At 58.2% G+C, this 57,671-nt stretch carries 54 protein-coding genes (1 of these 54 running past the window's edge); 15 read left to right on the plus strand and 39 right to left on the minus strand.

Features of this window, described 5'->3' with window-relative positions; genetic code table 11:
- The first annotated feature begins 559 nt into the window (after positions 1–559).
- Together metA and WHJ28_RS14550 are read left to right on the plus strand one after the other, a co-directional pair.
- Positions 560–1,492, plus strand: coding sequence for a homoserine O-acetyltransferase MetA (gene metA, locus WHJ28_RS14545; RefSeq protein ID WP_340042784.1), 933 nt, complete (start codon positions 560–562; stop codon positions 1,490–1,492).
- A 186-nt stretch (positions 1,493–1,678) separates the two neighbouring features.
- Positions 1,679–2,692 carry an S-layer homology domain-containing protein gene (locus WHJ28_RS14550; RefSeq protein ID WP_340042785.1) on the plus strand — a complete coding sequence of 338 codons (1,014 nt, stop codon included), beginning with the start codon at positions 1,679–1,681 and terminating at the stop codon, positions 2,690–2,692.
- A 539-nt stretch (positions 2,693–3,231) separates the two neighbouring features.
- Here WHJ28_RS14550 and WHJ28_RS14555 read toward each other — a convergent pair.
- The 20 genes from WHJ28_RS14555 to WHJ28_RS14650 all read right to left on the minus strand — a co-directional run bounded on the left by WHJ28_RS14555 (position 3,232) and on the right by WHJ28_RS14650 (position 26,856).
- Positions 3,232–4,677, minus strand: a complete 1,446-nt coding sequence (locus WHJ28_RS14555; protein ID WP_340042786.1) for an AMP-binding protein — start codon at positions 4,675–4,677, stop codon at positions 3,232–3,234.
- 263 nt (positions 4,678–4,940) lie between these two features.
- On the minus strand, positions 4,941–6,140 hold the full coding sequence (locus WHJ28_RS14560; protein WP_340042787.1) for an acyl-CoA reductase: 1,200 nt from the start codon (positions 6,138–6,140) through the stop codon (positions 4,941–4,943).
- On the minus strand, positions 6,130–7,203 hold the full coding sequence (locus WHJ28_RS14565; protein WP_340042788.1) for a LuxE/PaaK family acyltransferase: 1,074 nt from the start codon (positions 7,201–7,203) through the stop codon (positions 6,130–6,132). The genes WHJ28_RS14560 and WHJ28_RS14565 overlap by 11 nt, the downstream gene beginning before the upstream one ends.
- 1 nt (position 7,204) lies before the next feature.
- Positions 7,205–7,840: an MBL fold metallo-hydrolase gene (locus WHJ28_RS14570; protein ID WP_340042789.1), complete on the minus strand. Its 636-nt coding sequence runs from the start codon at positions 7,838–7,840 to the stop codon at positions 7,205–7,207.
- A 4-nt stretch (positions 7,841–7,844) separates the two neighbouring features.
- Complete coding sequence (locus tag WHJ28_RS14575; protein WP_340042790.1) at positions 7,845–8,081, minus strand: acyl carrier protein; 237 nt, start codon at positions 8,079–8,081, stop codon at positions 7,845–7,847.
- Between the two features lie 96 nt (positions 8,082–8,177).
- The gene (locus WHJ28_RS14580; protein WP_340042791.1) at positions 8,178–9,473 is read right to left on the minus strand and encodes an acetyl-CoA hydrolase/transferase family protein; all 1,296 of its coding nucleotides are present in this window, start codon (positions 9,471–9,473) and stop codon (positions 8,178–8,180) included.
- A gap of 94 nt (positions 9,474–9,567) precedes the next feature.
- Entirely contained in the window at positions 9,568–10,311 is a 744-nt protein-coding gene (locus tag WHJ28_RS14585) for a 3-hydroxyacyl-ACP dehydratase FabZ family protein (protein WP_340042792.1), read from the minus strand.
- Entirely contained in the window at positions 10,304–10,585 is a 282-nt protein-coding gene (locus WHJ28_RS14590; protein ID WP_340042793.1) for a NifU family protein, read from the minus strand. Before WHJ28_RS14590 ends, WHJ28_RS14585 begins: the two co-directional genes overlap by 8 nt.
- Positions 10,586–10,696: 111 nt before the next feature.
- Positions 10,697–12,151, minus strand: a complete 1,455-nt coding sequence (locus WHJ28_RS14595; RefSeq protein WP_340042794.1) for a 4-hydroxyphenylacetate 3-hydroxylase family protein — start codon at positions 12,149–12,151, stop codon at positions 10,697–10,699.
- Between the two features lie 66 nt (positions 12,152–12,217).
- Complete coding sequence (locus tag WHJ28_RS14600; RefSeq protein WP_340042795.1) at positions 12,218–13,606, minus strand: hypothetical protein; 1,389 nt, start codon at positions 13,604–13,606, stop codon at positions 12,218–12,220.
- Between the two features lie 275 nt (positions 13,607–13,881).
- Entirely contained in the window at positions 13,882–15,312 is a 1,431-nt protein-coding gene (locus tag WHJ28_RS14605) for a sigma-54 interaction domain-containing protein (protein WP_340042796.1), read from the minus strand.
- A gap of 47 nt (positions 15,313–15,359) precedes the next feature.
- On the minus strand, positions 15,360–15,932 hold the full coding sequence (locus tag WHJ28_RS14610) for a YcxB family protein (protein WP_340042797.1): 573 nt from the start codon (positions 15,930–15,932) through the stop codon (positions 15,360–15,362).
- Between the two features lie 531 nt (positions 15,933–16,463).
- A complete protein-coding gene (gene guaA / locus WHJ28_RS14615; protein WP_340042798.1) occupies positions 16,464–17,753 on the minus strand; it encodes a glutamine-hydrolyzing GMP synthase in 1,290 nt (429 codons plus the stop codon).
- An 81-nt stretch (positions 17,754–17,834) separates the two neighbouring features.
- A complete protein-coding gene (locus tag WHJ28_RS14620) occupies positions 17,835–18,293 on the minus strand; it encodes a helix-turn-helix domain-containing protein (protein ID WP_340042799.1) in 459 nt (152 codons plus the stop codon).
- A gap of 67 nt (positions 18,294–18,360) precedes the next feature.
- Positions 18,361–19,392: an ABC transporter permease gene (locus WHJ28_RS14625; RefSeq protein WP_340042800.1), complete on the minus strand. Its 1,032-nt coding sequence runs from the start codon at positions 19,390–19,392 to the stop codon at positions 18,361–18,363.
- Positions 19,389–20,681: an ABC transporter permease gene (locus WHJ28_RS14630; RefSeq protein ID WP_340042802.1), complete on the minus strand. Its 1,293-nt coding sequence runs from the start codon at positions 20,679–20,681 to the stop codon at positions 19,389–19,391. Before WHJ28_RS14630 ends, WHJ28_RS14625 begins: the two co-directional genes overlap by 4 nt.
- On the minus strand, positions 20,678–22,219 hold the full coding sequence (locus WHJ28_RS14635) for an ABC transporter ATP-binding protein (RefSeq protein WP_340042803.1): 1,542 nt from the start codon (positions 22,217–22,219) through the stop codon (positions 20,678–20,680). Before WHJ28_RS14635 ends, WHJ28_RS14630 begins: the two co-directional genes overlap by 4 nt.
- A gap of 167 nt (positions 22,220–22,386) precedes the next feature.
- A complete protein-coding gene (locus tag WHJ28_RS14640) occupies positions 22,387–23,619 on the minus strand; it encodes a BMP family lipoprotein (protein WP_340042804.1) in 1,233 nt (410 codons plus the stop codon).
- 225 nt (positions 23,620–23,844) lie between these two features.
- On the minus strand, positions 23,845–26,364 hold the full coding sequence (locus tag WHJ28_RS14645) for a heavy metal translocating P-type ATPase (RefSeq protein WP_340042805.1): 2,520 nt from the start codon (positions 26,362–26,364) through the stop codon (positions 23,845–23,847).
- Positions 26,365–26,592: 228 nt separating this feature from the next.
- On the minus strand, positions 26,593–26,856 hold the full coding sequence (locus tag WHJ28_RS14650; RefSeq protein ID WP_340042806.1) for a metal-sensing transcriptional repressor: 264 nt from the start codon (positions 26,854–26,856) through the stop codon (positions 26,593–26,595).
- A 157-nt stretch (positions 26,857–27,013) separates the two neighbouring features.
- Here WHJ28_RS14650 and WHJ28_RS14655 point away from each other — a divergent pair, with 157 nt between their 5' ends.
- Genes WHJ28_RS14655 through trxA form a run of 3 tightly spaced genes read left to right on the plus strand, consistent with a single transcriptional unit; the run spans position 27,014 to position 28,509 of the window.
- Positions 27,014–27,328 (plus strand): ArsR/SmtB family transcription factor, encoded by a 315-nt coding sequence (locus WHJ28_RS14655; RefSeq protein WP_340042807.1) that lies wholly within the window; start codon positions 27,014–27,016, stop codon positions 27,326–27,328.
- Positions 27,310–28,167, plus strand: a complete 858-nt coding sequence (locus tag WHJ28_RS14660; protein ID WP_340042808.1) for an NAD(P)/FAD-dependent oxidoreductase — start codon at positions 27,310–27,312, stop codon at positions 28,165–28,167. The genes WHJ28_RS14655 and WHJ28_RS14660 overlap by 19 nt, the downstream gene beginning before the upstream one ends.
- A gap of 27 nt (positions 28,168–28,194) precedes the next feature.
- Complete coding sequence (trxA, locus tag WHJ28_RS14665) at positions 28,195–28,509, plus strand: thioredoxin (RefSeq protein ID WP_340042809.1); 315 nt, start codon at positions 28,195–28,197, stop codon at positions 28,507–28,509.
- A gap of 40 nt (positions 28,510–28,549) precedes the next feature.
- Here the strand turns inward: trxA and WHJ28_RS14670 are convergent, their stop codons facing one another.
- The 10 genes from WHJ28_RS14670 to WHJ28_RS14715 form a co-directional block, all read right to left on the minus strand.
- Entirely contained in the window at positions 28,550–29,476 is a 927-nt protein-coding gene (locus WHJ28_RS14670) for a helix-turn-helix domain-containing protein (protein ID WP_340042810.1), read from the minus strand.
- Positions 29,477–29,607: 131 nt separating this feature from the next.
- A complete protein-coding gene (locus WHJ28_RS14675; protein ID WP_340042811.1) occupies positions 29,608–30,063 on the minus strand; it encodes an AlbA family DNA-binding domain-containing protein in 456 nt (151 codons plus the stop codon).
- A gap of 98 nt (positions 30,064–30,161) precedes the next feature.
- Positions 30,162–30,887, minus strand: coding sequence for an NAD-dependent protein deacylase (locus WHJ28_RS14680; protein WP_340042812.1), 726 nt, complete (start codon positions 30,885–30,887; stop codon positions 30,162–30,164).
- 41 nt (positions 30,888–30,928) lie between these two features.
- Positions 30,929–31,090, minus strand: a complete 162-nt coding sequence (locus WHJ28_RS14685; protein WP_340042813.1) for a FeoB-associated Cys-rich membrane protein — start codon at positions 31,088–31,090, stop codon at positions 30,929–30,931.
- Positions 31,091–31,094: 4 nt separating this feature from the next.
- Entirely contained in the window at positions 31,095–33,542 is a 2,448-nt protein-coding gene (gene feoB, locus WHJ28_RS14690) for a ferrous iron transport protein B (RefSeq protein ID WP_340042814.1), read from the minus strand.
- Between the two features lie 196 nt (positions 33,543–33,738).
- Positions 33,739–34,206: a CD1247 N-terminal domain-containing protein gene (locus tag WHJ28_RS14695; protein WP_340042815.1), complete on the minus strand. Its 468-nt coding sequence runs from the start codon at positions 34,204–34,206 to the stop codon at positions 33,739–33,741.
- A 54-nt stretch (positions 34,207–34,260) separates the two neighbouring features.
- On the minus strand, positions 34,261–34,830 hold the full coding sequence (gene efp, locus WHJ28_RS14700) for an elongation factor P (protein WP_087188553.1): 570 nt from the start codon (positions 34,828–34,830) through the stop codon (positions 34,261–34,263).
- A 79-nt stretch (positions 34,831–34,909) separates the two neighbouring features.
- The gene (locus WHJ28_RS14705; RefSeq protein ID WP_340042816.1) at positions 34,910–35,971 is read right to left on the minus strand and encodes a M24 family metallopeptidase; all 1,062 of its coding nucleotides are present in this window, start codon (positions 35,969–35,971) and stop codon (positions 34,910–34,912) included.
- 264 nt (positions 35,972–36,235) lie between these two features.
- The gene (locus tag WHJ28_RS14710) at positions 36,236–37,084 is read right to left on the minus strand and encodes a TIM barrel protein (RefSeq protein ID WP_340042817.1); all 849 of its coding nucleotides are present in this window, start codon (positions 37,082–37,084) and stop codon (positions 36,236–36,238) included.
- Positions 37,081–37,581, minus strand: coding sequence for a YqeG family HAD IIIA-type phosphatase (locus WHJ28_RS14715; RefSeq protein WP_340042818.1), 501 nt, complete (start codon positions 37,579–37,581; stop codon positions 37,081–37,083). The genes WHJ28_RS14710 and WHJ28_RS14715 overlap by 4 nt, the downstream gene beginning before the upstream one ends.
- Positions 37,582–37,830: 249 nt before the next feature.
- Here WHJ28_RS14715 and WHJ28_RS14720 point away from each other — a divergent pair, with 249 nt between their 5' ends.
- A complete protein-coding gene (locus WHJ28_RS14720) occupies positions 37,831–38,610 on the plus strand; it encodes a glycoside hydrolase family 18 protein (protein WP_340042819.1) in 780 nt (259 codons plus the stop codon).
- A 55-nt stretch (positions 38,611–38,665) separates the two neighbouring features.
- Here the strand turns inward: WHJ28_RS14720 and rpsU are convergent, their stop codons facing one another.
- The 4 genes from rpsU to WHJ28_RS14740 all read right to left on the minus strand — a co-directional run bounded on the left by rpsU (position 38,666) and on the right by WHJ28_RS14740 (position 43,343).
- Entirely contained in the window at positions 38,666–38,848 is a 183-nt protein-coding gene (gene rpsU, locus WHJ28_RS14725; protein ID WP_009259223.1) for a 30S ribosomal protein S21, read from the minus strand.
- 113 nt (positions 38,849–38,961) lie between these two features.
- A complete protein-coding gene (gene leuS, locus WHJ28_RS14730) occupies positions 38,962–41,382 on the minus strand; it encodes a leucine--tRNA ligase (protein WP_340042820.1) in 2,421 nt (806 codons plus the stop codon).
- 147 nt (positions 41,383–41,529) lie between these two features.
- On the minus strand, positions 41,530–42,867 hold the full coding sequence (locus tag WHJ28_RS14735; RefSeq protein ID WP_340042821.1) for a DUF4179 domain-containing protein: 1,338 nt from the start codon (positions 42,865–42,867) through the stop codon (positions 41,530–41,532).
- Complete coding sequence (locus WHJ28_RS14740; RefSeq protein WP_340042822.1) at positions 42,861–43,343, minus strand: RNA polymerase sigma factor; 483 nt, start codon at positions 43,341–43,343, stop codon at positions 42,861–42,863. The genes WHJ28_RS14735 and WHJ28_RS14740 overlap by 7 nt, the downstream gene beginning before the upstream one ends.
- A 146-nt stretch (positions 43,344–43,489) precedes the next feature.
- Here WHJ28_RS14740 and WHJ28_RS14745 point away from each other — a divergent pair, with 146 nt between their 5' ends.
- The 3 genes from WHJ28_RS14745 to WHJ28_RS14755 all read left to right on the plus strand — a co-directional run bounded on the left by WHJ28_RS14745 (position 43,490) and on the right by WHJ28_RS14755 (position 44,518).
- The gene (locus tag WHJ28_RS14745) at positions 43,490–44,077 is read left to right on the plus strand and encodes a DUF2975 domain-containing protein (RefSeq protein WP_340042823.1); all 588 of its coding nucleotides are present in this window, start codon (positions 43,490–43,492) and stop codon (positions 44,075–44,077) included.
- A 12-nt stretch (positions 44,078–44,089) separates the two neighbouring features.
- The gene (locus WHJ28_RS14750; protein ID WP_087335717.1) at positions 44,090–44,302 is read left to right on the plus strand and encodes a helix-turn-helix domain-containing protein; all 213 of its coding nucleotides are present in this window, start codon (positions 44,090–44,092) and stop codon (positions 44,300–44,302) included.
- A gap of 75 nt (positions 44,303–44,377) precedes the next feature.
- The gene (locus tag WHJ28_RS14755) at positions 44,378–44,518 is read left to right on the plus strand and encodes a hypothetical protein (protein WP_340042824.1); all 141 of its coding nucleotides are present in this window, start codon (positions 44,378–44,380) and stop codon (positions 44,516–44,518) included.
- 45 nt (positions 44,519–44,563) lie between these two features.
- Here WHJ28_RS14755 and WHJ28_RS14760 read toward each other — a convergent pair whose 3' ends face one another.
- The 3 genes from WHJ28_RS14760 to WHJ28_RS14770 all read right to left on the minus strand — a co-directional run bounded on the left by WHJ28_RS14760 (position 44,564) and on the right by WHJ28_RS14770 (position 46,600).
- Complete coding sequence (locus WHJ28_RS14760) at positions 44,564–45,490, minus strand: hypothetical protein (RefSeq protein WP_340042825.1); 927 nt, start codon at positions 45,488–45,490, stop codon at positions 44,564–44,566.
- Positions 45,483–45,956 (minus strand): RNA polymerase sigma factor, encoded by a 474-nt coding sequence (locus WHJ28_RS14765; RefSeq protein WP_340042826.1) that lies wholly within the window; start codon positions 45,954–45,956, stop codon positions 45,483–45,485. The genes WHJ28_RS14760 and WHJ28_RS14765 overlap by 8 nt, the downstream gene beginning before the upstream one ends.
- Before the next feature lie 107 nt (positions 45,957–46,063).
- On the minus strand, positions 46,064–46,600 hold the full coding sequence (locus tag WHJ28_RS14770; RefSeq protein ID WP_087188565.1) for a uracil-DNA glycosylase: 537 nt from the start codon (positions 46,598–46,600) through the stop codon (positions 46,064–46,066).
- Positions 46,601–47,048: 448 nt separating this feature from the next.
- On the opposite strand from WHJ28_RS14770, the gene aspS reads away from it, so the two are divergent.
- From aspS to WHJ28_RS14795, 5 genes are all read left to right on the plus strand, one after another.
- On the plus strand, positions 47,049–48,347 hold the full coding sequence (gene aspS, locus WHJ28_RS14775) for an aspartate--tRNA(Asn) ligase (RefSeq protein ID WP_340042827.1): 1,299 nt from the start codon (positions 47,049–47,051) through the stop codon (positions 48,345–48,347).
- A gap of 12 nt (positions 48,348–48,359) precedes the next feature.
- Positions 48,360–48,647, plus strand: a complete 288-nt coding sequence (gene gatC, locus WHJ28_RS14780) for an Asp-tRNA(Asn)/Glu-tRNA(Gln) amidotransferase subunit GatC (protein ID WP_340042828.1) — start codon at positions 48,360–48,362, stop codon at positions 48,645–48,647.
- A 10-nt stretch (positions 48,648–48,657) separates the two neighbouring features.
- Positions 48,658–50,100: an Asp-tRNA(Asn)/Glu-tRNA(Gln) amidotransferase subunit GatA gene (gatA, locus tag WHJ28_RS14785; RefSeq protein ID WP_340042829.1), complete on the plus strand. Its 1,443-nt coding sequence runs from the start codon at positions 48,658–48,660 to the stop codon at positions 50,098–50,100.
- Positions 50,097–51,518: an Asp-tRNA(Asn)/Glu-tRNA(Gln) amidotransferase subunit GatB gene (gene gatB, locus WHJ28_RS14790; protein ID WP_340042830.1), complete on the plus strand. Its 1,422-nt coding sequence runs from the start codon at positions 50,097–50,099 to the stop codon at positions 51,516–51,518. The genes gatA and gatB overlap by 4 nt, the downstream gene beginning before the upstream one ends.
- 175 nt (positions 51,519–51,693) lie before the next feature.
- On the plus strand, positions 51,694–52,995 hold the full coding sequence (locus tag WHJ28_RS14795) for an MATE family efflux transporter (protein ID WP_340042831.1): 1,302 nt from the start codon (positions 51,694–51,696) through the stop codon (positions 52,993–52,995).
- A 64-nt stretch (positions 52,996–53,059) separates the two neighbouring features.
- Here the strand turns inward: WHJ28_RS14795 and WHJ28_RS14800 are convergent, their stop codons facing one another.
- Complete coding sequence (locus WHJ28_RS14800) at positions 53,060–54,658, minus strand: Na/Pi cotransporter family protein (protein ID WP_425461156.1); 1,599 nt, start codon at positions 54,656–54,658, stop codon at positions 53,060–53,062.
- 327 nt (positions 54,659–54,985) lie between these two features.
- On the opposite strand from WHJ28_RS14800, the gene WHJ28_RS14805 reads away from it, so the two are divergent.
- Positions 54,986–56,758, plus strand: a complete 1,773-nt coding sequence (locus WHJ28_RS14805; RefSeq protein ID WP_340042833.1) for a CvpA family protein — start codon at positions 54,986–54,988, stop codon at positions 56,756–56,758.
- Positions 56,759–56,804: 46 nt separating this feature from the next.
- Here the strand turns inward: WHJ28_RS14805 and WHJ28_RS14810 are convergent, their stop codons facing one another.
- On the minus strand, positions 56,805–57,671 hold the 3' portion of the coding sequence (locus WHJ28_RS14810) for an alanine/glycine:cation symporter family protein (RefSeq protein ID WP_340042834.1). It continues 513 nt past the right edge of the window; only the last 867 of its 1,380 coding nucleotides appear in the window; its start codon lies off the right edge, out of view; it ends in the stop codon at positions 56,805–56,807.

Raw genomic sequence — 57,671 nt, forward strand, 5'->3', positions numbered from 1 at the left:
TTCATAGCTTCAAAGAAATTAAATCAAGAGCCTTCTTCAAGCTTGCGCTTGTCAGAAGGACTTCTCGTCCTTTCTGGTGCTTCGTGTTTCTTTCACGTTGTTTAATTTACAAGGTACACACTCTTGCCAGCCACTCAGGCTGACGTGCTATTTATTTTAGCACACTCAGTTTCACTTGTCAAGAACTTTTTTCAAGTTTTTTCAGGGCTTTTTAGCCCCAAACCGCTTGTTTCGGTTCTTTTTCAAGCTCGTTCGTTCCGTCCGGCGCGAACTCATTTAGTTTACCATGCACACTCGCGTTTGTCAAGCACTTTTTTCTGATCCTTTTTCAGAAGGCCGTCCGGGTTCCCCTCGGTTTCTTCCGCTTTTGGTCAGATTTTCATGCCCTCTCGCAAGGCGCTCAGATAGAATACCACTCACGCCCCCTTTTGTCAACACCTTTTTTCACTTTTCTTCATTTTCTTTTTCCTTTCTTCTTTTGTCATTCTCTGGTTGCGGCCGAGTTGGAATTATGCTACTCTATCCTTATTACAAAATTCAATGGAAAGGGGCCATACCCATGCCCATTAAAATACCCGATTCACTCCCCGCCACCGCGGTATTGGAGAGCGAGAATATCTTCGTCATGACTGAGCACAGAGCACTGCATCAGGACATCCGTCCTTTGAATGTGGTCATTCTGAATCTGATGCCCACCAAGATCGTGACGGAGACCCAGATTCTTCGCAAGCTGTCCAATACTCCAGTGCAGATCGAAGTAGAACTGCTGCGGACCGCCAGCTACCACTCCCAGCATACTGATGAAGATCATCTGGCTTCCTTTTATACCACCTTTGATCAGATCAGAGAACGCAAGTTTGACGGTATGATCATCACCGGCGCTCCCGTGGAGAACCTGGAGTTCGATCAGGTGGACTACTGGCCCGAGCTGTGTGAGATCATGGAATGGAGCAAGACTCACGTCCACTCTACCCTGCATATCTGTTGGGGCGCCCAGGCGGGTCTCTATTTTCATCATGGAATCGAAAAGCGTTCTCTTTCCCAGAAGCTGTTCGGCGTTTTTGAGCACCGGGTCCTCAAGCCCAGTTCTCCTCTGTTCCGGGGATTTGATGATGTGTTTTACGCCCCTCATTCCCGCTATACCGAAGTATGGGAGGAGGACATCCGCCGCACTCACGGTCTGGAACTGATCGCAGTCTCCGCCGAGGCAGGCGTGTATGCCGTCAAAACCGAAGATAGCCGGCAGTTCTTTGTAATGGGGCACCCGGAATACGACCCGGACACCCTGTCCAAAGAATACTGGCGGGATGTGAACAAAGGGCTGGACATTGCCGTTCCCGCCCACTACTTCCCCGGCGATGATCCCAATAAGGTGCCGGTGGTACGCTGGCGCAGCGCCGGCCAGCTTCTCTATACCAACTGGCTGAATTATTACGTCTATCAGACCACGCCTTATGATATTACCAAGATACAGGGCGAAACTGCGGAATAAGCGCAGCGCCGCAAACCCAGAGAAGTCCTCCTCCACCGGAGGACTTCTCTGCTTTTCCCAAACTGTTGACACGCTGAAACGGTTCTGTATATAATCAACTCAGCCGCATATCCCGCAAAGAACACCCCGACGAAGGCGGACCGGCCTGTGGACGGTGCCCATTATAAGGAAAGGATTTGATCCCTCATGAAATTGCCCAGACTTGCCGCCGGAGTTCTCAGTATATCTCTGGCTGTCACCATGGTCTCTACTTCGGCATTTGCCGTTGACCTGAGCTTCAAGGACGTTCCCTCCAACCACTGGGCTAAGCAGTCCATCACCGCTATGGCTGACAAGGGCATCATGACCGGCGTGGCCGACGGTGTTTTCGCCCCCAGCAACACCCTCACCTATGCGGAGTTCTTCACCATGCTTACCCGGCAGTTCTACGCGGACAAGCTGTCTGGTGAGGGTGAGTACTGGTACAGTCAGTTTGTTGCTGCGGCCGCTGCTGCCGGCATCGACCAGGGCCTCTCTATGAAGTCCGTCACCGATGTTATCACCCGCTACGACATGGCCCAGATCATGTACAACCTCATGTCCAAGAAGGGCGTCCAAATGCCCTCTCATGTGGACACCTCCAAGATCGCTGACTGGAGCAAGATCCCCCAGGAGTACCAGAAGGCAGTGTCCGTCTGCTACAGCCTCGGAACTCTGTCCGGCACCGACAGCAAGGGCACCTTCAACGGCACTGGCAACATGGACCGGGCGCAGGCAGCTGTTGTCATGAGCCGCCTGCTCGAGGTGTGTGAAGGCGCCGCTCCCACTCCCACCCCCTCCGGCTCCAAGCAGATCACCAGCATCACCCAGCTTATTACGAAGGACGGCATGGAGGAATACCCCGGCGGATTCCACGCCAATCCTGATCTCGTCTCTCACGGCTCTGCCGGAATGGGCATCGCCTCCAAGGGTTACTCCACCTTCTCCTTCACCTTCAAGGCTGCCGGTACCGACACCTGCATCGAATATAGGGTCAAGGATGCAGCTGCTGGATACATCGACCCTGCTGTTCTGAAAGAGACAGTAGTCGTGAAGGCGGGAGAGACTAAAACCTTTACCTTTGATTGCAGTAACTCGCAGGGCATTGGACTTGCGATCAAGGAGAACGGAACGATTGGAGTGTTCTCCGAAGGCTGGATCACCAACATCACCCTCAGCTGAAAGAAAGAGCACTCCCGTGCCAACTGCACAGGAGTGCTCTTTCTTTGTTCCAAATCAGACATTCCATTTTAAATGCAGGCCGACAAACGGCCCCGGTACTACCGACTGCACCATCTTGATATTTGGCGCATCAGCCAGGCTGAGAATATGACGGCAGCGCCGGCAAATACCATAGCAAGCATCGTAAGCGCTGCAATCAAACAAATGGTGGCTTCCTCCACTGGTCACACCTCCTTTTTACAAACTCCACCTAATTGCCAGCGGAACGTGCCATCTGGTATTAGAGTGGGGATTGTTCAAGGGCAACCATTATTCTTGGAAAGGATGATATCACAGTCACAAAGAGTTTTCAAGCCTTTTTCAAAGAGGCAGATAATATAGCGTATCCAATCCCCCTCCTCACAGCCATCCCAACCATATGTGGAACCAACAGAAAGAGGGCACTTTTATGCCTATCGCGTTTCTCCCAACGATGGACAAAGCCCCGCAAAGTTTTGATATTATTCATTACTAAATTATTATGGCACTATATAGTAGGATCAGCAACCTCCGTCTAAAAGCGCCGTCAAATGCGCATATTGGGTTTTTCCCGATTCCGCCTTGGGCAGGGCGTCGATGGCACGCACATCAAAGGCCCGTGGCGCAAAGGACAACCGGCTGCACAGAAACTCCCGAATGGGAGTGGACAAGTCTTCATTTTTTGCGCAGTAAAAGACGGTAAGCAGATCATCTTTGCCGACGCAGGCCAAGTCTGTATCCGGAAAGCAGGTAAGAAGCATACGCTCCACCTCATCCAGATTGACCCGGTTGCCAAAGAGCTTTACAAAGCGCTTTTTGCGCCCGACGATATAATAGTATCCATCCTCATCCCGTTTGGCCATGTCTCCTGTGCGAAGCACGCCTTTCCACTGGTCACCCAGCGCAAGATCCTCCGGCTGCTGGGCATAGCCCATGGACACGTTGGGTCCGTGATAGATCAACTCACCCACCATATGCGGCTGGCTAATTTCCGAGCCATCCTCCTGCAGCAGCTGGAACGTACCGCCGGGCACGGGAATCCCCATACTGCCGCACTTGGCCACGGCCTGTTCCGCAGGCAGATAGCCCATCCGGGGGGCGGCCTCCGTCTGGCCGTACATTATAAAAAAGCGTCGGTCTGTCCGGATGGCCCAATCCGCAAATTCCAGATGGAGGGCTTCAGGCAGCTTGCCTCCGGCCTGGGTCATGGTGCGCAGATGGGGCAGATCCATGTCCATCAATCCCACACGGCGGTACATCTGATAGGTATAGGGGACGCCGGCCAGAGATGTGACCCTCTCCCGCGCCACCAAATCCCAGAAGGCACGCTGCAGCAGATTGCTGCGGGTCAGCACCAAAGGAGCGCCCGCCATCAGGTGGGTATTGATGATGGACATACCATAGGAATAGCTCATGGCCAGGTTGGTGACCGGGCGTTCCTCCTCATTCAGGCCCAGATAGGACACAATGGAGCGGGTATTGACATCCAGATTTTTATCAGAAAGCCGGACCAGTTTGGGGCTCCCCGTGCTGCCTGATGTGGTGAGCAGCAGGGCCAGTTCCGGGTGCAGGACAGGGCCGTTCTCCCCGGGGCGGCGCAGCAGAATGCTGTCCTCCACCTCCACAGCAGGAACAAAGCCTTCCAGCACCTGTCGGGTGGCGTCCGGAAGATCGTTGGGGACGGAGAGGAAGGCCGGCTGATACAGCTGCACCAGCTGGGTCAGCAAATCAGGAGGAATGGCTTCGTCCAGCAGCAGGGGGACCGCTCCGCCTTTCATGCAGCCCAGGTAGCTCAGCAGGGCACCCGGACTGTTCCGGCAGAGGACAAATACCAACCGGTGGCCTCCAATGGCGGCCGACAGCCGTTCCGCAGCTCTGTTCAGGTCCGCCAGGGTGTAGCGGGCGCCGGCCTCTGTAACGGCCAAAAGCCGCTCCGGCTCCCGGGCACAGCGCGCAAACAGTTCCATAAAAATCCTCCTATCCTATGATAATGCGTACTGAACAAAGCCAAAAGCCTTGAAAGCCAAGGTTTTCAAGGGCATCTGGCTTTGTTCAGGTGCAAGGGTTTTGGACGAAAATATGCAAATCCCTTGCACCTTTCGCTGGTGCATTGAGGTGCACCAGCGAAAATACGCATTGCAACAATGGCTGAATTCCATACAAACGGCTTCTTTGAGCCGTTTGTATGGAATTGCGCGGCTACCGCCGCGCGAATAAACCGATTTTCGGTTTATTCAGCAGACATTATGATACGGGAGAGGGAGCCGATGACATCCTTGCCATCCCACAGGGTATCCAGCTCCAGAGCCTGTCCAGGAAGTACCACCCGGTAAATCCCTTTGGCCCGGCGTTTCATCAGCCAGGCGGACACCTCCTGGGGCGACACCCCGCCGCACACCAGGGTCTGTACCTTCGGCGTAAGCAGAGGCAGCAATTCTTCCAGGGACTGGATAACGCCCTGATAAAATAGGCCGAATCCGCCTTTCAGCTGCTCCAGCGGTTGGGGCAGCTGGGCCAGATCCGCCACGCAGAGCAGATTCCCGTCAAAGCGTTCCACACGCTCCACCGTGCCCAGGGGCAGGTCCATAACCGTCAGGCACAGCCGCTCCAGCTTGCAGGCTGCCTGGAATGGCCCGAAGGCGTAGTTCCGGGCTGCCTCAGCAGCAACCGCATTCCACCAGCGTTGGACACAATCCGGCGATCCGCCGTCGTTCAGCCACAGAACCAGCTGAGGACTGGAGCAGGCATTCTGATCCATCTGATAGGTATCATTATAAAAACGGTGGGCCAGTTCAGCCATCTGCGCGGGCCCCATGGCAGACAGAGCAGCCCGGCTGAACAGCGCAAGGGACCAGCGATCGGGAAAACACAGCTCCACCCCATGGGCCGGCATAGGCATGGCCCGCACGGCGGCCACGGTCTCGTCACCGCCCCATACCACCCGGCCGTCGCACCGGGCACAGAAACGGGCGGTGATCTCCGGATTTCTGTCGTAGCGGATCAAAGCGGTACGCCCCTTGACCGCCAGATGCTCCGGCCTGTCCAGCACAGAATTCAGCACCGCCAGCAGAGCTTCCTCCTCTCCCGCACGACGGCTGGACAAGCGAACAATATTGGCATTACCGGCCAGCAGCCCCAGCGCCAGGGTGTAGGCAAACATGGCGGGTACATTGCTGGGCGCCAGGTGGAAGATCAGCCCCTGACCCAGCCTGTGCAAGGGAGATACATACCGCTGCGCAAGGCCCTCCAGCCGGCGGCGGCGGCACCAGAAAGCAAAGCCGGCAGCGGCCTCCCCGCTGCGGGTCTCAGGCTGCCGCAGCAGCTCCTCCGACAGGTGGGACAAAAAGTCCAGTACTCTGGGGTCAAAGGGCGGCCAGGGCGTATCCTCAGGAGAAGGCACGCCTGCCAGCAAGGTGACATCATCCATCATAGGTATCGCTGCACCCCCTTACTTCAGCCTTGGGGACCCGTCCGGTAATGCGGAAGTACTTTCCCAGACGGCCGCAGGGACAGTCGTCCTCCCCCAGAAGGATACCCATATCCTCCGTGAGCAGCGCGTGACCGGGATAGGAACCGGGCAGCAGGGAAAGCACCTCCAGCACACCCTCCTCTCCGGGCGGACACACCCCATAATCGCCGGGACGCCGCACTATGATATCCGACCAGATGCTGGCATGGAGGTGTCCCATGGGGCACTCCATGTAGATACACCCGGTCTGTTCCGCCATGCCGTAATAGTCGCACACATTCTGGACGCCGGCAGCGGCCTTTACCCGGGCCTGGAAGGTATCTCGATCCACCGCCTGATGCAGCAGCTTTTTCCACCCTCCGCCGTGGATCAGGGTGCCCTGAGGAAGGGAGAGCTGGATCCCTTTCTGCTCCAGAGCCTGGATGAAGTGCTGCCAGATCATGAAGGTAAACCCAAACAACAGGACCGGACCTTGGCCCCACCGGTTCTGAAAGTCCAGAACGGCCTCCACATCCAACTCCATGTCCTTATTCAGGGCATAGACGATTTTGGAACCAAACATGGAAAAGCCCAGCACCCCCGCGCCCCGGGCGGAAAACATGGCCCGGTTGCGCAGTACCTCCGGCGAGTCGATGACCAGAAGGGGGATGCGCCGCGGCCCGATGAAGTGAGCCACAATGTGGGACAAAACCTTCTGCTGCCGGGCGGCGGTTTCTTTATCCAGATCAATGCGGGAGACCCGCTGCCCGGTGGTGCCCGAGGAGGTGATGGTTTTGAAGACTGCCTCCTCCGGAATGCTGCGCAGGGGCAGCTCTTTGAACACAGATACCGGCAGCATGGGGATCTCCTCCGGGGTATGAAGGGTATGCTGGTCACAGCCCAGAGCGGCAAGCCATTTCTCATAGGGGGGGCAGTGGGTCCCGTGGAAGGCGGTCAGTTCCCCCAGCCGCCGGGTAAACAGAGCCCGTTTTTCCTCCCGGGGCATACCATAGGCATCCCGGGCCAACAGTGCTTCAAAATCCATACTACCCCTCTTTCCGTTGACGGACATAGGGCTCCCCGTGTCCGGGGCAGATCTCCACCCCCACAGGCAACCCTATGAGTATCGGTTTGGTATGCTGTTCATAGGCATCCTCACTGCCGCCGGGCAGACGAAGGATCACCGGTTGCTCCGGAATCAGGTAGTCCCCGGAGAAAAAACGCCCCTTGTCCAGCCAGATGCCCATACTGCCGGGCGTGTGGCCGGGCAGCGGAATGCAGCGCAGCTGGTGGCCCTTCCAGTAGATGGTGCAGGGCTGGGAAACGGTCTCGTCGGCAGGGCGGCAGACAAAGGGCGGATAGCTGATACCCGGCTTCCCCTGGAAGGTGAGATAGACCTCCATCATGCTGGTCATGTTCAGCCGCGTGCTTTGCAGGCCTGCGCTGCAGGCCTCGGTACATACCACACGTGCCTGGGGCCACCGCTCCCGCATGGCCTCCAGTCCGGCCATGTGGTCACAGTGCTCATGGGTAAGCAGGATATAGCGGGGCTGCACACCCATCTGCTCCATCTGCCCCACCACTTCGGTTTGGTTGGGGTCGATGACAATGCACTCGGTCCCCTCCTGCAGCAGATAGCAGTTGCTTTCGGTCAGCGGGTCGCATATCCGGTGACATTGCATGGCCTTACAACTCCACCCCGTACTTGGCCAGGATTTCCTTTCCTTTTTCATAGGAGGAGAAATCCAGTACGTCCATGGTGCTCAGGCCAATGTCGAAGGTCTCCTCCATGGCGCTCATCAGATCCATATGACCTACCGAATCCCACTGCTTGATGCCGCGATAGGTTAATGTGGGAAGGTCTGCCTCCTCAATGGGAAAGCTGGTGAGAAAGAGCTTGTTGTACCGTTCCAGATTTGTCATAGAGATCTCCTCCTGTGGAAGTTTTCAAAAAATGGGACAGGTCCGGCGCATCCGCTGCCATCAAACAGGGACACGCCGGACAGTCCTCTTGGGGAGTTAGTAGGGAGAGTGGAAACGCTTCTCGTATTCGACCTTCAGTGCATCGCGGAAATCGGGGTGGGCGATCTCGATGAGGTTGCGGGCGCGCTGGCGGAGGGTCTGACCCTTCAGGGCAGCCACACCGTACTCGGTGACGACATAATCCACATCGTTGCGGCTGGTGGTGACGGCAGCTCCCTCATCCAGCAGGGGGACGATCTTGGAGATCTTGCCCTTGACGGTGGAGGGCATGGCCATGATGGACACGCCGCCCTTACTGGCGGAGGCGCCGCGGACGAAGTCCACCTGGCCGCCCACGCCGGAGATCTGCTTGGGACCCACGGTCTCGGAGGCCACCTGGCCCATCAGATCCACCTGCACGCAGGAGTTGATGGAGATCAGGTTGTCATTCTGGGCGATGACAAAGGGATTGTTTACATAGTCCACAGGCCGCAGCTCCACGTCGGGATTGTGGTCCACAAAGTCATACAGGCGTCTGGTACCCATCAGGAAGGCCACCACAAATTTACCGGGGTTCAGTGTCTTCCTTGCGTTGGTAATGACACCAGCTTCAGCCAGCTCCACCACGCCGTCGGAGAACATCTCAGAATGGATACCCAGGTCCTTTTTCTCCTTCAGGAAGAGGAGAACGGCATCGGGGATGGCGCCGATGCCCAACTGAAGGGTAGCGCCGTCGGGGATCAGAGAGGCGCAGTTTTCACCGATGGCCTTTTCAATATCGCCGATCTTCGGGGGGGCAAGCTCAATAATGGGAGCCTCATGCTCCACGATGCAGTCCAGATCCTCCACGGACACCAGGCTGTGGGGGCCGGTCCAGGGCATCTGAGGATTGACCTGGGCGATGACCACCTTGGCCTGCTTGACGGCCTCCAGGGTGTAGTCCACCGACACACCCAGGGAGCACATACCGTTCTCATCCGGCGGGGTCACGGCGACCATGGCAACATCCACCGGCATGGTGGAGCTGAACAGACGGGGGATCTCAAAGAAGAAGCTGGGGGTAAAGTCCGCCCGGCCCTCTTCCACCGCAGCCCGGGTGGAGCCTCCCACAAAGAAGGCATTGTGGCGGAAGTTCTTGGCGTATTCAGGTTTGCAATACTCACCCTTGCCCATGGCCACCATGTGGACGATCTCTACATTCTCATAGGCAGAGGCGTTTGCTACCATAGCATCCAAAAGGTAAGAAGGTTCGCCGCAGGCATGAGCCACAACCACCCGATCGCCGGAACGGATGTGCTTGACAGCCTCCTCAGCGGACATAAGATGTTCCTGATAATAGGTTTTCCAGTTCATACCATTCACTCCTGTTCCCATTTCAGAAGGGCTTATAATAGCGGTATTCGAACAGAGGGTCGTTCACTGCATAAGACACGGTATCCCTTCTCTTTTACGGATCGCTTTGAGAAGGCTGCTGCATGGAAAGCTGCAGTTCCGCGTCGGCCACCAGTGTCTCACCCCTGAGGATCTGCCCCCGGCACAGGGCATAGCCCAGCTCTCTCCGCTCCTCCAGCAAGGAGGCGTGGATATCCAGCTGATCGCCGGGGCGTACCTTGGCCCGGAAGTGGGCCTTGCGTACCCCCATAAAAAGAGGGGTATATCGGGCATAGCAGGGCAGAGAAAGCAGCAGCAGGTCGGCGGTCTGGGCCATACACTCCAGCAGATAAATACCGGGAAGCACCGGGTCTCCGGGGAAGTGTCCGGCAAAGCACGGCAGTGCTCTGTCTACGGTGAATTGTGCGGCGGCTTCCACGCCGGGCGCCACACGGGAGGCGCTGTCCACCAGCAGCATGGGCGGCCGGTGAGGAAGCAGCGCCATGACGCCGTCCCGGCTCAGGGTCTGGACCCGCGGCCCCTCCAGGGCTGCTTTCAGTGCATCCCGGGTAGGCAACAGATCCTCCCAGCCGCCCATATAGAGCAGCCGTTCGGCGGGAACAGTCAGTCCGTCCACATTTGCGCAGCGGCTGGGACAGCCGCACACCACCAACACCGCTGTATAGGGCTTTCCCGCCTCGGCGATGACAAAATCACACTTGGGCAGGAGGCCGGACAGCCGCTTCACCACAGCCACACGGTCGTACCGGGAGTTGCATCCGCCGCAGTAGCGCACCCCGATTTCCATCCGCTCAGGCATGGTGATTCCTCAGGATGGCCCTGGCCTGTTCCAGCAGATCGGGGCTGACCTCATGGACAAGCACCGCCCGCTTGATGTCGGGCAGGTGTTCCACAAGGGCAGACTGGATCAGCTCCTCGGTGGTGAGATCGGCAGCCGGGCAACCGGCGCATTGTCCCTTCAATTTGAACTGCACAATGCCGTCCTCTACCTCCAGTACCTCCATCTCTCCGCCATGGGCGCGGAGCAAAGGTCTTACATGTTCATCCAGTACCGCTTCGATCTCCGGATACATAGGCAAAAGCCTCCTTTTCTGCTGTTATGGGGAGAAACAAGGCACACTGCGAAGGAAGCCTCCGCAGCGTGCCCGTTCAGCTTCCTTTATCCCGCCGGAAGGGGCGGAGGATCAGTCCTCCTTGATGTGGGCGATGGCCTTGGCCAGCGCCTTCTTATGGGCCAGGTTGCCTTGACGGGAGATCATGATGCGCTGCGCCTGGGGAGAACCGGCGCCGTGCATGGACTCAGTACGGTAGCCCACGGCCGCGGTGCCCAGAGACAGGTTTTCAATGAGGCGCAGGATGCGCAGACGGTTCTCGGTGGAGACCGCGTTGACGCCCCGCAGGTACTTGTCGATGACGGGACCCAGCTTGGGATCACGGAAGTCAGACTCGGAGGGGGCGGTGACCATCAGGCCGCCAGCGATGTCCTCGGCCAGCCGGACGATCTCATAGGGGAAACGGGTAACGTTCTGCTTACAGACGTTGGCCAGCAACAGGTCGATCATGTAGTTGCCGCTCTCGGTGGGGTAACCCTCGGCGGAACAGGCGATGCCGCAGCAGTACAGAGTCTCGTTCAGGTGGGTCATCTCAATAAGCTTATCCTTCACGTGGCTGGCCTTGGCGGCGCCGTTGTAGTCGGCGGCCACAGCGGCGGCGCCGATGAGGACGTCGCCCACGCCCACCTTACAGCCGCCGTAGCTCTGGCGGTGATAGCCGGCGAAGCGCTCCACCAGCATACCGGCAAACTCAGTCTCGCCGTTGAGGAAGATGCGGTCGTTGGGGACAAAGACGTGGTCAAAGACGGTGAGGGCCTCCACGCCGCCGAACTCGGAATTGCCCACGTCCATCTCACTGCCCTCCAGCTTGCGGGTATCGCAGCTCTGGCGGCCGATGATCATGTACAGGCCCTCGGTGTCCAGGGGCACAGCGAAGGAGATGGCGTAATCTTTGTCATCGGGGCCCATGGAGATGGTGGGCATGACGATGACTTCATGGGAGTTGATGATACCAGTCTGATGGGCCTTGGCGCCGCACACCACCACGCCGTCGGGACGACGTTCAACCACCCGCAGGAACAGATCGGGATCAGCCTGCTCATGGGGAGCCTTGGAGCGGTCACCCTTGGTATCGGTCATGGCGCCGTCCACGGTCAGGTCGTTCTCCTGGCAGTAGAGCATGAACTTCTTGAAGTTCTCATGGTAGTGGGTGCCATAGCGCTTGTCGATCTCATAGGTGGTGGAGTACTCGGCGTTAAAGGCGTCCATGCCCACGCAGCGCTGGAAGCAGGCGGCGGTCTTCTGACCCAGCAGGCGCTGCATCTTGACCTTGTTGCGCAGGTCCTCAGTGGAGCGGTGGATGTGGGTGAAGCGGTTGATGCGCTCACCGGTCTCGGGGGAGATGGCGGTCATCAGGTCCTGATACTCCGGCATCTGGGCCAGGTCGTAAGTCATACGGACGGAATTCAGGGAGGGACGCAGAATAGGATTATCAACAGGATTTTCCACTTTCTTGCCGAACATATAGATCTGCATAGGGATCTTGCGGATGCTTTCGATATACTGTTCACCAGTCATGAGTGCCATAATGATACTTCCTTTCTCTCACTGAAAATAAATAATGATGTAATACCGGATGAATGCTCGCCAGTTTTACTCAGCGTCCTGAGAAGCGCCTACAGCAGCCTGAGAAACACGCTTCTTGCTCTCAAAGAGGATGATAAACAGAACGATGCCGACGCCCAGGCCCCAGGCAGCACCCTTAACCGCCAGGACAGCGCCCATAACGCCGCATACACCCCGCTCGATATCGCTCTTGCACATATTCATGGCCAACTGGGTGCAGATAAAGCCCTGCACCAGCATAGTCAGAGAAAGGGCAATGGGCAGCACGGGCTGCAGCAGAGAGGAGATGGGCATCAGCGCCACGCAGATAAAGGTACACCAGCGGAAGGTACCAGCGCCGCTGTAGAAGGACTCCATGGCCTTGGGGCCTTCCTTATAGCGCTGGGAAACAGCGGCAGTCACGGCAGCCCACAGTGGGCCGCAGGTCTGGGTGTAGGGACAGCAAACGGCCATAGCCACGTTGCGGATACCGCTGATGATGTTGGAGCGGTTGGCGTCAAAGATCAGCTTTTCATCGGGGCGGGCCACATCGGCGGAATGGAGCAGCTCCTCAGAAGTAACAAAGTCGCCGAAGGCAATGATGTACACCACGATGGCCACAGGAATGGCAGCGATCCAAGTAGCGGCACTGGGCCAGCCAATGGCAAAGGGAGAAAGCTGATTCCAGATGTTAGCGAACTCAGGAATCTTGATGAGAGGCCACCAAGTGATCTCGGGCACCGCGATCTCGCCTACCAGAGGACCGATCACAACGCCGATCAGAATGGCCGGCAGCATGCCGAACTTGCCGATCATATCGATGGCTTTGTATTTTTTACGCATATTGGCCCAAACAGGGCTGAACAGGCAGAAGTACGCAATGACAATACCTACGGTAATGGAGATGGGAAAACTGTTGTAGCGGCCGGTGGCGCCGAATTCGCCGATGACCGCGGCAACGCCGCCGCCCATAAGCACGCCGGCCTTTACGGAGTTGGGCACCATATGGACCATTTTGCCTCCGATGCCGGTGATGCCGAAGATCAGGAAGATCAGGCCCAGGATCATCTGCATAGCAATCAAGCCCTGCGTACGGCCAGGCCCTATTTCATAGCCTTTCAGGAATGCGGTAATGATGGGAATTGCCGGAGTGATCCACCCGGGAACCACAGGATCGCCCAGCAGGATGTGCAGATTATAGAAGAAGCCGTTAATGATAACCATGGACAACGCCACTTCATAACTGACGCCCAGCACATCGGTCAGTACAGGAATAGCTCCCAGACAGGTGGCGCACATGAAAATGGCCTGGATCATTTCAGGGAAGGACCATGCATAGTGGATGAAGGGCAGGCGGATTTTGAAGATCCCCGCTTTCCAGCAGGGTTGTTCTTCGCCGTATTTACGATAACGGCTGACAAAGTTTTCATTTGCCATTTACGTTCCCTCTTTCTCCCAACAGGGGCATAGTGTTATTTCCTTGTTTGGTCGACCACGTTGCAACGCTTTCATTAACTGCATATATTATGCCAAGTCTAAAAAAATTCCTCAAACTGCTGCGGCTGCAGCAATTTGAGGAATTGCTTCAAAAAGTTCAAAGCACGATTGTTTCATTTTTGAAACAAGATTAGATTGTTAAAATTCAGTCAAAGTCGCCAAACCGCAGGCACCGCCCCCACTCCGGCATACGATGCAAAAACGCAACAGCTGTTTTATTTTTGCATCGACGCCAGATACTTCTGTCGCTTGCGCACAAATGTTGCAGCATCCATACCCAGGCTAGCCGCTGCGGCACGCACATTTCCGTATCGTTCATAGGCCCGGCTCATATATCCATACTCATAGGCGGCAACCAGCCGCTTCAAGCTGACAGGCCCCTCCTGAGCCTGACCCGCAGAATCCTTGGCACGTCGACAGATCATAGGCAGATCGCTGGAGCAAATCTCATTTTCGGTGCTGAGAATGACTGCCTGCTCCACCACATTCTTAAGTTCCCGCACATTTCCAGGCCAATGATAGGCATAGAGAATGTCCAGTGCTTTCTCGGAAAAAAACTTTTGATAGCGGTACTTTTTGTTCATGTCACGCAGAAAACACTCCACCAACGGTCTGATGTCTCCTCTGCGCTCCCGCAGGGGCGGTATCTCAATGGGGACCACATTCAGTCGGTAGTATAGATCCTCCCGAAAAGTCTTGTTTTGCACCATCTCCAGTAAATTCCGGTTGGTGGCGGCAATAATGCGGGTATCCACCGGGATATCGCGGATACCGCCTACACGGCGAATCTGCATCTCCTGCAGGACGCGCAGCAGGTGAACCTGCATTTCGAGCGGAAGGTCACCCACCTCATCCAGGAATACGGTACCTTTGTCGGCACTTTCAAAAACGCCCAGTTTCCCCTCCTTGCTGGCCCCTGTAAAGGCTCCTTTTTCATAGCCAAACAGCTCACTTTCGATCAGCGTGGCAGGGATAGCACCGCAGTTGATGCCAATAAAACTCTGATCTGCACGGGTGGAATTTTCATAGATATAGCGGGCAAACTGCTCCTTACCCACTCCAGTCTCTCCCAGCAGCAGGATAGTGGTATCCAATGCGGCCACCTTTTTGGCCCGGCTGAGGACACCCAAGGTTTTGGGGTCAGCTGCAATGATCTGGTGTTCAAATTTCTGATTGCGCTGCAAGAATTCCATTTCACGGCGATGGCGCTGCTGGCTTTCTGTATACATATTTTGCAGGCGATAGATCTCTGTCATATCACGGACGACGGTGACGATCATTGTGAGCTGCCCCTGGGCATCGAAATGGGGCGAACTGGTAATCAGCGCTTTCTTTCCCGTTTTGAAATTTTGCTTTAATGTAACGGATTTGCCTGTCTCCAGCACATCCAGAGAGCCTGAGCGGTTGATCATCCCGCTGGATACGATCTCACGCATATTTTTACCCAGGACCTCTTTGCGATGAAGCCCGGAAATCTCCTCATAGGCGTCATTGATTAGGATCGTATTTGCATTTCCGTCGGTAATATACAGCCCGTCATGTACGCTGTTCAGAATCTCAAAAAGCTGCTGGCTGATCTCTTCTGTGTTGCCCTTCAGCAGCGAGCTGCCTGCGTTGGGCTGATAAGTGGGTTCAGGAATGGACATCCGTACTCCCTCCATCAAAGAGACTGGTTTGGCATAAGACGGGGACCCTACGCGGCAGGGATCTTACCTTCCAGGATATAGATGGGTTTATTGCATTTCTGTGTCAAAAAGCCGTCAAAGCGGTCCAGCTCCCGGGGGTCAGAAAATGCCGAGACCGGGATCATATATGCGCCTTGCGTAAAGTACAGCAGCCGCCACTGCTTCAATGCGGCCAGATGCGTCACATCAGCATACCGGACGGATGCAGACTCCTCCCCCACAGTGGCAAGGATATCATCGCGACGAAAGGTAAAGGTGACCGTGGAAGGATATTGTCCTCGGCTCTTCGCAGCCTTGATCGCCTTTCGACAGGTCTTGCGCTGGGCACGCATGGCGCCAAGCGGAATCACCGCAAATTGCAACACAGCAAATACAATGCCGCCCACACGCAGGGCTATTGGCCAGGCACTCCAGTTGTAGACGAGCAGAACCAGGATCAGAAGCCCGATACTAAAGAGTGCGGGATATGCCATGACTTCCATCCGATGTTTCTGAAAGAGCTTCCAGGTCCCCCGGGCCATTGCCTGATATGCATTTATATCATATCTGCTCTGTAGTACAAACGTCTCTTGTGCCTCCATGATACGCTCCTCCTATTTTGATTTGGCAGTCCGGTGCATAACTATTATGGATCGATGTGTTGTCAGTTTTAGGTTTAGTGTAGTTTATCATGGAGCCCATAGAGATTCAAGAGATTAGGCTTTACTTTTAGCCAAATCATATTTGCGGAATAATCTGAAAGTATAAATTTTCATAATTTATATTTATACGTTTGCCCCGCCAATCTGTAAAACGGTACCAAATCCGCTATTTTCCTGTTCTAGTATCTTTTTCTGCTTTCTTTGAAGCAATACCGCTACTATCATGTAATTTCTGAACCGCCGTTCCTCAATCCGCGCATGGACCACTATCTGGAATTTGAGTCGGAATACTAGAAAATGACTCTTTTACACCACTTAAAAGTACGCTGCCGGATATCGGAATCCAATTCCGGATGCCTCAAAGTTCTAAACCCCTTCAGAAATCCGAGGATCAAAAAAGCAGCTCACTCTGTACCAACAGGCATAAAAATGCCGCAAACTCTTGTACAGCAAGAGTTTGCGGCGCTTTTTTCACTCCCACTCAATAGTCCCCGTGGGCTTCGGCGTCAGATCGTAGAGCACCCGGTTAACACCCGGCACCTCATGGGTAATGCGGTGGGTAATGTGCTGCAGAAGCGCAAACGGTACGTCCTCCACGGTGGCAGTCATGGCATCCACCGTGTTGACCGCCCGAATAATAACCGGCCATTCATCGGCCCGGTTACCATCCCGGACTCCCACGCTTTTGATGTCGGGAATGGCGGTAAAATACTGCCACACCTTGCCCTCCAGGCCGTTCTTGGCAAATTCCTCCCGCAGAATGGCGTCGGACTCCCGGACCGCCTCCAGACGGTCCCGGGTAATAGCGCCCAGACAGCGTACCCCCAGACCGGGGCCGGGGAAGGGCTGACGGTAGACCATGTTGTCAGGTAAGCCCAGAGCCTTGCCGCAGGCGCGCACCTCGTCCTTGAAGAGCATCTTCAGCGGCTCCACCAGCTCAAAATCCAGAACCTCCGGCAGGCCGCCCACGTTGTGGTGGCTCTTGACTGCCTTCACCGTCTTGGTACCTGACTCGATAATGTCAGGATAGATAGTACCCTGGCCCAGGAAGGAGATACGCTCCAGCTTGCGTGCTTCCTCCTCAAAGACCCGGATGAACTCACCGCCGATGATCTTACGCTTCTGCTCCGGATCAGCAACACCGGCCAGTTTGTCCAGGAACCGATCCACCGCATCCACATAGATCAGGTTGGCGTCCATCTCATGGCGGAATACCTGAACCACCTGCTCCGGCTCCCCTTTGCGAAGCAGACCGTGGTTGACGTGGACGCACACCAGCTGCTTGCCGATGGCTTTGATCAGCAGGGCCGCCACCACCGAGGAATCCACACCGCCGGACAGTGCCAGCAGAACCTTTTTGTCCCCCACCTGACGGCGAATCAGCTCAATCTGGTCGGCAATAAAGTTGTCCATATTCCAGTTGGCCTCGGCACCGCACACGCCGAAGATGAAGTTGGACAGGGCCTGCTTCCGGGCCTCATCATCCTCAGGCCAGGGGGCGTCCCCCTTGTGGTCGACCATCAGAACCGGCAATTCACTGTTATAGATCTCTTTGGAGACATCGATCTCCACACCGTCTACCACACGGTTGGGACCGCCGTTCAGAATAATACCCTTTACGTTGGGCAGCTCTTGTATCTCCGCCAAAGTAATGTCATGGGGATGAATTTCACTGTAAACGCCCAGCGCCCGAACCTCTCGGGCAATCTTGGCGTTCTCCTTACTGCCAAGGTCCAGAATCAGAATCATGTCCTGCTTCATTGCAGTACCTCCCTGCTCTATGCGCGGCCGGCGGCGGCGCTTTTTGACATTATATCACATTCTCTAGCCTATGGAAACCTATCAACGATGCTTGGCCAGTTCTTTCCACACCGCCTGAGCAATGACCTCCTGTCCCTCCGGAGACCGGAGGACTTCCAGCACCATGGCCTTGAACTGCTCCCTGGCCTGTTTGCTGGAGAAAAGGGCGTCCAGCATGGTGGCTCCGCCGCTGGAAACCGGTTCTGCCTTGGGCCGCTTGACCGGCGCGGGACGGTATACCTGCTCCTCCTCAGCCGCGGTCAGACCACCACTCATCCAGTCCTCCTGGCGGGTACGGTCCCCGCTCTCTCCCCTCAGATAAAAAAGCGACACGCCGAAATAGGCTGCCATCTTCTCCTGTTGATCCTTGGTAGGGGTGGCCCGGCCGGTCTCGTACTTTTCAACGGCGTTCTTGGGGAAACCCAGCTCCGCTGCCAAAGCGGGACGGGACAGGCCCTTTTCATTGCGCAGAGCTTCAATCCGCTGTGCCATGGTAACCATAGTTCGTCTCTCCTTTTTCATAGATAAAACGAAAGGGGCCGCCCGGCCCCTTTCGTTTGTATGTGATTTATCGCTGTCCCTTATCGTAGGGGATACCCTCCGCCTTGGGCGCTCTGGACTTCTTGGAAGTGAAGGCCAGTACGACCAAGGTAATCAGGTAGGGCAGCATCCGGTAGAAATGGGGGCTGATACCGATAGTCGCCAGCAGGAACACGCCGTCGCCATTGATATCAATGCTGGTATAGGATGCGGCGATGCACTTGAACAAGCCAAACAGCAGCGCCGCACCGGCAATGTTCAAAGGCTTCCAGTTACCAAAGATCATGACCGCCAGGGCCAGGAAACCAAAGCCTGCCACCTCGCCGGTGGAAGCGCAGTTGGCGGTGGTGAGGGCGTATACAAAGCCACCCAGACCGGCCAAGGCACCGGAAATGGTGGTACCGGCATAGCGCATCTTATACACATTGATGCCCAGAGAATCGGCTGCCTGGGGATTTTCGCCGCAGGAACGCAGACGCAGGCCGAAGCGGGTCTTATAGAGCAGGATGGACAGGATCACAAACAGAATGATACAGATATAGGTAGCCAGGTAGGTCTTATCGATAAAGGTGGAGCCAAAGAAACCCATCTCTTCCGTGCGTCCATAGCCGAAGAAGCTCTTTTTGATCATGAAGTAGCTGGCCGCGTCGCCTTCCGCCATCTGCAGCGTGTTCTGGTTGGCCACGATACGGATGAAAAAGAGCACCAGAGCAGGAGCCAGCAGGTTCAGGGCAGTACCGCCGATGGTCTGGTCCGCCCGCAGATTCACCGAGGCGAAGGAGAGCAGCAGGGAGAAAATGGCGCCCAGCACTGCGGCCACCACCATGGCCAGGATCATGAAGCCCTGGAGAGCCACCCAATCACCGGCAGCCTTGGCATCTACATAGAAGCCCGCCTGCTGCATCAGCCTCACAAAGAGCACGCCCGCAAAGGCGCCAAAGATCATGATACCTTCGAGAGCCAGGTTGATGATACCGCTGCGCTCGGCAAACACGCCGGCCAGTGCCACGATCATCAGCGGTACGGCATAGATCAAAGTCTGCTGAATGAGGAATGTCATGCTTTACCGCCTCCTTCCTCCACAGCTGCATTGCCCGGTGGGGTACTATCCGGCGGCGTATCTGCCGGAAGCGGCTCTGTGGTTGCAGTCACCGTCTCCATCTTGGCATTCTTACGCTTCTTGCGGCCGCTGATGAGCATCCGGATCACCAGAGAGAAGGCGCTGAGGTAGACGATGATGGCAATGATTACGTCGGTAATATACTCGTTGTAAGCAGTCAGGTTGGTCAGCTGCAGGCCCACGATGTCCAGCATGGACATGAAGCAGCCGGCAAAGATCACGCCGATGGGATGGCTGGCCGCCAACAGGGCTACAGGGATACCGTTGAAACCGATGGCAGGCAGCGACTGATAGGCCGAGGTCCAATAGAACTCGGTGTTGCCGGACAGATAATACAGGGCAGCTGCAGCGCCGGACAGAGCGCCGGCGATGGCCATGGACAGCACAATGTTGCGCTTATCCGCGATGCCCGCATACCGGGCGGCATGGCGGTTGGCGCCGCAGGCCTTCAGCTGGTAGCCCAGGGTAGTTTTGGACATAAGGATAAAGACCAGAATGGCAATGATAATTGCCACGATGATACCGCCGTTTACCTGAGAGCCGGGGAAAATCTTATCCAGACCCAGCTTGGCGGTCTGTACGCCGTTGAAGCTGGTCTTATAGATATAGGCGGTTTTGGTATTCTCCACATGATTCTGCAGGTTCTCAAACAGGCTCCCCTTATCAAACAGCCAGGTCACCAGGTTGGCCGCGATCCAGTTGGTCATGATACAGGCCAACACCTCATTGATGTTGAGAAATGCCTTGACCAGGCCGGGGATACAGCCCCAGATGGCGCCGGCCAGGCTGCCGCCCACGAAGGCAATGATCCACACCACAGGGGCGGGCACCACGCTGGTGGGAATAGACAGCGCCAGGATCAGAGTGGCAGCCGTGCCCATCAGGTACTGACCGGGAGCTCCGATGTTGAACAGTCCTGTCTTGAACGCCACCGCCACCGAGAGACCGGTGAGGATCAGAGGCGTGGCCCGGAAGAGCATATTGCCCATGTTAATGGAATTGAAGCCAAAGGTAAGCGTACCCGCCGCATTGCGCCCAGTGCTGAACAGGCCGCCGAATATCAGCTGAACACCCTCTACAGCGCCCTTCAGGCCCAAATTGGAATTGAAGATACCTACGATCAGGATGATTACCGCGCCTACCGCCAATCCGATCAAAATAGCGATCAGCGAAGCCATTACCGATTTGGTACCCTCTTTTTGCAACAGAGTGGAACCTTTCTCTTTCACGCGCCCTCCCCCTCCTTTTCAGTCCGCTTGGCGCCGGCCATATAGAGGCCCAGCTCCTGAACGGTGGTGGTCTTCGGGTCAAGCTCGCCCACGATCTCGCCCTCATACATCACCAGGATGCGGTCGCTGAGGCTCATGACCTCATCCAGCTCCAGGGAAACCAGCAGTACGGCCCTGCCCTTATCACGTTCAGCCACCAACTGCTTATGGATATACTCAATCGCGCCCACATCCAGGCCGCGGGTAGGCTGCACTGCCACCAGCAGGGGTTTGTCCCGGTCCACTTCCCGGGCAATGATGGCTTTCTGCTGGTTGCCGCCGGACATGGAACGGGCAATGGTCACCGGGCCCTGGCCGGAACGCACGTCATACTGTTCAATGAGTGCGTCGGCATATTTGCGCACCTCACCCTTCTTGATGAAGCCCAGGTTCTGAAATCTAGGCTCCCGGAACCGCTGAAGCACCATGTTCTGCTCCAGGGTAAAGTCCAGCACCAGGCCGTGCTTGTGCCGGTCCTCGGGGATATGGCTCATATTCTCCCCTCGCTGATGGATGGAACAATGGCTGATCTCCTTGCCGCACAGCTGGATGGAACCGGCACTGCATTTCTCCAGGCCGGTCAGACCGTAAACCAGTTCGGTCTGGCCATTGCCGTCGATACCCGCGATACACACAATTTCGCCCTTGCGGACCTGGAAGGTCACATCATTGACCGCATTGCGTTTATGGCTGTGGGAAGGTACTGTCATCCCCGCCACGGAAAGCACCACATCGCCGGGCGTGGCTGTGGTCTTCTCCACTTGCAGCTGGACCGGCCGACCCACCATCATGTTGGACAGGGCCTGCTTGTCTGTGTCTTTGGTGTCCACCGTACCCACGTATTTGCCCTTGCGCAGTACGGTGACCCGGTCTGCCACCGCCATGATCTCATTGAGTTTGTGGGAGATAAAGAGAATGCTCTTCCCTTCCTTGGCAAACTCCTTCATAGTGGCCATCAGCTCGTCGATCTCCTGAGGGGTGAGCACGGCGGTAGGCTCGTCAAAAATGAGGATTTCATTGTCCCGGTAAAGCATTTTCAGGATCTCCACCCGCTGCTGCATACCGACGGTAATATCCTCCACCTTGGCGTCCAGATCCACGCTCAGACCATATTTTTTGGAGATCTCCTCCACCTTTTTACGGGCCTCTTTCTTCTGCAGAAATCCCATCTTGGTGGTCTCAGCACCCAAAATGATATTATCCAGCACTGTAAATACATCGATCAGCTTAAAGTGCTGGTGCACCATACCGATCCCCAGCGCCGTTGCATCGTTGGGGTTATTGATCTTCACTTTCTGCCCGTTCTTGCGGATCTCGCCCGCCTCCGGCTGGTACAGGCCGAAGAGCACACTCATCAAGGTAGATTTTCCCGCGCCGTTTTCGCCCAGCAGCGCATGGATCTCCCCCCTGCGCAGCTGGAGGGTAATGTCGTCATTGGCAATGATGCCTGGAAACTCCTTGGTAATGTGGAGCATCTCAATGATGTTCTCAGTCTCCATAGTCCTTATCCCGCCCTCCTCCGTAAGTTGGTTGTTTTTATTATACAATATCGGTAGGAGAAACTCAAGAAATTTGTTTTATTGTCCAAATTCCAAGTCTCCCGCTGCGAAAAAAAGAAAGGGCGCCCTGCGGAATTCCGCAGGGCGCCCTCCGGATCGACTGATGATCAGATGACGTTCAGAGTCAGGTTGCTCCAATCGGTGCTATCCAGCTTCTCGTAGTCAGCGTCCACCACCAGGGAGCCGTCCACCATCTTCTGGTACAGCTCCTCGTACTCCTCAACGGTGAACTTCTCAAAGCGCCAGGAGCCCTCAGCGGTGGGCAGAGCCACGGCGTCCTCAGTCACGCCCAGAGAGGTAGCCACGCCGCCGATGTCGCCGAAGGTGCTGTCATAGACGTGACCCACGGCCCACTGCACAGCGTCAGACAGGCCCTTCATAGCGGAAGTGACCACGCAGTCAGACTCGCCGGACTGGTCCACGTCCACGCCGATGACAAACTTGTCGTTGGCGGAAGCGGCAGCGGCGATAGACTGGAACATGGAGCCGCCGCAGGCAAAGACGATCTCAGTGCCGTTGGCATACCAGCCGCTGATCATGGTCTGCAGCTCGGTGGAGCCCTGGAAGGTAGAACCGTACTGCCAGGAGTAATTCATCTCCACGTTGATGCCCATATCCTTGGCGGCGTCATTGGCACCCTGGACATAGCCGTAACCGAACCGGCAGCAGGCAGGGTTGGTGCCGCCGCCGCCGCCGGAGAAGCCCAGCTTGGTGAAGCCGTCCTTCACAGCGGCATAGCCGGCCAGATAGCCAGCCTGCTGCTCCTGGAAGGCGATAGCAGCCACATTGGTCAGAACGGGGCTGTCGGGGTTGGCGGGATCCTCAGTCAGAGGATAGCCGTCGATAAACACGAAGGGAACCTCGGGGAAATCAATGGCGGCCTTGCGCAGAGCAGCCTCCTGCAGGAAGCCGGCGCACACCACCACTTCAGCGCCACCCTCAACGGCGGCCTTCATGGCGTCATAGCGGTCATCGTCGGTAGCCTCGTTGGCGTTGGCGGGCTGATAGTACTTGTAGGACAGACCGTTGGCGGCAGCATACAGCTTCACGCCGTCGAAGGTGCCCTGGTTGAAGGACTTATCCTTCAGCTGACCCACGTCGGTAACGAACGCAACCTGATACTTGTTGTCCGCAGAGGTCATGGTATCAGGAATGCTGTCGGGATCAGTGGCGGTCTCGCCACCGGGGGTCTCGCTGTTGCCGGGGGTGGTCTCCACGTTGCCGGGAGTCTCAGTATTGCCGCCGGGGGTCTCGGTGGTACCGCCGCCGCCGCAGGCTGCCAGGCCCGCGATCATTGCAAGAGAGAGCAGCAGCGCAAGGAGCTTTTTAGACTTCTTCAATGTGATCTACCTTCCTTTCATATCACACAAATCGCCCAGGTCGGTCTGCAACGGCGTTGTTTCTCCTCCCTGAGCTTGGTCCTATTATACTCTGTTCCCGAAAAAAGGGCAACCTGTAATTTACACAAACCATTCAATTTTTACAAATTGCCATCACCAATTTCCTTCCCCTTCCAGTAAAAACAGCAAAGGAGCGGCCTTTTGCCGCTCCTTTGCCACCATTTGTCATTGAATAGAAACCACTTCGTATCCCGCTTCCGTAACAGCGTTCTTCAATACCTCGTCCGCCACATCCTTACTCAAAGTAACAGTGGCGGTCTTGGCTGCCAGATCCACGGCGGCGGTCACGCCGTCGATGGCATTGAGGGCCTTCTCCACATGGGCCTGACAGTGGGCGCACATCATTCCGTTGATGGTCATAGTCTTGGTCATGGTACTCGTTCCTTTCTGTGTTTCAATTTGCTCCGCCGGCGACTCGCAATGGAGGGGCCGGAACAGCTTCAGACGCAGGGCGTTGGACACCACGCACACCGAACTCAGGCTCATGGCGGCGGCGCCGAACATGGGGGAGAGCTGCCAGCCGGTGATAGGGAACCACACCCCGGCGGCCAGCGGGATACCGATGATATTATAGATGAAGGCCCAGAACAGATTCTCCTTGATGTTGCGGATCACCTTTTTAGACAGGCGCACCGCGGTGACCGCGTCCAGCAGGTCGCTTTTCATCAGCACCACGTCGGCCGACTCGATGGCCACATCGGTGCCCGCCCCAATGGCCATGCCCACATCTGCCCGGGCCAGAGCAGGAGCGTCGTTGATGCCGTCGCCGATCATGGCCACCCGCTTTCCCTGGGCCTGAAGCTCGGCTACTACCTTCTCCTTGTCCTGGGGCAGCACCTCAGCAATCACCTGCGTCACTCCCAACTCCCGGCCCACCGCCTCGGCGGTGCGCCGGTTGTCGCCGGTGAGCATGACCACGTCGATGCCCAGCTCCCGGAAGCCCCGGACGGCGGCGGCGCTGGTTGACTTGGGGCGATCGGCCACCGCCACCACACCCAGCACCTTGCCATGTTCGGCAAAGTACAGCGGAGTCTTCCCGTTTTGAGCCAGAGCCTCTCCCCTGTCGCCAAAACCTTGCAGGGAAATGCCCGCCTTCTCCAGCATGGCCCGGTTGCCCGCCAGCACCGCAGCGCCGTGGAGAGTGCCCCGGACACCCCGGCCGGACAGAGCCTCAAAGTCCTGAATGGGTGCCAGGGGGATATTCCGCTCCTCCGCCTCAGTCAGAATGGCATCGGCCAGCGGGTGCTCAGAGGGCTTCTCCAGAGAGGCAGCTACGCACAGAAGCTCCTCCTCCGTTACCCCTTCTGCCGGGATGCAGTCGGTGACCACCGGTTTGCCTTGGGTCAGGGTACCCGTCTTGTCCACCACCACAGTGCGAACCGTGTGAAGGGTCTCCAGCGCCTCGGCGGATTTGATGAGGATGCCATTTTCCGCCCCCTTGCCGGTGCCCACCATAATGGCCACCGGAGTGGCCAGGCCCAGGGCGCAGGGGCAGGAGATCACCAGCACCGCCACTCCAGCGGTGAGCGCCGACTCAATGGACCGGGTGAGTGCGAACCACACCACCGCCGTCACCACGGCGATGCCGATCACCACCGGCACAAAGATCCCGGCCACCTTATCGGCCAGTTTGGCAATGGGAGCCTTGGAGGCGGAGGCCTCCTCCACCAATTTGATCATCTGGGCCAGGGTGGTGTCCTCCCCCACTCTGGTGGCCCGAAACACAAAATAACCGGATTTGTTGATGGTAGCGGCGGCTACCTGGTCACCGGGTCCCTTCTCCACCGGCAAAGACTCGCCTGTGAGGGCGGACTCGTCCACAGAGGAGTTCCCTTCCACCACGATCCCGTCTACCGGGATGCGGCCGCCGGGACGCACCACCACCAGGTCGCCCATCGTCACCTCTTCCACCGGGATCTCCTCCTCTGCCCCATTCCGCAGAACCGCGGCAGTTTTAGGGGCCAGATCCATCAGCCGGGTAATGGCCTGACTGGTCTTTCCTTTGGACCGGGTCTCCAGCCACTTGCCCAGGGTAATGAGCGTGAGGATCATACCGGCGGACTCAAAGTACAGATCCATGGACCACTTGTCCACCCGGGCCTGATCCCCGTGCCCCAGGCCCCAAGCGATCTGGAACAGGGCGGCCACGCCGTAGATCACGGCAGCGGAGGATCCCAGGGCAATTAGGGAATCCATGTTGGGCGAGCGGTGCCATAGCGTTTTAAAGCCCACCTTATAGTATTTGTCGTTGATATACATAATGGGCAGGGTGAGCAGGAACTGAATCAAAGCCACCACAAACACGTTGCCCGGATCGTGGAAAAAGGCGGGCAGAGGCCAGCCCATCATATGCCCCATAGCAATATAGAACAGGGGCACAAGGAAAATGAGGGAGGTCAAAAAGCGCCGCTTCATACCAGCGGCCTCTTCCTCCATCATATTGACCTGTTTAGGCTGGGCCGTTGCTCCCTTAGCTGCCGGGAGGGAGGCTCCGTAGCCCGCCTCCTCCACCGCATGGATGATCTGCCCGGCGTCGGTGGCTCCCTCGTCGTAGTCCACCACCATGGAATTGCCCAGCAGATTCACATTGACCCCGTCCACGCCGGCTACCTTGCACACGGCCTTTTCCACATGCGCGGAGCAGGCGGCACAGGTCATACCAGTAACATCAAACTTTTGCTTCATACCTTCACCAAGCTTTCAGACCCAATCCGCACCGCCCATTCCGCGCCCAATGGCGCGTCCAAGCGGTTTGCGCAGCAAATCCTTGATGCCGGGCGAATTCATTTCGCCCGCGCAGATCAAAATATGGGGTCCCCACGGCATAATCCATGCTGTGGGGCTCGGAGCAGGCCGCGCAGGTCATGCCTTGTACGTTAAATTTTTGCCTCATGGTCTCACCATATCGTCTTTCTACTTTAAAATCTTGCCCAGCGTGCCGATCAATTCGTCCACCTTCTGGCTCCGCTCCTCCGGCGTTTCCGCCTCCTGGATGCAGTGCTTGAGATGGGCCGCCAGGATCTCCTTGTTGGTACGGTTCAAAATGGCCTCCGTAGCCATAAGCTGCTGGGAGATATCGATACAATATCGATTCTCTTCCACCATTTTTAGAATTCCGTCAATCTGTCCCCGGGCGGTACGCAGCAGCCGGAGGACCGTTTTCTGGTCTGCCATCATGTCAGACACCCCCCTGGGGTGTAGTATAGCACCACCAGTTAGTCGTGTCAACCTCCCTCCCGTCGAAAACCCCCGGAAAAATAGTAGGAAAAAAGGGGTTGACATATTAGAACATTTGAATATAATAATATATAGATCAAGACAGGGAGGTGATCCCATGGAAGGTACAGATTCCATCTATCTGGAGAAGGCGGAGCTGCTGAAGGCCCTGTCCCATCCCGTCCGACTGCGGATCGTCCGGGGCCTGCTCCACTGCGGCTGCCGCAACGTGGGGTGCATGGAGGCCAACACCGGCCAGTCCCAGTCCTGTATCTCCCAGCACCTGATGCGTCTGAAGGCCGCCGGTATCGTAAAGGCGGCCCGGTCAGGCAACGAGGTCTATTACGAGGTCTCCGATCCTCAGGCAGCGGCTGTGATCGCCGCTCTGTTCGGAGAGTGTGAGGAGGAATACCATTGTATGACATCGCAGTGATCGGCAGCGGCCCTGCCGGCCTGTCGGCCGCCGTCCAGGCACGGGTACGAAACAAATCGGTGCTGGTGGTGGGTGGTGACGACCGGGACAATCCCCTCTATAAAACCCCACGCATCGAAAACTACCTGGGCTTTCCCCAGGCCAGCGGCCAGGAACTGCTGGATCGGTTCCACGCCCATGCGCTTGAAATGGGGGCCGAACGAAAAGAGGGCCGAGTTTTGAATATCATGCCCATGGGCGACACATTCTATCTCAGCATTGGTTCTGAGATGGCGCAGGCCCGGGCAATCATTCTTGCTACCGGCGTGGTGTGGGCCAACAAATATCCCGGCGAGACAGAACATCTGGGACAGGGCGTCAGCTATTGCGCCACCTGCGATGGAATGCTCTACCGAAACAAAGAGGTGGTGGTAGTCGGCAAAGCCGCCGACGCGCCTCAGGAGGCCAACTACCTCCAGGAGCTGGGATGCAAGGTCACCTACGTCAGCGACAAGGCCCCCGACGGTCTGCGGCCCGACATTCCCTTTGTGAAGGCTCCCAAGGTGGAGATCACCGGCAACGGCAAGGTGGAATCCCTTCGGGCCGGCAGCACCACCATTCCCTGTGGGGGCGTGTTTATCCTCCGGCCCTCGGTGGCCCCCGCCGATCTGCTCCCCGGCCTGGCGCTGGAGGGCGGATACATCCAGGTGGACCGGAACATGGCTACCAGTGTGCCCGGCGTCTTTGCCGCCGGCGACTGCACCGGCCTCCCCCTCCAGGTATCCAAAGCCGTGGGCGAAGGCCTGGTGGCTGGCCTGCGAGCAGCGGAATATATAGACCACATAAGTAATCCAAATTGATTTCTATACAGAGAAAGGATGTTATCTATGTCTATCATTCATCTGACCAACGAGGCTTTTGACAAGACCGTCTCCAACGGTATCACCATGGTGGATTTCTGGGCTTCCTGGTGCGGCCCCTGCAAGATGCTCTCCCCTGTGATGGAGGACCTGGCCAATCAGTACGAAGGTAAGGCACTGGTGGGCAAGGTCAATGTGGATGACGAGCCAGACCTGGCCATGCGTTTCGGCGTCATGAGCATCCCCACCGTCATTTTCCTGAAGGACGGCAAGGAGTTCGACCGCAAGGTAGGTGCCATGCCTCCCCAGGCCTACGCCGCCGTACTGGATGCCAATCTGTAATCAGGAAAAATGCCTGCCGCAGTGACGCGGCAGGCATTTTTTATTCATCCCCTTCTTCCATCAGATGGGAGACCAGGGCGCAGATCACACCGGCGATGGGATAGACGATCCACCCCCAGCGCCAGCCCCAGCTGTCGCCGTAGTCCCCCTCCATAGCCATAGAGCCAAAGCCCACGATCATATAGATTACTGTGGCGGTGATCATAATGGCCCCGCACACCTTGCCCACCTTCTTCCGGCGGGCCACCGCCTCCGGGCTTGGATCGTGCTCCTTATTCCAGTTCTCAATGTTATACTTACTCCTGCGCAGCCCGGCCCACACCAGCACCGCCACACCCAGGGCTATGATAGCCAGAAAGACCGCTGCCAGTTTGGCCTCCGCCCGCTCGCCCATCAGCTCTGCGCTGTCTCCCAGCAGGACAAGCCACACCACCGCCAGAAAAAAGCCCACGATGGGCAGGGCGATCAGGAAGGGATAGCGATTCAAAAACCGTTCCCGCTGCTCTTGGGTATAGAAGTCCTGGAGCACCGGGTGTTCTTTCTCAAAGCGGTCGTAGCGCATACCGGCAATCACCAGAATAGCTACCGCCACCCCGATTCCCGAGATGAGGGCCGCCGCCATCCAATTCTCCGGCAGACCGGTGCTGCCGTAAAGCGCCAGACTACCCCCCACCGACAGGATGATCAGCCCCACCCCTATGGCAATCCAGTTGGAGAACCAGTTCATAAAGCGGTCGTACCCGGCGGCATCGGTGTGGTAATGCTCCCGCACATCGCCTCGCAGCAGGGTGTCCAGGTCGGTATGGAACAGCTCGCACAGCACCATCAGTTTTTCCATTTCCGGAAAGCTGGTATCCGACTCCCACTTGCTTACCGACTGGCGGGACACCTGAAGGGCCTCAGCCAGCCCCTCCTGGGTCATCCCGGCCCTGTCCCTCAGAAATTGTAAATTCATTCCAAAACTCATAGTCTCTGCCTCCTCTCAAGGTGGCTACAACATATCAAAACCCAAGCGCAACTGAAACCAATTTGCAGTTGCGTTTGGGTTTTTTCATGTAAACTTCCGGTTGCACCGGGCTTTTTGCTCTCAAAAAGTACTCAGTGGGACCGGCCGCCCAGCATGGCGTTCAACTCCGCCTGGGTACAGTGATAATCCCCATCCCCGCTGCGGCGGTAGGAGCCCCGACGTAAGTTTCCTTCGATATAGACCGGCCGCTGGTCCTGCTCCGCCATAGGCACGGTGATGGCCACAATGTCCCCGCCGTCCACATGGAGGATCTGGATATCCTCCTCCCGGAGGATATTGAGGCTGACCACTGCCGGATCGTCCAGACCGGCGATCAGCTCCTCCACCATGCCCTGGGGGTCCAGCAGGCCCTGTACCCGCAGGCTGTGGTCGGGCAGCTCTTCCACCCCCAGCAGGATTACCCCGCCGTAGCTGTTGGCAAAGGCGGAATAGGTCTCCCAAATGCTGTGGGGCAGACCGCCGGTGGCCAGCTTGGCCTCCAGGCGGTTATTTTCCCGATAACGGCTGATCTGTGTGAAGTCGAACATAGCGCCGTCCTCCCCTTTCGTAGTGCCTTCATTATACCGGGAAGGATGGCTGTTGACAAGGAAAAAGGGACCTATCCACTGACAGGTCCCCCGCTAGGTTATACGGTAACAGCGCCCAAAATCTCGCCGATGGGTCCGGCGATCACTAGATCGGCCTCCTGGTCGTAGGGAGTGGGGCTCTTGTTGATGAGGGTCAGCTTATTGCCCCGGTAGTAGCGGATCAGGCCCGCCGCCGGATACACCGCCAGGGAGGTGCCGCCGATGATGAGCATATCCGCCCGGGAGATGGCCAGCACGGCAGCCTCGATGGTCTCCTGATCCAGAGCCTCCTCGTAGAGCACCACGTCTGGCTTGATCATCCCACCGCACACCGGACAGTGGGGCACGCCTTTCTGCTCTATCATAAAGTCCAGGTCGTAAAACTGACGGCACTTCATGCAGTAGTTGCGGTGAACCGAGCCGTGGAGTTCATAGACGCTGACGCTGCCCGCGGCCTGGTGAAGCCCGTCGATGTTCTGGGTCACCACCGCCTTCAGCTTACCCGCCCGCTCCAGCTCCGCCAGCTTCAAATGGGCAGCGTTGGGCTTGGCATCCGGGAAGAGCATCTTGTTATGATAGAACCGGTAAAACTCCTCCGGATTCTTCTGGAAAAAGGTATGGCTGAGAATGGTCTCCGGGGGATACTGGTACTGCTGGTTGTACAGTCCGTCCACACTGCGGAAATCAGGGATGCCGCTCTCGGTAGACACACCCGCCCCGCCGAAAAAGACGATATTCTCACTCTCGTCGATCCGCTTTTGGAGCTGTTTCTGTTGATCCTCCATGAGAGAACCTCCTTTAAACGGGCCGATGTAGGCATCGGCCCCTACGATTTCCGGTGGCGGCAGTAGGTGTGAGGGCAGCTGGAGCAGCCGCCGCAGTCGCATCCCCGCTTGCCCTTCAGATTCTGATGGAAGCGATAGATCAGGTAGACCGCCGCCCAGACAATGAGGACGGCCACCCCGGCGTAGATCAGATATTTCAGCATAGCATTACCTCAAAAACAGGGAGCCGATCTGGTAGACCAGGAAGGAGCCCAGCCAGGCCGCCCCCAGCTGCCAGCAGATGGAGGCCAGGGTCCACTTGGCCGAGTTCATCTCCTTGCGAATGGTGGACACCGCCGCCACGCAGGGCACATAGAGCAGCACGAATACCAGGAAGGAGTAGGCCGCCAGGGGGCTCTGGAAAGTGCCTCCCAGGGCGGCGGCAATGGCGGTGCCGCTGGCGGTGATAGAGAAACCATAGAACATACTCATGGAGGACACTACCATCTCCTTGGCAATGAGGCCGGAGAGGAGCGCCACCGCCGCCTGCCAGGTACCAAAGCCCAGCGGCACAAAGAGAGGGGCCAGGAAGGAGCCGATGACGCCCAGGATGGAATACTCCTCGTTGGACACCATGCCGAAGGCGCCGCCCTCAAAGCCGAAGGTCCGGAGAAACCACAGCAACACGCTCATAGCCAGGATCAGGGTACCCGCCTTGATGAGGAAGCCCTTCACCTTCTCCCACACATGGAGGGCGATATTTTTCAGGGTGGGCAAACGGTAGGGAGGCAGCTCCAGCACAAAGGCGGCGGGCTCTCCCTTGAACACCAGCTTCTTCAGCAGGATGCCGGAAAGAATGGCAAAAATCAGGCCCAGCAGGTAAAGGGAGAACACCACCAGTCCGCCGTACTTGGGGAAGAAGGCGGCGGTGAGCAGGCCGTACACCGGCAGCCGGGCGGAGCAGGACATGAAGGGCACCAGCATGATGGTCATGCGGCGATCCTTCTCATTCTCCATGGTGCGGGCGCCCATGACGGCGGGAACCGTGCAGCCAAAGCCCATCAGCATGGGGATAAAGGCCTTGCCGCTGAGGCCAAAGCGCCGCAGCAGCCGGTCCATGATGAAGGCGGCCCGGGCCATATAGCCCGAGTCCTCCAGAAAGGACAGGAAGAGAAACAAAATGGCGATCTGGGGCAGGAAGGTAAGCACGCCGCCCACACCGGCAATGACGCCGTCCACCAGCAGGGCCTCCACCCAGGGGGCGGTACCGGCGGCAGCCAGCCCCCCACGCACCCAGTCGGCAAAATAGCCGCCGATGAGGGTTTCCACCCCGTCAGCCAGTATCTGACCAGGGCCAAAGGTGAGGGCAAACATGGCCAGCATCATCAATAGAAAGGTAGGTATGGCCAAAAATTTGTGGGTAACAATGGCGTCGATCCGGTCGGACAGAGTGGGGGTGCCAAGGGGGCGGCCCCGCCGCACGCAGCTGTCCACTACCTTCTGGATAAATTGATACCGGGCATCGGCAATCAGGGTCTCCCGGTCGCCCAGCTCATAGGCGTTCTCATATTCCTGACAGACCCGCTCCAGAGCAGCCTTCTCCACCCCGCTCAGCCCCAGGGCCTCCTCTACCAGGGAATCTCCCTCAATCAGTTTGATGGAGGCCCAGTGGGCGGGGATACGGGCGGCATAGGCCTTGTCGTGGATCAGTTCGCCCATCTTGTGGTGGATCTGGTGGGTGAAGTCGTCATACAGGTCGTCGGGCTCTACGGTGACCCCAACGTGCATCTGCTGATGGGCCACTTCCAACAGCTTCTGGATATTCTTCCCCGACCGGGCGGTAATGGGGATCACCGGCACACCCAGTTCCTTGGACAGCCGGTCCACGTCAATTTTGTCCCCGTGCCTCTCTACCTCGTCCATAAAGTTCAGGGCAATGACCATAGGCCGCTCCAGCTCCAGCAGCTGGGCCGTCAGATAGAGATTGCGCTCAATATTGGTGGCGTCAATGATGTCGATGATAGCATCGGGCCGCTCCCCCACGATAAAATCCCGGGCCACGATCTCCTCCATGGAGTAGGGGGACAGGGAGTAAATGCCGGGCAGATCCACCACGGTGACGGATTTCCCGTCCACCTCCGCTTTGCCCTCCTTCTTCTCCACCGTCACGCCGGGCCAGTTGCCTACATACTGGTTGGAACCGGTAAGGGCGTTAAAAAGAGTGGTCTTGCCGCAGTTGGGGTTACCCACCAGGGCCAGCTTCATTTCCCGGGTATCATGGCTGGCATAGTCCGGCACGCCGCCGTGGGCCGCAGCCTCATGGGCGTGGTCGGCATCCATCCGGCGGATGGTCTCCTCATCGGGCAGATGCTGCACCATGCCCATACGTTTTTTCCTGGCCTGAGCCTTCTGCTCCCCCTCCTCGCCGGTGGCGATGAGGATCTGGGCGGCGTCCGACTTCCGCAGGGACAGCTCATAGCCCCGCAGATTAAGTTCCACCGGGTCGCCGAAGGGGGCCACCTTCCGCACCATGACCTGGGTGCCGGGGGTCAGGCCCATATCCACCAGGCGGCGCTTCACCGGCCCCCGGTCATTGCCTACCTGGAGAATGATGCCCTTTTCCCCGGGCTGGACTTCCTCCAGGGTCTTATGTGTCTGTGTCTCTTGTAGTTTCATCTTATCCCATCCGCAGTCCTCAGAGTTAACCCAATCTAATTCCGTGCTCATTATACTACGCTGGCAGCGGCAGACGCAAGAGACTTCCCCCGCCATTTTTACCAAAATCCCACCGGTTTTGGGGCCATCAGAGAAAACATCCAACAAAAAAGGAGCGCCGCGGAATCTCCGCAGCGCTCCCGATATGCAGGGGAACTTACTCCTCGTGGTCGTGGTCCTCACAGCCGCAGCCACAGCCGCAGCCGTCTTCATCCTCATCCCCGCAGCAGCAGTCGTCAGACAGGTCCAGAGCGAACTTCTGCTTGCAGTTGGGGCACTGGATCACGCCCTCGTCCAGAACGGACTCGTCGATGACCAGGGTCTCGCCGCAGTTGGGGCACTCAGTCTCGAAGAAATCGTCGTCGCCACAGCAGCAATCGTCGTCATCCTCATCGTCCTCATCCTCAAAGACGGCCTTCTCCACATCGGCCAGGTCGTCGGAGATGGCGTCGATCTCCTCGCCCAGAGCCTCAGTGTTCTCCTCCAGGTCCTCGATGGACATCCCGATCTCCTCCAGGATGCCGATCATCACGGAGATGAGCTTGCCCTCCTTGGACTTCTCGGTGTCGATATTCAGGCCCTCAGCCAGGCCCTTCAGGTACGCGACCTTCTCAGAAATCGTCATAATGCGTCTCCTTTTCTTCATCAGTCAGCCACGAAAGGCCTAAAAATTGTCCGATTAACCCTTGCAGCGCTCCAGGTACTCGCCGGTACGGGTGTCGATCTTGATCTTGTCGCCGGGGTTGATGAACAGGGGCACCTTGATCTCAGCACCGGTCTCCAGAGTGGCGGGCTTGGTCACGTTGGTGGCGGTGTCGCCCTTGAAGCCAGGATCGGTCTCGCTGACCTCCAGCTCCACGAAGGTGGGGGGCTCCACGGCGAATATCTTGCCCTTGTAGGAGTTGATCTTGCACACCATGTTCTCCTTCACAAAGCGGAAGTTATCGCCCAGCAGCTCGGAGCCGATGGGCACCAGGTCGTAGGTCTCGGGATCCATGAAGTAGTACAGATCGCCGTCGTTGTAGCTGTACTCCATGTCCTTGCGCTCCACATAGGCCTGCTCAAACTTGGCGGTGGGGTTGAAAGAGGTCTCGGTCACGCCGCCGGTGATGACGTTCTTCATCTTGGTGCGGACAAAAGCGGCGCCCTTACCGGGCTTGACGTGCTGGAACTCGACGACCTGCATGACCTGGCCGTCCATCTCAAAGGTCACGCCGTTGCGAAAATCACTGGCAGAAATCGTAGGCATTGAAATTCATCCTCCAACAGGTTTTTTAAATCATCAGCTCAATCATTTTACCTTATTATTCCCGTCATTGCAAGGCTTTTTACAGAATAATCAGCTCTTTGGGCGATTTGGTGAGGTTCACAGTGCCCTCCTCGGTATAGATGAGCACATCTTCGATACGCACGCCGAACTTGCCGGGCAGGTAGATGCCGGGCTCAGCGGAAACCGCGGCGCCCACGGGCATGGGGGTCTCGTCCCGGCCGTTGGCATTGGGGGACTCATGGATCTCGATGCCTACGCTGTGGCCGAAGCCATGACCAAAGTATGCCCCGTAACCGGCGTCCTCAATCACCTTGGCGGCGGCATTGTGGATCTCCTTGCCGGGCACGCCCGCCTTGGCGGCGGCAATACCGGCCAGCTGGGCCTTAAGCACGGTGTCGTACACCTTGCGCATCTCCTCGGTGGGCTCGCCCAGGGCGATGGTGCGGGTCATGTCGGAGCAGTAGCCGCCGTACTTGCAGCCGAAGTCCATGGTGAGGAACTCGCCCTTCTGCACCTTCTTCTCGCTGGGGATGCCGTGGGGCAGGGAGCCGTTGGGGCCGGACACCACAATGGGGTCGAAGCTCATCTTCTCAGCGCCCCGGCACAGCATCTCGTACTGAAGGCGGGCGGCGATCTCCTGCTCGGTCATGCCGGGCTGGATGAACTTCAGGATGGCGTCAAAGGCCTGGTCGGTGATCTCCTGGGCCTTCTGCATCAGGGCGACCTCTTCCTCATCCTTGGCCGCCCGCAGGGTGTTCACCAGACCCTGGGCAGGCACCAGCTCGCAGGGCAGCTTGGAATACTGGTTGTAGGAGGCCACAGTCACATAGCCGTCCTCAAAGCCCATCTTCTGAATGCCCAGCTCCTGCACAGCCTGCTCGGCCAGCACCATGAAGTTCTTGTTCCGGTCGGTCATGGTGATGTGGGCGCCGGTCACCAGGTTACCGGCGGCCTCAATGTACCGGGAGTCGGTGAAATAGCGGCTCTCGTTCCTGGTCACAATGACCATGCCCTCGCCATGGAATCCGATGGCATAATACTCGCCGGGATCGCTGGTGATGAGCATGGCGTCCAGCTTGTATTCGTCCAGCTTGGCCGCGATTTGATTGAGATGATTCATGATAAAGACTTCCTTTCTATCTCGCGCCTCAGCTGCCCTAAAGGGCGCTTTGGTACAGCTTTTTCATGGTTAGTGCGTCCTCCGCCTGGGTACCCGCACTTTGCCCCAGCGGACCACGGTCCGCCGGGGACCCCATATTTTTTATCTGCTCGGGCGAACTGAATTCGCCCGGCATCAAGGTTTTGGGCCGAAAGCCCAAAACGCTTGGCACGGCGCAAACGCGCCGCCCCGCTCTGCGGGGCCCCTGCGAAAGTGCGCCAAAGTTCAGGTCAGACTGCCTTGGTACAGCTTCTTCATAGTCAGCGCATCCTCGGCCTGGGTACCCGCACTTTCGCAGATAAAAGTAGGGCTCCAGCCCCGGCGGGCCACCTCAGCCATCAGAGGCTCTGGGTCGGGCCCGAACTCCTCCTGATCAAAGGTCAGGTGCATCTTTTCTCCCCCGTTGGGGGTGAACTGGATCTTGGAAAAATGGCTGTGGAAGCGGGAGGCCCGTTCCTCTCCCAGCACCTCCTGGATGCGGTCCAGCATTTTCACGCAGGCCTCATGGCCCTCCAACTCTCCCAGAGTACGGGCGTACAGGTGCCCGAAGTCCACGCAGGGGGTAAGCCGCTCATCCAGAGTACACAGCTCCAGCACCTCGTCCAGATCCCCCAGCTGGTTGATCTTGCCCATGGTCTCGGGGCAGAGGGTGATATGTCCAAACCCAGCGGCGTCGCAGGCAGTCACCACTTCTTTCAGGGATTTCAGGGCGATGTCCTGGGCCTCCCGCCGGGTACGCTTCATCAGGGCGCCCGAATGAATGACTACCCGGGTGGCCCCCATCCAGTCCGCCGCCTGGCAGGCGGCGGTAATATAGCCAATGGTCTTTTGCAGACTGTCCGGGTCGGGGTTGGCCAGATTAATGAAGTAGGGAGCGTGGAGGGACAGGGCAATGCCCGCCTCCCTGGCCGCATCCCCCACCTTTCTGGCAGTGGGTTCCCCTACGTTGACGCCCTTGCCGCACTGGTACTCGTAGCAGTCCAGCCCCAGCCCCGCCAGCCAGCGGGGGGCGTCCACCGAGGATTTATAGGGAAAGGACTCGGCATTGCCTGCCGGTCCGAAGATAGCGCTCATCGTTTCTTTGTTCTCCTTTTTGTCAGGGCTCGAAAGGGCCACTCGGCGGCGTATCGCAGGTAACGCCCCGGATTGCCCGCCAGCCGGATAGGCTCCACCAGCAGCGTAGTCACGCCAGCCCGGCTGCCGCCCAAAATATCGGTAAAGATTTGATCCCCCACAATGGCGGTCTGTTCCGGGGTGCAGCCCATCTGCTCCATGGCCTTATAAAAGGAGCCCGGCTTGGGCTTTCCGGCGTGGCCGATGTAGGGAACACCCAGGGCCTTGCAGAACCGCTCGGGCCGCTGGGGATGCCGGTTATTGGACAGCACAAACAGGGTGATTCCCTGATTCTGGAGTTCCGCCGTCCAGTCCCGCACTTTCTGGGTGGGTTCCGGCACCCCATAGGGAACCAATGTATTGTCCAGATCGGCCAGCAGCAGGCGGATGCCCTGTCCGGCCAGTGCGGCGGGATCGATGTCGTAAATGGTCTTTCCTGACCAGTGGGCCGTCAGCATGGTTTCACCTCGTCTATTTGCAGTCTGGTCAGCATAGGATGGTACAGGCTATCGAAAAGAACCTCCAGAGCAAAGGATTCGGAGGGAAAGATAGTGTGAAAGAAAACCGTCAGGGTTGTCTTTCGCGTTCGATCAAACACGTTTTGAAACTTGGCTCAAGTTTCAAAACGTGCTTCAGCTTGTCGGAAAGGCCTTTTCGACAAGCTGATTATACACGCTTCTTACAACTTGGACAAGGGGGTAGCTGATATGCAGCTGAATTCCACATTGATTCTCACCGCACCTCCCGCCCACAGCCGGGCGGCTCTGCGGTTTGGCCTTCCCGTGGCCCATGCGGCCTATCGGGTGGGAGGCGGACCCCATCTCTTCCGGGCCAATATGCCCATATCCGTCCGGGGCGGCCTGATGGCCCTGGACTGCGTGGGCTTTGACGGCCGGGGTGAGGCTGGGCCCTTCTGCCAGGAGGTCCTGCGGGAGTGCTCCGCCCGAGGGTATGACGGCATTTTATGCGACTTTGAGGGCCGTCCCATGCCTCTGTTGGCGGAGATCGTCCGCACCCTGGCCGGTCTCACCCAAAAGCGGGGCTGGCCCCTCTATGTGACCGAGGCCTACGGCGGTTATGCTGACAGCGCCAAAGTGCTCATCTCCTCCGCCCTGTCCGGCGGCTCTCTGGCCCAGCGTCTGGCGGAGGCGGCGCAGCGGTACGGTCAGGATCGGGTGGTCCTGGCCATAGAGCGGGTGGCAGAGGACTTTTATCTCCCCTCCCCTTCCGGTCAGGGGCAGCCTCTCAGCCAGGAGGAGCTGCGCCGGCTGATGGATGAACGCAGTCCCTCCATCTTTTTCTCTACCGAGCTGTGCGCCCACTACTTTACTTATATGTCTCGGGAGAACGGCGCTCATTTCGTTCTCTTCGACGACGCCGGGTCCATCCGCAAAAAATTACAGGTGGCCCGGGGACTGGGCATCCGGCAGGCGCTGCTGTCCTATCCACAAATTGAAGATCTGCTGGAGGATATTCTGGCAGGATAGGCAAAGATACAACAGGACCCCGCGCCATAGGCGCGGGGTCCTGTAATCTGTAGCATTAGTAATACTTCTTGCGGTTTTTGCGGGCGGCCTCAGACTTCTTGCGCCGCTTAACGCTCGGGCTCTCGTAGTGCTCACGCTTGCGAACCTCGGCCAGAACGCCAGACTTGGCACAGCTGCGCTTGAAACGCTTCAGCGCATTCTCCAAGGACTCGCCGTCCTTCACATGGACTTCCGACATTGACTTCCCCTCCCTCCGAAGCGGCGGGGTTCCACCGCCAAAGGGCCACACATAGATATGGCTTTAACAGAATCATTGTATGCTATATCCAATGAAATGTCAAGAGTAGATTTTTACTTTGCAATCAGATTGACCAGCTTATTGGGCACCAGAATGGTCTTGACCAGGTTTTTACCCTCGGTAAACTTCTGCACCTTGGGATCGGCCAGAGCAGCGGCCACCACGGCAGCCTCATCGCTGTCCATGGGGACGGTGACGGTGGCACGCAGCTTGCCGCACACCTGCACGGCCATCTGCACCTCAGCAGCCACGGTCTTACTCTCGTCATAGGCGGGCCAGGCCTGCTGGCAGGCCATACCGTCGGCATGGAAGCCCAGAGTCTCCCACAGCTCCTCGCACATATGGGGGGCGAAGGGAGAGAGCATCAGCAACAGGGTCTTATACTCGCCCTTGGAGCAGCCGTTGGCATAGAAGTCGTTGACCAGAGCCATCAAAGCGGCGATGGCGGTGTTGAACTTCATGGCCTCAATGTCGTCGGCCACCTTTTTGATGGTCTTGTGGATGGCGCTCTCGTTGGCGGCGGAGTACTCCATGGAATCGGTCAGATTCTCCGACAGGTTCCACACACGGTCCAGGAAGCGCTTGCAGCCCTTAACGGCATTGTCGCTCCAGGAGGCGGCCTTCTCAAAGTCGCCGATGAACATGATATAGGTGCGCATGGTGTCGGCACCGTACTGGGCCACCACGTCGTTGGGGTTGACCACGTTGCCGCGGCTCTTGGACATCTTCTCGCCGCCCTCGCCCAGGATCATACCGTGGGAGGTACGCTTGTGGTAAGGCTCCTTGGTGGGCACCACGCCGATGTCGTAGAGGAACTTATGCCAGAACCGGCTGTACAGCAGGTGCAGGGTGGTGTGCTCCATGCCGCCGTTGTACCAATCCACGGGGCTCCAGTACTCCAGGGCCTCCTTGGAGGCCAGAGCCTTGTCGTTGTGGGGATCCATATAGCGCAGGAAGTACCAGGAGGAACCGGCCCACTGGGGCATGGTGTCGGTCTCCCGCTTGGCAGGACCACCGCAGTGGGGGCAGGTGGTGTTGACCCAGTCGGTCATCTTGGAGATGGGGGACTCGCCGTCGTCGGTGGGCTCGTAGGAGTCCACATCAGGGAGCAGCAGGGGCAGCTGGTCCTCAGAAATGGGCTGCCAGCCACACTTCTCACAGTACACCATGGGGATGGGCTCGCCCCAGTAACGCTGACGGGAGAACACCCAGTCACGCAGCTTGTAGTTGACCTTGGCCTCGCCGATGCCCTTCTCCTCCAGCCACTTGGTGATGACGGGGATGGCGTCCTTCACGGTCAGGCCATTGAGGAACTCAGAGTTGACCAGGATGCCGGTCTCGTCCTTGGCGGTAAAGGCGGCCTTCTGCACGTCCTCGCCGCCGGAGACCACCTCAATGATCTCGCAGCCGAACTTCTTGGCAAACTCCCAGTCCCGGTCGTCGTGGGCAGGCACGGCCATGATGGCGCCGGTACCGTAGGTGGCCAGAACGTAGTCGGAGATAAAGATGGGGATCTCCTTGCCATTAACAGGGTTGATGCCCTTCACGCCGTCCAGGCACACGCCGGTCTTTTCCTTGTTCAGCTCGGTGCGCTCCAGGTCGGACTTGGAGGCGGCGGCAGCCTGGTAGGCCTTCACTTCATCGGCATTGGCCAGCTTACCGCTCTCCAGCCAGCCCTTCACCAGGGCGTGCTCGGGAGAGAGGACCATATAGGTGGCGCCGAACAGGGTGTCGGGCCGGGTGGTGAACACCACGATCTCCTCGCCGGTGGTGGCCTTGAAGGTGACCTCGGTGCCGGTGGAGCGGCCGATCCAGTTCTTCTGCTGGGTCTTGACCCGCTCGATGAAGTCCAGGTCGTCCAGGTCGTCGATGAGGCGCTGGGCATACTCGGTGATCTTGAGCATCCACTGGCTCTTTTCCTTGCGGACCACGGGGGAGCCGCAGCGCTCGCACACGCCGTCCACGACCTCCTCGTTGGCCAGCACGCACTTACAGGAGGTACACCAGTTCACGGGCATGGTGGTCTTGTAGGCCAGACCGTGCTTGTACAGCTGGAGGAAGATCCACTGAGTCCACTTGTAATAGCTGGGATCGGTGGTGTTGATGACCCGGTCCCAGTCGAAGGAGTAACCCAGCATATGCAGCTGCTTGGTAAAGTTCTCGATGTTGTCGTGGGTCACCTTGGCGGGGTGGATGTGGTTCTTGATGGCATAGTTCTCGGTGGGCAGGCCGAAAGCGTCATAGCCCATGGGAAACAGCACGTTGTAGCCGTCCATACGGCGCTTGCGGGCCACCACGTCCATGGCGGTGTAGGGGCGGGTGTGACCCACGTGCAGACCCTGTCCAGAGGGATAGGGGAACTCCACCAGGCCATAGAACTTGGGTTTATCACTGTGGTTCTCACAGTGGAAGGTTTTTTCCTCTGCCCATTTTTTCTGCCACTTGGGCTCAATGGCAGCAAAATCGTACTTCATTGACTGCACTTCCTCGTATCATATCCTGGCGGCCTCTGCCGCCTCCATAATCCAGCATATTATACTAGAAATACAACATCAATGCAAGAAAAACCATCAGGCCCCGCCGTAAAATACGGCAGGGCCTGGGTCTGCTCCTGTATGACATCACTGGGCATCCAACCGGATGACCGCCTTCTGTCTCTCCAGCAGTTTATACTGCGGAACAAAAAACCAGATCTGGGCCACCTTGTCCACATCCCGGTCGTAGGATTCCGCGCTGGGGGTGGAAATGACGGTGATGGTACCGTCGCTCCGGTTCTTGATCTTGTCCACCCACACGTCCTCAAAGAGATCCTGACCCTCGGCATCCTGAAAATACACCCCGTTCAGCAGGCGGGCATACCAGGCGTTTACCGCCCCCACCGGCTGCATCTTCACGATGATTTGTCCATCCACCGCTTCATAGCTGGCCGGAGCATACCCTCCGTCGGGATTTCCTGAGTCCGCAGAGGGCAAGTCTTCCAACTCCACCACCTGTCTGGGTGAAACTCCGCCCACGGATGTGGTTGGGATGATCTCCAGCTGCTTCAGTCCCCTCACATCCCCGTACAGCTCATAGACGCTGTCCACATAACTCTCCGGGTCCCAGTAATGGTTGACAACCACCTGGTCATAGGGGATATAGGCTCCGGTATCTCCATCCCGCAGAACAAAGTCATACCAATCCTTTTCACTGGAATCCTCCGCCGCCCAACGCAGTCTGAGCAGAGTACCCAAAGGAGACCGCTTCAGGGAGACCGCCTCCACTTGTACCGGCTCTCCCCCAATTCTGGCGGAAAGGACGGCATCCAGCTCAAACTGCTCTCCCTGGATGGGGTTGACAGAAAAAGCCAGCGTGTTTTCCCACAACAACGGAGCAAGTTCACCCGGCTCTGCGGCTCCATATCGCGCCAGCTTCAGCTCCACCTGCTCCCCCTCTTCCAGGGGCGTGCGCAGGAGGACGCGCCAGGCTCCGTACAGCGTGTGGCCGTCGGCCAGGTATTCCTGGTTTTCAAAGCTGTTGCCATAGCCCTCCATGGAAATATCCTCCCCGCCGGAACACAGGGTCATCCTGGGGGCGTACTGCCATGTCTCGTCCTGAACGTACAAACAGTAAAAGATGGTGCAGAACGTCCCGTCAGTCGCCACACGATCCACCGTAAACACATCGCCGTTTTCTGCCGTCACTGATACGCCCACTGGCTGGGCGCAGGTCTCATACACCTCATTCATACCCAGCATGGCATACTCATTTTGCTCCTTCAGGAACTCAAAGGCCCCCATGTAATAGGCCGCCGCCGTAATCCCCAGCAAACCGCACATCACCGCCGCCGCCACAAGCACCCGGAACGTATGTCTAGGGGTTTTTACCGGTTCTGATGTCATGGCCTCCGTCAGCCGGGTCTGAAAGTCCTGATCCGGCTCCACCTGGTCCATCCAGGTCTGATAATCCTGCTTCAGCATGGCGTTTCCTCCTCCTGTAGGTCCTCCCGCAGCATGGCCCGCGCCCGGCTCAGGCGGGTACGGATGGTCCCCTCCCGCTTGCCCAGCACCTTGGCGATCTCTGCGGTACTCAGCTCCTCGTAGTAATAGAGATGGACCACCACCCGGTAGTCCTCCGGCAGCGTCAGAATGGCGGCCTCCATGCCCTGCTCCTCCGGCGGCTCCGGCGCGGCCATCTGTCCCGCCTCCTCCAGGGGCACCGCACGCCTGCGCCAGGGGGAGCGATGCAGATCCCCCGCGCAGTTGGCGGCTACCCGCAGCAGCCAGGCCTTGCAATGCTCCCCATTCCGAAAAGCAGGGGCCGCCCGCACCAGCCGCAGAAAGGTCTCCTGGGTGATATCCTCCGCATCCTCCCGACTGCCCGTCCGGGCATAGGCCAGCCGGTATACCGCCGGGCTGTACTGCTCCACCAGCCGGGCGGCTTCCTCCCGATCCATAGCCCACTCTCCTTTCTCCGTTTCTATGGGATACACGTTTTTGCTCCGCAAAATGTTACAAGCCCCGGCGCTATATTGAAAAACGATAAAAACACATTTACAAGCAATGTGTTCCGTGGTACAGTGATGCCAAAGGAGGGATCGCTATGGAGCGAACCGGAGTTCAGAAACTGGCCCGTGTACTGAAAATACTGGTTACCATCACCTTTGTGTGTAACCTGCTGGTTCTGCCGCTGGTGCCCATTCTGTCCGCTGCATCCAGCTGTGGTTTTCCCTTGCCGGAGCTGCTCCATGGTATGGGGACTGGGGGCGCCTCCTCAGGTCCGACATATGCCCCCGGCACTATGCTCTATCTGGTGCTGGTATCCGGCTGGGGCGATCTTTCCGCCTACACCCTGGTGCTTGCCCTCTTTCTTCTCTTCTGCGGCGCCTGTACAGCAGCCATCCTGTGGCAGGGTCGTAAGGTTCTGAGCACCATCCTCAGGGGTACCCCCTTCTGCGTGGAAAACGCCGTCTGCCTTCAGCGGTCCGCTCTGCTCTGCTTCCTGATTTCCGGGGCCGCCCTGGTGCGTGTGATCTGGAGGATATGCTATGCCCAATCCATTACCCCTCTGCTCAGCTACAATATGCTCTTTGTTCCGCTCTTCTTTCTGGCCGGGCTGCTCTGTCTGGTCATATCCGCCCTCTTCCGCCAGGCGGCGGAAATGAAGGCGGAAAATGACCTGACCATCTGAGGAGGTGTTCCCATGCCCATCGTTGTGAATCTGGACGTGATGATGGCCAAGCGGAAAATGAGCCTCAACGAGCTGTCCGCCAAGGTGGACGTCACCCTGGCCAACCTGTCCATTCTGAAAAACAACCACGCCCGAGCGGTGCGTTTCACCACCCTGGAGGCCATCTGCAAGGCCCTGGACTGCCAGCCCGGGGATATTCTGGAATATGTGCCGGAGGAGGAGTGAGCATCCACATCTGTTTTGCAGCCAGTTTCTTGTTTCTGTCTCTGCCGGTGTCCTGCGACGGCGGGCTGGTTGGCGGTGGAGGTGATCCGACGCTGTCTGCTCGACCGTCAGGCCAACGGCGAGGTCAGTCTGTTTGACCACCCCTCCCAGAACTACACCTTCGCCTACTACGACGCGGAGATAAATACCCTCCGATACCTGGAATTTGACACATAAAGAAGCCGGGGACCCGCTGCTAACAGCGGGTCCCCGGCTTCTTGCTCACGCAGGCTCACACAGGACCGCCAGCCCCATGTGGTCCGCTACTTCCTGAATCTCCTCCAAGGTCAGCCCTGCACCGTGCATGGTCCAAACCATATGACCGGAAAACAGTTCTGCCCAGAACTGCCGCTGTCCACTCTCGGTGGTCACCATGGTGATAGCCACCGTGACGCCATCCTGAGTCGTATAGTTTTCACCCTCGCCCAGGAAATACCGGTCCTCCACCTGCTTGGCCTGAGAAAACCAACTGTATGACAAGGTGAAGGATGCCCCATCCTCCCTCTGGTAGCCGCCGATGAAGGACTGGTAGACCAAATCGTCCCGCTCCAGGTCGGTCTCGCTCTGATACAGGCAGGTGCCAGGGATGGCCTCATAGTGCTCCTCCAACCAGCTCACATCCCAGCCGGGCGTGGTCCACAGCCCATTGAGATTGGAGAGTTTCTCCGACTGGTAGAGTTCCGCCCGGCACGCAGTCTCCCCCTTTTGAAATCCAAAGGCCCGCATGGCGGTCCAGCCGTCTGTTTCCCCACCCTGCCGTTCCTCCAGCAGGGTACCGCCGGCATAGTTATTCCAGTTCTGCTCGTTTTCCTTCACCAGTTGCGCAGGGTCAAAGTCTCCCCCCAGGCAGGTGGTATAGTATCCTCCCCCGTCCTCTTCAGCTTGCTGCAGCAATTCCTGCTCATCGTCAAAAAAGTGGACCCTGCTCTGAGAGATGGCGATCCCCACCGCTCCCGCGGCGGTCACCAAAGCGCAAACTACCGCTGCGGCCAGCGCCGTGCGCCCCACACGCCGGACGGATTTTCTTCCTACCTTCTTTGCCAGCTTTTCCTGCTCCACTTGTTGCACAACCTCCTTCAACTGAATCTGCGTGGGTCCCATTTGCTCCAGTTCCATCCGGAACGCCTGTTCAAAATTGGGTTCAAACATGTTCCCTTCCTCCTTCCAGCTCCAGACGCAGCATACCTCTGGCACGGAACAGCCGCGTTTTGATGACGCTCTCGCTTTTACCCAGAATCTCCCCGATCTCCGCCACGGTCAATCCCTCGTAGTAGTAGAGATGGACCGGCAGCCGGTACTTTTTTGGCAGGGACAGCACCGCCTCCAGCACGCCCCCCTCCTCCGGCTGAGCCGGGGCGGTCAGGGTCTCACTGAGGGGCTGGGCGTGCCGCCAGGGGGAGCGGAACACATCGTTGACGCAGTTGGCCGCCACACGCAGTAGCCAGGCTTTGCAGTGGGTCTCGTTTTCAAAGTCCGGCCCGCCCCGTATCAGCCGCAGGAAGGTCTCCTGCATCACATCCTGGGCGTCGGCATGGCTCCCCGTGCGTACATAGGCCAGCCGGTAAATGGACGGCCCGTAGGTATGTACGATGCGTTCCAGTTCCTCGTTGTCCACGGCGTTTCCTCCTTTCCGTTCGTTCTGCCCTATATACGGACGGGCCGCCTTTCAGGTTACAAATCGCACAAAAAAATTTGGGACCTGCCTCAGGCAGGTCCCGCTGTTCAATCGTAGGTATGGTTGCAGATCTCCCGGATCTTGGCCTGGAGGGTCTTTAGATCCACAAAGCTTTCAGGCCGCTTGGAGGGGTCCCGCAGCAGAGCGGAAGGGTGGAACATGGCCATCATCCACACTCCGGCCTTCTCCATCCACTGTCCGTGCTCCCGGGTGATCTTGAAGTCGTCCTTCATCAGCCGAATGGCGGCGATGCGCCCCAGGCAGACAATGATCTTGGGCCGGATCAGGGCCACCTGATTGCGCAGGTAACCGATGCAGGCCTCCTGCTCAATGTTCAATGGGTCCCGGTTTCCCGGCGGACGGCACTTGACCATGTTGCCGATAAACACCTTGTCCCGGCGCAGATCGATCATCTCCAGCATATCGTCCAGCAGCTGGCCCGCCCGGCCCACAAAGGGCCGTCCGGTCAGGTCCTCCTGTTCGCCGGGACCCTCGCCGATGAACATGACCTCCGCGTCCCGGGCGCCCTCGCCAAAGACCACGTTGTGCCGGGTATCAGCCAGAGAGCACTTGCGGCAATCCATACATTCAGCGTAGAGCTCATCCCAGTTCTTCGTGTCCTCCGCCCCCTTTCTTCGAGGATTTTCCCCATTGTAACATAGGGCCGCCCTCCTTGCCTAGGGCAGATTTTGTCAAAATTCACAGTTGCTTTTCCACGCAAAAGCGCATATACTACGCCCATAAAGGCTGCGACAAAGACCGCCGCCCGTGAGAGCCGACAGAGAATCCGGGTCACCGACTGAGAGCCCGGTCCGGCAGGATGGGATGGCGCAACACATTTGAGCCGGCGTTTCGAGTCCCGTTGGGAGGTAGGGCCGCCCGTCTCACCCGCGTTAAGGGTTCCGAGTGGCGTCCGTTGCACACGACGGCGCAATTTTGGGTGGTACCGCGGAGTTGATTCCGTCCCGAAGTCGTATTGTACGACTTCGGGACTTTTTTTATTTTTTTCAAATAAGAAAGGTTGTGAACGGTATGGTATTCCTGGCAAAACAAATCGATAAAGCGGTGGAGGGCCGGAATAACCAGCCCGTCACCCTCCACGGCGCGGTCCACGCCCTGCGGGACATGGGCGGCATCACCTTCGTCACCCTGCGTACCCGCACCGGCCTGGTCCAGTGTGTCTGCACCCAAAAGGACGCCCTGGATGGGGCCACCGAGGAGTGCGCCGTTACCGCCGCCGGTATGTGGCGCATTGAACCCCGTGCTCCCGGCGGGAAAGAGCTGACCGACGCCACCCTCACCGTCCTGTCCCGCCCCGCCGCCCCTCTGCCTGTGCCCCTGTCCAAGAAGAAGCTGGACCTGAATCTGGACACCGAGCTGGGCCTGCGGCCGGTGGTGTTGAGAGCCCCCAACGAGCGGGCAGTGTTCCGCATCCAGGCCGCTATCGGCAGAGCCTTCCGGGACTACCTCCAGAGGGAAGGTTTTACCGAGATCCACACCCCCAAGATCGTCCACGCCGGAGCTGAGGGCGGGTCCAACATCTTCCGGCTGGATTACTTCGGCAAAAAGGCTTTCCTGGCCCAGTCTCCCCAGTTCTACAAGCAAACTATGGTGGGAGCCTTCGAGCGGGTGTACGAGGTAGCTCCCGTGTTCCGAGCGGAGAAACACGCCACCCAGCGGCACCTGAACGAGTACACCTCCCTGGACTTCGAGATGGGCTATATCCAGTCCTTCACCGAAATCATGGAGATGGAACAGGGCTTTCTCCAGCACCTGATGGAACTGCTGAAGCAGGAATATTCCACCGAGCTGGCCCTGCTGGATGTGGAGCTGCCCGACGTTTCCAAAATCCCCGCCGTCCGCTTTGACGAGATCAAGCGGCTGGCGGCGGAGAAGTACGGCTACCAGATCCGGGACCCCTTCGATCTGGAGCCGGAGGAGGAACACGCCATCGGCAAGTACGCCAAGGAGGAGTGGGGCAGCGACTTCGTGTTCATTACCCATTATCCCAGTAAAAAACGGCCCTTCTACGCCATGGACGATCCCGCCGATCCCCGCTTCACCCTTTCCTTTGACCTGCTGTTCCGGGGCCTGGAGGTGACCACCGGTGGCCAGCGCATCCACGACTATGCCGCCCAGGTGGCCAAGATGGAGGCGCGGGACATGGAAACGGCGGAGTTTGAAAGCTATCTCATGATCCACAAGCACGGGATGCCCCCCCACGGTGGGCTGGGCATCGGCCTGGAGCGGCTGACCATGCAGCTGTGCGGTTTGGACAACGTCCGCCGGGCCTGCCTGTTCCCCAGAGACCGCACCCGGCTTGAGCCTTAAGGAGGATTGAACATGAAAATCACCGAAGATATGGTCGACTATATCTCCCAGCTCTCCCGGCTCCAGCTGCCGGCGAAGGAGAAAACCGCCATGACGGCGGAGCTGGAGCGCATCGTGGCCTATATGGATGTGCTCAATACTCTGGATACCACCGATGTGGAGCCCCTGAGCCACATTTTCCCCCTGAAAAACGTGCTGCGCGCCGACGAGGTGGTCCCGTCCTATGACCGGGAGACCCTGCTGGCCGGGTCTCCCGCCGGGGACGGCGAGACCTTCCTGGTCCCCAAAGCGGTAGAGTGAGGTGGCACACATGGAACTGTATGAACTGACTGCTCTGGAGCTGGCTCAAAAGCTCCGCACCGGTGAGGTAAGACAGCAGGAGGCGGTGGAGGCCGCCCTCTCCCGCATCCACGCCGCCCAGCCGGGCAACAACGCCTTCGTCACGTTGGACGGCCCCGCCTTCCCGGCAGCCGACCTGTCCGCCTCCCCCCTGGCTGGTATACCCATGGCCTACAAGGACAACATCTGCACCAAAGGGGTGCCCACCACCTGTGCTTCCAAGATTCTGGAGGGTTTCGTCCCCTGCTACGACGCCACCGTGGTGGAGCGGCTCTCTGCCGCCGGGGCGGTGTCCATGGGCAAGCTGAACATGGATGAGTTCGCTATGGGCTCCACCTCCGAGACCTCCCACTATGGCCCGGTAAAAAACCCCTGGGATCTGACCCGGGCGGCTGGCGGCTCCTCCGGCGGCGCTGCCGCTGCCGTGGCGGCCGGCGAGGTGTGGTACGCCATCGGCTCGGACACCGGCGGGTCCATCCGCCAGCCCGCCGCCTATTGCGGCGTCACCGGCATGAAGCCCACCTATGGCACTGTGTCCCGGTACGGCCTCATCGCCTACGCCTCCTCCCTGGACCAGATGGGCCCCATCGCCAAGTCCGCCGCCGACTGTGCGGCGGTGCTGGACCTCATTCAGGGCAAGGACCCCCGGGACGGTACCAGCCTGGACGCCCCCGCCGGTGGGCTGCTCTCCTCCCTCACCGGCAATCTAAACGGTAAAAAGATTGGCCTGCCGGTGGACTGCTTCGGCGAGGGGCTGGACCCAGAGGTGCGTACCGCCGTACTGGCCGCCGCCGAGGTGCTCAAGGCCCGTGGGGCCAAGGTGGAGGAGTTCGCCCTGCCGGTGATGGAGTATGTGATACCCACCTACTATATCATCGCCGCCGCCGAGGCCTCCTCCAACCTGTCCCGGTTCGACGGCGTAAAATACGGCTGGCGGGCCGAGGACTATCAGGATCTCGCCGATCTCTACTGCAAGACCCGCACCCAGGGCTTTGGCTCCGAGGTAAAGCGGCGCATCCTGCTGGGCACCTTCGTGCTGTCCTCTGGTTACTACGATGCCTACTACAAAAAGGCCCTCCAGGTAAAGGCCCTCATCAAAAAGGCCTTTGACCAGGCTTTTTCCAAGTACGATCTGCTCCTCACCCCTGTGGCTCCCACCACCGCCCCCAAGCTGGGGGAGAGCCTCATCGATCCGCTGAAGATGTACCTCAGCGACAGTTACACTGTGTCGGTGAACCTGGCGGGCCTGCCCGCCCTGTCCATGCCCTGCGGCTTTGACAGCAAGGGTATGCCCATCGGCGCCCAGCTCATCGGTCCCGCCCTGGGCGACGGCGGGGTGCTCAACGCCGCCCATGCCTTCCAGCTGGACACCAACTGGCACAAGAAAAGCCCCAAAGGAGGTGACGCCCAATGACCTGGGAAACCGTGATCGGTCTGGAGACCCATGTGGAGCTGGCCACCAGGACCAAGATCTTCTGCCCCTGCACCACCCAATTCGGCGGCGCGCCCAACACCCACTGCTGCCCGGTATGTACCGGGATGCCGGGCGCCCTGCCGGTACTCAACGAAAAGGTACTGGAGTTTGCGGTGAAAGCCGGTCTGGCTCTGAACTGCGAGATCAGCCGTTTCAGCCGCTTTGACCGGAAGAACTACTTCTACCCCGACCTGCCCAAGGCCTATCAGATCTCCCAGCTCTACCTGCCCATCTGTCACGACGGTGCGGTGGACATTGGCGGCGGCAAGACCATCCGCATCCACGAGCTGCACATGGAGGAGGACGCGGGCAAGCTGCTCCACGACCCCTGGCTGGACCAGACCCGGGCGGATTACAACCGCTGCGGCGTGCCCTTGATCGAGGTCGTCACCGAGCCCGACTTTCGCTCGGCGGAGGAGGTCATTTCCTACCTGGAAAAGCTGCGCTCCACCCTGCAATACCTGGGTGTGTCCGACTGCAAGATGCAGGAGGGCTCCCTGCGGTGCGACGTGAACCTGTCGGTGCGTCCCGCCGGGTCCGCAGAGTTGGGCACCCGCACCGAGATGAAGAACCTGAACTCTTTCAAGGCCATTGCCCGGGCCATTGCCTACGAAGCCCGGCGACAGATTGAGCTCATTGAGGAGGGCAAACGGGTGATCCAGGAGACCCGCCGCTGGGATGAGAACAAGGACGCCACCTACGCCATGCGCTCCAAGGAGAACGCCCAGGATTACCGCTACTTTCCCGATCCGGACATCCCGCCCCTGGAGCTGTCGGAGGAGTATATCGAAGGGCTGCGGGCCACCCAGCCCGAGCTGGCGGAGGCCAAGCGGGCGCGGTATCAGCATGACTGGGGTCTGCCTGTTTACGACACGGAGATGATCACCAGCCAGAAAGCCCTGGCCGACTTTTTCGAGGAAGTGGTGGCTCTGGGGGCCGATCCCAAGCAGGCCGCCAACTGGATCATGGGCCAGGTGCTGGGCCAGCTGTCCGCCCACGGCCTGGAGGCCCAGGACATGAAGCTGACGCCTCCCACCATGGCCAGGCTCATCGCCCTGGTCCAGAAGGGCAAACTTAACCGCAACACCGCCGTTAAGGTCTTTGAGGCCATCTTTGCTGAGGATGGAGACGTGGATGCTTATATTCAGGAACACGGTCTGGCCCAGGTATCCGACGCCGGACTGGTGACCGCCGTGGTGGAGCAGGTACTCTCCGACAACCAGAAATCGGTGGAGGACTTCAAGTCCGGCAAGGAGAAGGCCTTCGGTTTTCTGGTGGGTCAGGTCATGCGGCAGCTGAAGGGGCAGGCCTCCCCGGCGGTGGTCCACCAGGTGCTGCGGGAGAAGCTGTCCCGGTAGTTGTTCCCCATGCCTTGACATTTTTCTGTCCTTCTGTTATGCTCTTATCCACAAATAAACCATGTGCATGACGCCCGTCACCGGATGGGCGAGACAACGTGCCTGAGTATATTCCGTAGGTCTTTGAAGGAATATACTCAGGCACGTTTTTTATTTGGACCCAGGAGGACGGACCATGCGGCGGACCTTTTTCAAGTACATCTCCTTAAATATGCTGGGTGCCCTTGGGCTGTCCGGCTACATCATGGCGGACACCTTTTTTGTGTCCAACCAACTGGGCTCCGACGGATTGGCGGCCCTCAATCTGGCCATTCCCATCTTCGGCCTCATCAACGGACTTGGCATCCTGCTGGGTATCGGCGGCGCCACCCGCTACTCCATCTGCCGGTATCAGGGGGATGAGGACCGGGCCAACCGCACCTTTACCCTGGTCCTGCTGACGGGACTGGTACTGGGAGTTTTGCTGGCCCTGCTGGGCGCTTTCTGCGCCCAACCCATTGCCCTGCTGCTGGGGGCCAACACCGACACACTGCCCCTGTGTACCGTTTACCTGCGTACGGTACTCCTTTTCTCCCCTTGTTTTCTGCTCAACCATGTCATGGTATGCTTCGTCCGCAACGACGGCAATCCCAAGCTGGCCATGGCCGCCATGCTCACCGGCAGTCTGGCCAACATCGCCCTGGACTATCTCTTCCTCTATCCATTGAATATGGGCATTTTCGGCGCGGCACTGGCAACCGGCACCGCCCCGGTGATCGGGCTGTGTCTCTCCTCCCTCCACAGTCTTACCGGCCGGAATCAGTACCAACTGGCCCGGCCCGCCACCCCGGCCTGGTCCCTGGCCGACGTGGCCGGTCTGGGCAGCGCCGCCTTCCTCAATGAGTTTACCTCCTGTATGGTGCTGGCCCTCTATAATCTGTTGATGCTGCAAGCCGCCGGCACGGTGGGCGTGGCGGCCTACGGCGTGGTAGCCAATCTGGCTCTTATGGCCCTGGCCCTGTTTACCGGTCTGTCCCAGGGGGCCCAGCCCCTGATCAGTCAGGCCTATGGCCGTGGTGATACCCATGAGGTCAGGCAACTCTGCCGCATGGCTCTGCTGGTAGCCTTCTTCACCGGACTGGCCCTAGCCCTTATCGCCCAGTTTGCCGCCCAGCCACTCGTGGCGCTTTTCAATCGGGATGGGAACCCAGTCCTGGCACGGATCGCCGTGGACGGACTTCGGCTCTATTTCTGGGGTTTCCTCTGTGCCGGCCCCAACATCATCACCGCGGCCTTTCTGGGCGCCGCCGAGCAGCCCCGGGCTTCCTTCTTTCTCTCCCTGTTCCGGGGCGGTGTGGGTATTGCCGCGCTGGTGCTTCTGCTGGCGTGGCTGCTGGGACTCACCGGGATCTGGCTTGCCTTCCCGGTCACCGAGTTGATTACCCTGTTTTGGGGCCTGGGTGTCAGCCGCAGGGCACTCACTGCCTCACAATCTTAAATGCAAAAATAAAACTCCCCCTGATCCAGCCTTTCGGCTGGATCAGGGGGAGTTGTGCTTTGCCTTAAACTCCGGTAGCGTCAGAGGCAATGGAAGCCCGCTCCTGAGCAATATTCAGAGCGTGGTCGCCAATGCGCTCAAAGTCGGTAAGCAGCTCGGAGAATATGATACAGGCCTCGTCGGAGCAGGAGCCCTTCCGCATCCGCTTGAGCTGGTTGCGGCGGTATTCCTCCGTCATATCGTCAATACGCTGCTCCAATGCGGACACCTTGGCAAGCCATTTGGTGGGCTCAGTGACCTCCTGTCCCAGGAGGTCCAGAGCCTCCAGGCTGACCTGCTCCATCCGCCTGATCTCTTCCTGTGCATCTGGAGAGAAATGGATGTTCTTATCGTGCATCATCTGGGTATACTCGCAGATATTCATGGCGTGGTCGCCGATGCGCTCGATGTTGCCGGTGATTTTAAAATAGGCACTGACAGCGGTGGAGTCCTGCTCGTTGGTCTCATGGACGATGACCTGAGAGATATACTGGGAGATCTCCTTGTTCAGATAGTCCAGATATTCCTCGGTGGCTTCGGCGCCCTCCATCTTCTTGGGATCCACGTCCAGCACAGCCTGAAAACAAGTGGCAATATTCTCCCGGGCCATACACAGCATCCGGTTAAGTTCCTGGCGCAGCTGGGTGATATACATGGCGGAGAAGCCGATGGGGTGCTCCTGCTTGGTGTGGGTGGGGTTGGGTACCAGGTAGGCCAGGTGCATCCCTTCCTCCCCACTCTCCCGCCGGTCAGGCAGGATGTGCATGGCCAGCTTTACCAACACATTGCCAAAGGGCAGCAGCAAAATGGTGGTAACGATGTTGAACAGCGTGTGCATATTGGCGATCTGAGCCGCGGGGTAGCCGGGAGTCAGGTTCACCATAGCGTCGGTCAGCGGCGTCAGAATACAGATAGCGGTAAAGAGCACCGTGCCGAACAGGTTGAACATCAGGTGGATCACCGTAGCCCGCTTGGCGTTGCGGCTGGTGCCGATGGAGGCAAGCACAGCAGTGATGCAGGTGCCGATATTCTGACCAAACAGGACATACACCGCGCTGTCGAGGCCAATCACACCGCTGACCGCCAGCGCCTGCAGAATACCCACAGAGGCGGAGGAGGACTGGATGAGCGCGGTGAAAAGGGCGCCTACCACAATACCAATCAGGGGATTGGAGAAGGTGCTGACAGCATCCACAAAGGCGGGCCACTCCCGGAGGGGCTCCATAGAGGAGCTCATCATCTCCATGCCAATGAAGAGCACACCCAGGCCGGCCAGGATGTTGCCGTAGTGGTGGATCTGAGGTTTCTTCAGAAATACCACCATGGCCACGCCCACAAAGGCAAACAGGGGAGCCATAACGCCCACATCCAGGGCGATGAGCTGTCCGGTGATGGTAGTGCCGATGTTGGCGCCCATGATAATCCACACGGCCTGCCGCAGGGTCATCATGCCGGAGTTGACAAAGCCCACCACCATAACTGTGGTGGCGGAGGAGGATTGGATTGCTGCGGTGATCAATGCGCCCACCAGGACGCCCAAAAAGCGATTTGAAGTCAGCCGCTCAAGGATGCGCTTCATACGGTTGCCAGCTGCGGCCTCCAGGCCGGAACTCATCATCTGCATACCGTAGAGGAACAAGGCCAGGCCGCCCAGCAGCCCAAGAAGGATGCTTATGTCTCCCACGTCTTTTCTCCTCTTTTATTCACATATTTCTTTTTCAGTTTCTTTACGAAATCCTGTTTTAGTATATCGGATGTAAAGTTTGCCGTCAATGGGATTTTGTACGAAGTTTCGTCCCCTTTCGCCTTTGACTCCGGCAGGTTTTTACCTGCCTTTTATGGAAATTTAATGCCTGTTCAGTTGCCTTTTCCACCACTATAGGCTATACTACCTCTATCAACCCCGTTTGATTATGAAAAAATGTCGAAATTGCCTAAAGGAGAAACGTTCATGGAACAGCAACCGGCCAAGAAGGCCCATGGGCCCAAAAGCAAGTCCGGAAAACTGGTGCTCTGTATCATACTCACCATTTTGATCGGTCTGGTCTATTTCTATGTGGCTTTGCCCCCTATCAATCCCCAGTCCAGCGATTTTTATGTCTTTATCGCCATTCTGTGCATCGTATTCGTGGTCACTTCTATCCTCACCTCCGGCATGGACCTGATCCGGGAGGCCAGCGGCCCCAAAGATTATCTGCGCTTTATCAAATCCCGCTGCCTGCCTGCGGGGATCCTGCTGCTGGCCCTCATTGCCGTTGGCATTGTGGGTACCATTATCTCCCTGCCCATTTTCCGGGCCGGGGCCTACCGGGACCTGCTCACCGTGGAGGACGGCAACTTTGCCTCCGACATCGCCGAAATCTCTTTTAATGAGATCCCCACCCTGGATGAATCCTCCGCCGAATACCTCAGCGACCGGCAGATGGGTACCCTCAGCGATATGGTCAGCCAGTTCGAGTATTCCTTCGATTCCACCCAGATCAACTACAAGGGCCGGCCCGTCCGGGTGGCCCCCATAGCCTACGCCGATCTGTTCAAGTGGTTTACCAACCGCGGCACCGGCCTGCCCGCCTATGTGAGGGTGGACATGGTCACTCAGGAGGCCACGGTGGTCCGGCTGGAGGAGGGCATGAAATACTCCTTCTCCGAGCCACTCAATCGTAACATCGAACGCCATCTGCGCTTCAACTATCCCACCTTTATCTTTGGCACCCCTCAGTTTGAGATCGATGAGGAGGGCCGTCCCTACTGGATCGCTCCCCGCATCGTCAAGACCATCGGCCTGTTCGGCGGCGACGACATCAAGGGCGCCGTGCTGGTGGACGCCATCACCGGCGAATGCACCTACTATGAGCTGGCCGACATTCCCAACTGGGTGGACAATGTGTTCACCCCTGATTTGATCATGCAGCAGTATAACTACCACGGCACTCTGGTCAACGGCTTCATCAACTCCATCTTCGGCCAGCGGGACGTGACCATCACCACCGACGGCTCCAACTATATCGCCCTTAACGACGACGTGTATATGTACACCGGCGTTACCTCCGCCAATGCCGACCAGTCCAACCTGGGTTTCCTGCTGTCCAACCAGCGGACCAAGGAGACCAAATTCTATCGGGCCCCCGGCGCTACGGAAGCGGCTGCCAAGGCCTCCGCGGAAGGTGTGGTCCAGGATCTGAAGTACACCGCCACCTTCCCTCTGCTGCTCAACATTGCCGGAGAGCCCACCTACTTTATCCCCCTGAAGGACGCCACCAATCTGGTAAAGAGTTACGCTATGGTCAATGTAGCTCAGTATCAGGTGGTGGCCACCGGCTCCACTGTGTCCGCCTGCGAACAGGAATATATCAAACTGCTGGCCAACAAAGGGATCACCTCTGAGGATGAACTGCCCCGCACCGAGGTGTCCGGCGTCATCAGCGACATCCGTTCGGCGGTCATGGAGGGCAACTCCTACTACTTCATCCAACTGGAGGGCGCTCCCACTTACTACGCCCTCTCCGCCGCCCAGAATCCTCTGGCTGTCATCCTCAATGTAGGCGACCAGGTGACCATCCAACACACCCCCGCCATTGACGGGGAGACCTCCTCCATTCTGGACGGCTCCACCGTCACTCTGGATGGAGCGGCCCAGCCCGCTCCATCGCCGATCGTCACTCCCGCTCCCCAGAAGGAGCCCGATGCCGGGGAGGCTTCTCCCTCTCCCGCTCCGGCGGAATAAGGATTCCACGAAAAAGAGCACGCTGCTGATGCAGCGTGCTCTTTTTTCATGCCTGTTTCCTTTTCCATACCCGCAGCAGGGCTAAAGCCTCCGGGGACAGCAGCAGCAGGGCAAACAGGTTGGGCAGAGCCATCAGTCCATTGAAGATGTCCGCCAACTGCCACACCGCCGTTACGTCTGCCACGCTGCCCCACACCAGCGCCCACAAAAACACCAGCCGGTAGATCCACCGCCAGCGGTTGGAGCCGCTCAGGTAGGCCAGTCCCCGTTCTCCATAGTAGCAGCACCCCAAGAGGGAGGTAAAGGCGAACAACAGCAGGCACACCGACACAAAAATTTCCCCAAATGGGCCGAAAACGGTGGAAAACCCGGCCGCCGACAGGGGGGCGCCCAGCATCTCCGGCATCACCTGTCCCTTTTGGATGGCGTCCAGGGCCCCCTCCGGTTGATAAACCCCGGTAGTGAGAATCACCAGTGCGGTAATGGAGCACACCACAATGGTGGCCACAAATACCTCAAAAATACCCCACATCCCCTGTTCTGCCGGCTCTCTGGTGTCGGCGGCGGCGTGGGCGATGGAAGAGGAACCCATACCCGCCTCATTGGTAAATACCCCTCGTGCCACTCCATACCGCAGCGCCGCTGCCATACCGTAGCCCGCACCGCCCCCCAAAGCTGCCTTGGGGGTAAAGGCCCCCCCCACGATCTGCCGCAAAGCCTCGGGCAGGGCCTGAGCATGGCAGCAGAGCACCACCACGCCGCCTCCCACAAAGAGGAGGGCCATACAGGGCACCAAAGTCTCGCTCACCTTGCCGATGCGGCCGATGCCGCCTACCACCACCACCCCAGTGAGCAGAGCCACCACGATGCCCACCGCCAGCGGGTCCAGTCCAAAACCAGCATGAAGGGCAGT

This window comes from Flavonifractor porci, assembly GCF_037572415.1.
GTDB lineage: Bacteria > Bacillota > Clostridia > Oscillospirales > Oscillospiraceae > Flavonifractor > Flavonifractor porci.

Coding starts and splice junctions, on each gene's coding strand:
- metA (WP_340042784.1), top strand. CDS start 560: ATGCCCATTAAAATACCCGATTCACTCCCCGCCACCGCGGTATTGGAG.
- WHJ28_RS14550 (WP_340042785.1), top strand. CDS start 1,679: ATGAAATTGCCCAGACTTGCCGCCGGAGTTCTCAGTATATCTCTGGCT.
- WHJ28_RS14555 (WP_340042786.1), bottom strand. CDS start 4,677: ATGGAACTGTTTGCGCGCTGTGCCCGGGAGCCGGAGCGGCTTTTGGCC.
- WHJ28_RS14560 (WP_340042787.1), bottom strand. CDS start 6,140: ATGATGGATGATGTCACCTTGCTGGCAGGCGTGCCTTCTCCTGAGGAT.
- WHJ28_RS14565 (WP_340042788.1), bottom strand. CDS start 7,203: ATGGATTTTGAAGCACTGTTGGCCCGGGATGCCTATGGTATGCCCCGG.
- WHJ28_RS14570 (WP_340042789.1), bottom strand. CDS start 7,840: ATGCAATGTCACCGGATATGCGACCCGCTGACCGAAAGCAACTGCTAT.
- WHJ28_RS14575 (WP_340042790.1), bottom strand. CDS start 8,081: ATGACAAATCTGGAACGGTACAACAAGCTCTTTCTCACCAGCTTTCCC.
- WHJ28_RS14580 (WP_340042791.1), bottom strand. CDS start 9,473: ATGAACTGGAAAACCTATTATCAGGAACATCTTATGTCCGCTGAGGAG.
- WHJ28_RS14585 (WP_340042792.1), bottom strand. CDS start 10,311: ATGCCTGAGCGGATGGAAATCGGGGTGCGCTACTGCGGCGGATGCAAC.
- WHJ28_RS14590 (WP_340042793.1), bottom strand. CDS start 10,585: ATGTATCCGGAGATCGAAGCGGTACTGGATGAACATGTAAGACCTTTG.
- WHJ28_RS14595 (WP_340042794.1), bottom strand. CDS start 12,151: ATGGCACTCATGACTGGTGAACAGTATATCGAAAGCATCCGCAAGATC.
- WHJ28_RS14600 (WP_340042795.1), bottom strand. CDS start 13,606: ATGGCAAATGAAAACTTTGTCAGCCGTTATCGTAAATACGGCGAAGAA.
- WHJ28_RS14605 (WP_340042796.1), bottom strand. CDS start 15,312: ATGTCCATTCCTGAACCCACTTATCAGCCCAACGCAGGCAGCTCGCTG.
- WHJ28_RS14610 (WP_340042797.1), bottom strand. CDS start 15,932: ATGGAGGCACAAGAGACGTTTGTACTACAGAGCAGATATGATATAAAT.
- guaA (WP_340042798.1), bottom strand. CDS start 17,753: ATGAAGCAGGACATGATTCTGATTCTGGACCTTGGCAGTAAGGAGAAC.
- WHJ28_RS14620 (WP_340042799.1), bottom strand. CDS start 18,293: ATGGTTACCATGGCACAGCGGATTGAAGCTCTGCGCAATGAAAAGGGC.
- WHJ28_RS14625 (WP_340042800.1), bottom strand. CDS start 19,392: ATGACATTCCTCATTCAGCAGACTTTGATCTATGCCGTACCGCTGATG.
- WHJ28_RS14635 (WP_340042803.1), bottom strand. CDS start 22,219: ATGGAGACTGAGAACATCATTGAGATGCTCCACATTACCAAGGAGTTT.
- WHJ28_RS14645 (WP_340042805.1), bottom strand. CDS start 26,364: ATGAAGCAAAAGTTTGATGTTACTGGTATGACCTGTGCCGCCTGCTCC.
- WHJ28_RS14650 (WP_340042806.1), bottom strand. CDS start 26,856: ATGATGGCAGACCAGAAAACGGTCCTCCGGCTGCTGCGTACCGCCCGG.
- WHJ28_RS14655 (WP_340042807.1), top strand. CDS start 27,014: ATGGAAGGTACAGATTCCATCTATCTGGAGAAGGCGGAGCTGCTGAAG.
- trxA (WP_340042809.1), top strand. CDS start 28,195: ATGTCTATCATTCATCTGACCAACGAGGCTTTTGACAAGACCGTCTCC.
- WHJ28_RS14670 (WP_340042810.1), bottom strand. CDS start 29,476: ATGAGTTTTGGAATGAATTTACAATTTCTGAGGGACAGGGCCGGGATG.
- WHJ28_RS14675 (WP_340042811.1), bottom strand. CDS start 30,063: ATGTTCGACTTCACACAGATCAGCCGTTATCGGGAAAATAACCGCCTG.
- WHJ28_RS14680 (WP_340042812.1), bottom strand. CDS start 30,887: ATGGAGGATCAACAGAAACAGCTCCAAAAGCGGATCGACGAGAGTGAG.
- WHJ28_RS14685 (WP_340042813.1), bottom strand. CDS start 31,090: ATGCTGAAATATCTGATCTACGCCGGGGTGGCCGTCCTCATTGTCTGG.
- feoB (WP_340042814.1), bottom strand. CDS start 33,542: ATGAAACTACAAGAGACACAGACACATAAGACCCTGGAGGAAGTCCAG.
- WHJ28_RS14695 (WP_340042815.1), bottom strand. CDS start 34,206: ATGACGATTTCTGAGAAGGTCGCGTACCTGAAGGGCCTGGCTGAGGGC.
- efp (WP_087188553.1), bottom strand. CDS start 34,830: ATGCCTACGATTTCTGCCAGTGATTTTCGCAACGGCGTGACCTTTGAG.
- WHJ28_RS14705 (WP_340042816.1), bottom strand. CDS start 35,971: ATGAATCATCTCAATCAAATCGCGGCCAAGCTGGACGAATACAAGCTG.
- WHJ28_RS14710 (WP_340042817.1), bottom strand. CDS start 37,084: ATGAGCGCTATCTTCGGACCGGCAGGCAATGCCGAGTCCTTTCCCTAT.
- WHJ28_RS14715 (WP_340042818.1), bottom strand. CDS start 37,581: ATGCTGACGGCCCACTGGTCAGGAAAGACCATTTACGACATCGATCCC.
- WHJ28_RS14720 (WP_340042819.1), top strand. CDS start 37,831: ATGCAGCTGAATTCCACATTGATTCTCACCGCACCTCCCGCCCACAGC.
- rpsU (WP_009259223.1), bottom strand. CDS start 38,848: ATGTCGGAAGTCCATGTGAAGGACGGCGAGTCCTTGGAGAATGCGCTG.
- leuS (WP_340042820.1), bottom strand. CDS start 41,382: ATGAAGTACGATTTTGCTGCCATTGAGCCCAAGTGGCAGAAAAAATGG.
- WHJ28_RS14735 (WP_340042821.1), bottom strand. CDS start 42,867: ATGCTGAAGCAGGATTATCAGACCTGGATGGACCAGGTGGAGCCGGAT.
- WHJ28_RS14740 (WP_340042822.1), bottom strand. CDS start 43,343: ATGGATCGGGAGGAAGCCGCCCGGCTGGTGGAGCAGTACAGCCCGGCG.
- WHJ28_RS14745 (WP_340042823.1), top strand. CDS start 43,490: ATGGAGCGAACCGGAGTTCAGAAACTGGCCCGTGTACTGAAAATACTG.
- WHJ28_RS14750 (WP_087335717.1), top strand. CDS start 44,090: ATGCCCATCGTTGTGAATCTGGACGTGATGATGGCCAAGCGGAAAATG.
- WHJ28_RS14760 (WP_340042825.1), bottom strand. CDS start 45,490: ATGTTTGAACCCAATTTTGAACAGGCGTTCCGGATGGAACTGGAGCAA.
- WHJ28_RS14770 (WP_087188565.1), bottom strand. CDS start 46,600: ATGGATTGCCGCAAGTGCTCTCTGGCTGATACCCGGCACAACGTGGTC.
- aspS (WP_340042827.1), top strand. CDS start 47,049: ATGGTATTCCTGGCAAAACAAATCGATAAAGCGGTGGAGGGCCGGAAT.
- gatC (WP_340042828.1), top strand. CDS start 48,360: ATGAAAATCACCGAAGATATGGTCGACTATATCTCCCAGCTCTCCCGG.
- gatA (WP_340042829.1), top strand. CDS start 48,658: ATGGAACTGTATGAACTGACTGCTCTGGAGCTGGCTCAAAAGCTCCGC.
- gatB (WP_340042830.1), top strand. CDS start 50,097: ATGACCTGGGAAACCGTGATCGGTCTGGAGACCCATGTGGAGCTGGCC.
- WHJ28_RS14795 (WP_340042831.1), top strand. CDS start 51,694: ATGCGGCGGACCTTTTTCAAGTACATCTCCTTAAATATGCTGGGTGCC.
- WHJ28_RS14800 (WP_425461156.1), bottom strand. CDS start 54,658: ATGCAGATGATGAGTTCCGGCCTGGAGGCCGCAGCTGGCAACCGTATG.
- WHJ28_RS14805 (WP_340042833.1), top strand. CDS start 54,986: ATGGAACAGCAACCGGCCAAGAAGGCCCATGGGCCCAAAAGCAAGTCC.